This is a genomic window from Mycobacterium sp. 94-17, from assembly GCF_035617725.1.
Classification (GTDB): Bacteria; Actinomycetota; Actinomycetes; order Mycobacteriales; family Mycobacteriaceae; genus Mycobacterium.
Genome location: NZ_JAPIYN010000004.1, coordinates 135,981 through 184,330, shown reverse-complemented (window position 1 = coordinate 184,330; position 48,350 = coordinate 135,981). Strand labels below are relative to the sequence as shown.

The window sequence follows — 48,350 nt, the reverse complement described above, 5'->3', positions numbered from 1 at the left end:
GCCGCGCTCGCGATCACCACTGTGCGGGATGGTGCTGACCCGCTTCGCCCGGCTCCGCCGCGCTCGCGATCACCACTAGGATCGGGTCCATGAGTGTTGCCTCCAGCGCCGACCTGATGGACTACGACGACGTTGTCGCGCGTTTCGATCCGGTACTCGGCCTCGAGGTGCACGTGGAGCTGTCCACCGTCACCAAGATGTTCTGCGGCTGCGCCACAGCATTCGGCGCCGAGCCCAACACCCAGGTGTGCCCGGTGTGCCTGGGCCTGCCCGGCTCGTTGCCCGTGCTCAACCAGAGCGCGGTCGAGTCGGCCATCCGCATCGGCCTGGCACTGAACTGCGAGATCGCCTCCTGGTGCCGCTTCGCGCGGAAGAACTACTTTTACCCGGACCAGCCCAAGAACTACCAGATTTCGCAGTACGACGAGCCCATCGCCGTCAACGGCTACCTCGAGGCGCCGCTGGAGGACGGCACCACCTGGCGGGTCGAGATCGAGCGTGCGCACATGGAAGAAGACACCGGCAAGCTCACCCACATCGGCAGTGAGACCGGCCGCATCCACGGGGCGACCACGTCATTGATCGACTACAACCGCGCCGGCGTGCCGTTGATCGAAATCGTCACCAAGCCCATCGAGGGCGCCGGCGACCGCGCGCCGCAGATCGCCCGCGCCTACGTGACGGCCTTGCGAGATCTGTTGCGCGCCTTGGGTGTATCCGACGTCCGGATGGATCAGGGCTCCATGCGCTGCGACGCCAATGTGTCGTTGAAGCCGGCCGGAGCGACCGAGTTCGGGACCCGGACCGAAACCAAGAACGTCAACTCGCTGAAAAGCGTCGAGGTCGCGGTGCGATACGAAATGCAACGCCAGGCCGCCGTCTTGGAATCCGGCGGACGGATCGTCCAGGAAACCCGGCACTTTCACGAAGCCGGCGGCTATACGAGCCCGGGCCGCACCAAAGAAACCGCCGAGGACTACCGGTACTTCCCCGAGCCCGACCTGGAGCCCGTCGCGCCCAGCCGGGAGTTGGTCGAGGAATTGCGCAAGACCATCCCCGAGCTGCCGTGGTTGAGCCGCAAGCGCATTCAGGACGAATGGGGCATCTCCGACGAGGTGATGCGCGACCTCGTCAACGCAGGGGCGATCGAATTGGTCACCGCCACCATCGAACACGGCGCTTCGGCCGAGCAGGCCCGCGCCTGGTGGGGAAACTTCTTGATGCAGAAGGCCAACGAGGCCAACGTGGCGCTGGATGAGCTGGCCATCACGCCCGCCCAGGTCGCCGCGGTGGTGGCATTGGTCGACGACGGCAAGCTGTCCACCAAGCTGGCCCGCCAGGTGGTCGAGGGGGTGCTGGCCGGGGAGGGCGAGCCCGAAGCGGTGATGACGGCCCGCGGCCTGGCGCTGGTGCGTGACGACTCGGTGACACAGGCCGCCGTAGACGAGGCGCTGGCGGCCAATCCTGATGTGGCAGAGAAGATTCGCGGCGGCAAGGTGGCCGCAGCCGGCGCGATCGTCGGCGCGGTGATGAAGGCCACCCGCGGTCAGGCCGACGCGGCCCGGGTGCGCGAATTGGTGTTGACCGCCTGCGGCCAGGGCTAGCCAATTCAGCGTCGAGTGTGAAATTCGCGGTGCGACGCGCCGGGATAGCGCCGCGAGATCCACACCCGACGGACCCGACGGAAGCCGTCAGCTCTTATCGTCGCTGTTGCGCGGGAATCCGCCGCCCTGCGGGAACAGCGGGAACACCACGTCGTCCAGCTTCTCGGCATCCCCGGCCGTCTTGTTGACGGTTGCGCCCCAGACGTTTCCATCCGGCGACATGCGCAGCGCCCACGCGTGGGCGTGGGTGTCCTTGCGGACGACGTCGGGGTCGCCGGTGACCGCGCCGGTGGCCGGCGCCAGCCGGACCGCGACCGTCAGCTTGGTGTTGATCAGGTTGACCAGCACGGTCCCGTCCATCGCCGCACAGCCGGCCACGCCCGGCTTGTCCGGCCAGGTCCACACCGTGGACACGTCCGACGTTTTGGTGATGCGCTGCAATCGATCCGCGGTCGGAGTGCGGTCGGCGACATACAGCGAGCCGTCGACCGGGTCGGTGCACAGGCCGCCGCCGGAACCCACCCCGGACAGCGCCGTCGTCGGTGGCGCCTGGCCCACCGTGGTCGGCTGCTCGATCCGCAGCACCTTGCCGGCCAGCGATTTGGGGTCGGCGGCCAGCGCCGGATTGCCCGCGTCCCCGGTCATCACCACCAGCGTGGTGGGGCTGGTGAAGATCAGCGCTCCGGTGTTTCCGGTGGCACCCTTGGGGATTCCGGTCAGGATGTCTTTGGGGATGTCGCCGTCGGCCACGCGGATGACCCGGTTGTCGGTCGGCGTGCTGATGTAGGCGTACATCAGCCGGTCCTGCGTGTAGGTCGGCGACAGCACGATGTCCATCAAGCCGCCGTCCCCGGACGAGTCCACCGGGATCACCGTCTTCACCTTGGGCTCGGCGCTGACGGAGATCTCCTTGACCGCGCCGGTGGTGCGCTCGGCGACGAGTGCGGTTTTGCTGTCGGGGCCCATGATGAGGCCGCTGGTGCTCTCCAGGCAGCCCTGCATCACCCCGGGTGCGGGACAGGCCTTGGGAAACGGCGTGGGCGGCAGCGGCGGCGGCGGGGGAGGCGTCGAGCTGGGTTGCGGCTTCAGCTCGGGGGCGGTGGTGAACGGTTGCGACTGGGCGTCGTTGAAGCGCGCGCACCCGCTGGTCGCCAGCACGAGGGCGCACAGCGCGGCGAACCCGCGCCGAACCGACCGCCCCGATCGCCCGTGTCGCATGACCGTCAGGCTACGGACAGTGCCGCAGGCGCCGCCACACGCGTCCCCGCGGCGTGCCGCCCAGAACCCGATCCATACCCGCGCCCGGCGAACGGGCAACTTTCCGCGGAGGAGTCCCGCGAAGACAGGCTCGGGGGGCGATTTGGGCCCGATTCGGCACGGATTGGCGGGCAAACCGCCGATTGCCAGGCGAAAGCGCCGCTCAAATCCCCAATTCGGGACCGAATGCCCTTACCCTGACACCCGTGAGCAGTCAACCGAATGACGCACATTGGCAACGGCCCGGCGAATCCGCGGAGCCGACCCCGGGACCCCCCGCATCGGCGCGGCTGGTCGATCCCGAAGATGATCTGACGCCAATCGGGTACCCCGGCGACTTCAACCCGTCGACCGGGACCACCACCTTCATCCCCTACGGCGCCGCCGCGGGGTCCGGGGCCGGGGGCTACAGCCTGCTGGAACAGCAGGAGCCGCTGCCCTACGTCCAGCCGCAAACCGTGGGCCGGCACACGTCCACCGACGCCGCCGATGCCGACGTCGACGACGACGAACACCACGACCGGCTGCGCGACGTCGGCCGGCGCGGAACGCAGCATCTGGGTTTGCTGCTGCTGCGTGTGGGGCTGGGCGTGGTGCTCGGCGCCCACGGGCTGCAGAAGCTGTTCGGCTGGTGGGGCGGGTCGGGCGTGACTGGGTTCAGGAACTCACTTTCCGACGTCGGCTATCAGCACGCCGACATTCTCGCCTACGTGAGCGCCGGCGGGGAGGTCGTCGCCGGCGTGCTGCTGGTGCTCGGCCTGTTCACGCCGCTGGCCGCGGCCGGTGCGCTGGCGTTTTTGATTAACGGCCTGCTGGCCAGCGTCTCGGTGCGGCCGCACACCCGCAACTTCTCGTTCTTCCTGCCCGAGGGGCACGAATACCAGATCACGCTGATCGTCATGGCCGCCGCGGTGGTGCTGTGCGGACCCGGCCGCTACGGCCTGGACGCGCGCCGCGGTTGGGCGCATCGCCCCTTCATCGGGTCGTTCGTCGCCCTGCTGGCCGGCATTGGGGCAGGCGTCGGGGTCTGGGTTGCCCTCAACGGCGTGAATCCGATCGGCTGACCGGCCCAGTCACTGATAGGGGTTGGGCACCCGCCCCGCGCTGGCCTCGGTCAGTTCGGGCAGCGTGGAGAACGTGACCGCGGGCAGGCGCAGCTCGGAGCCGTCCTTGAGGTGTGCGCGTCCCCACGAGCCGCGGTGGAATCGCAACCCGTCGATGTCATCCCAGCGCACCTTGTGACTACCGAACAGCGTCCGGACGGTCACACCCCGGTCGTCGGCCACGGTGCGCAGCCGGATGATCAACGCCGACAGCAGCACCGGAAGGATGAGCAGCGGTAGCGACGGCGGCCACAGCAGCACCGGGACCAGCAACCCGAGGGTCAAGAACCCGACGGCCAGATGCGCTATCGGCGACACCTTGATCACGACGGGCGCGCCGGACGGGGTTTGGGGAGACGAACCGGTAGCCACCCCGCCATCCTGTCACCCGGCAACGCAGCTGGTGACCGAGGCGCCGTCGGTCACGGATTTGACGGCTGAGCTGTGCGAAGGCTACCGTCGGACGCTATGGATACCGCCGGAAAGCCCGGGATGCTCGTAGTAATCGGTCGGCGCGTTGGTGCCTGACTTGCCCTTCGGCATTTGAAGCAATCCAGAACCAACGCGCAACCCTCGTGCAGCAGATGAGCTGTCGGGGGTTTTTTGTTGCCCCAGCGAGACTCCCGGAATGAATTAAGGACTGACGACAGTGAGCGTTCCCATCAGGCAGCACGCCTCCGCGACCCCGGACGCTGCCGACATCGCCACGGATGCGGCCAAGCCCGTCGTGAAATCTGCGGCGAGCAAGCCGAAACGCATTGGGCCCGAGCAACTTACCGGCGCACAATCGGTGATTCGCTCGTTGGAGGAATTGGGCGTAGAGGTCATCTTCGGCATTCCCGGCGGCGCGGTGCTGCCGGTCTATGACCCGCTGTTCGACTCGAAGAAGCTGCGCCACGTGCTGGTCCGCCACGAGCAGGGTGCCGGCCACGCCGCCAGCGGTTACGCGCACGCCACCGGCAAGGTCGGCGTCTGCATGGCGACGTCGGGCCCCGGTGCCACCAACCTGGTGACCCCGCTGGCCGATGCCCAGATGGACTCGATACCCGTCGTCGCCGTCACCGGCCAGGTCGGACGCTCGCTCATCGGCACCGACGCCTTCCAGGAAGCCGACATCTCGGGCATCACGATGCCGATCACCAAGCACAACTTCCTGGTCCGCTCCGGCAACGACATCCCGCAGGTGCTCGCCGAGGCGTTCCACATCGCCTCCTCGGGCCGCCCGGGGGCGGTGCTCGTCGACATCCCCAAGGACGTGCTGCAGGCCCCGTGCACGTTCAGCTGGCCGCCGCGTATCAACTTGCCCGGATACAAGCCGAACACCAAACCGCACAGCCGGCAGATTCGTGAGGCCGCGAAGCTGATCGCGGCCGCCCACAAGCCGGTGCTCTACGTGGGCGGCGGTGTCATTCGCGGTGACGCGACCGAGCAGCTGTACGAGCTGGCCGAGCTGACCGGCATCCCCGTGGTGACCACGCTGATGGCGCGCGGGGCGTTCCCGGACAGCCATCCGCAGCACATGGGCATGCCCGGCATGCACGGCACGGTCGCCGCGGTGGGCGCCCTGCAGAAAAGCGACCTGCTGATCGCGCTGGGCACCCGCTTCGATGACCGGGTGACGGGCAAACTCGACACCTTCGCCCCCGAGGCGAAGGTCATCCACGCCGACATCGATCCGGCCGAGATCGGCAAGAACCGCCACGCCGACGTGCCGATCGTCGGCGACGTCAAGGCCGTCATCGTCGAGCTGATCGAAATGCTGCGCCACGACGAGGTTCCCGGCAAGATCGACATGACCCAGTGGTGGGCCTACCTGAACGAGATCCAGTCCACCTACCCGCTGAGCTACGGGCCGCAGAGCGACGGCAGCCTCGGCCCGGAGTACGTCATCGAGAAGCTCGGCCAGATCGCCGGACCCGACGCCCTGTACGTCGCCGGCGTCGGCCAGCACCAGATGTGGGCCGCCCAGTTCATTTCCTACGAAAAGCCGCGCACCTGGCTCAACTCCGGCGGGCTGGGCACCATGGGCTTCGCCATTCCGGCGGCCATGGGCGCCAAGATGGCCCGCCCGGACGCCGAGGTGTGGGCGATCGACGGCGATGGTTGCTTCCAGATGACCAACCAGGAGCTGGCCACCTGCGCGGTCGAGGGCATCCCGATCAAGGTGGCGCTGATCAACAACGGCAACTTGGGCATGGTCCGTCAGTGGCAGACGCTCTTCTACGAAGAGCGTTACTCGCAGACCGATCTGGCCACGCACTCGCATCGCATCCCGGACTTCGTGAAGCTCGCGGAGGCGTTGGGCTGCGTCGGATTACGTTGCGAGCGTGAAGAAGACGTCGAAGGCGTGATCAACCAAGCACGTGCGATCAACGACCGCCCGGTGGTGATCGACTTCATCGTCGGCGCCGACGCGCAGGTGTGGCCGATGGTGGCGGCCGGCACCAGCAACGACGAGATCCAGGCGGCCCGCGGGATCCGCCCGCTGTTCGACGACGAGAGCGAAGGGCACGCCTGATGCATACGCACACCCTGTCGGTGCTGGTCGAGGACAAGCCCGGCGTGCTCGCCCGGGTGGCGGCGCTGTTCTCGCGGCGCGGGTTCAACATCGAGTCGCTGGCCGTTGGCGCCACCGAGCAGAAGGACATGTCGCGGATGACCATCGTGGTCTCCGCCGAGGAGACCCCGCTCGAGCAGATCACCAAGCAGCTCAACAAGCTGATCAACGTCATCAAGATCGTCGAGCTCGACGACGACAGCTCGGTGTCGCGGGAGTTGGCGTTGATCAAGGTGCGCGCCGATGCCGGTATCCGCAGCCAGGTGATCGAGGCGGTGAACCTGTTCCGCGCCAAGGTGATCGACGTGTCGCCGGAGGCGCTGACGATCGAGGCGACGGGCGACCGCGGCAAGATCGAGGCGCTGCTGCGGGTGCTGGAACCGTTCGGGATCCGCGAAATCGTCCAATCCGGTGTGGTGTCGTTGGCCCGCGGTCCCCGCGGAATCGGCACGGCCAAATAAGTTTTCAGCTGAGACAAGAAGGAGATAGAGAAGTGGCTAACCCGTCTGGGGAGACATTGCCGATGTTCTACGACGACGACGCCGACCTGACGATCATCCAGGGTCGCAAGGTCGGTGTCATCGGATACGGCAGTCAGGGACACGCGCATTCGCTGAGCCTGCGCGACTCCGGTGTTCAGGTGAAGGTGGGCCTCAAGGAGGGCTCGAAGTCGCGTGCCAAGGTCGAGGAGCAGGGCTTGGACGTCGACACCCCGGCCGAGGTGGCCAAGTGGGCCGACGTCATCATGCTGCTGGCGCCGGACACGGCGCAGGCGGACATCTTCAAGAACGACATCGAACCCAACCTCCAGGATGGGGACGCGCTGTTCTTCGGGCACGGCCTCAACATTCACTTCGACCTGATCAAGCCGCCGGCCAACGTCACCATCGCGATGGTGGCGCCGAAGGGCCCGGGGCACCTGGTGCGTCGTCAGTTCGTCGACGGCAAGGGTGTGCCCTGCCTGATCGCGGTCGACCAAGACCCGACCGGCGAGGGTGAGGCGCTGGCGCTGTCCTACGCCAAGGCCATCGGCGGTACCCGCGCGGGTGTCATCAAGACCACCTTCAAGGATGAGACCGAGACCGACCTGTTCGGTGAGCAAGCCGTGTTATGCGGTGGCACAGAGGAATTGGTGAAGACCGGGTTCGACGTGATGGTCGAGGCGGGCTATCCGCCGGAGATGGCCTACTTCGAGGTGCTGCACGAGCTCAAGCTGATCGTCGACCTGATGTACGAGGGCGGCATCGCGCGGATGAACTACTCGGTCTCCGACACCGCGGAATTCGGCGGCTACCTGTCGGGTCCGCGTGTCATCGACGCCGGCACCAAGGAGCGGATGCGAGAGATCCTGCGCGACATTCAAAGCGGCGAGTTCACCAAGAAGCTGGTCGCCAACGTCGAGGGCGGCAACAAGCAACTCGAGCAGCTGCGCAAGGAGAACGCCGAGCACCCCATCGAGGTCACCGGCAAGAAGCTGCGCGACCTCATGAGCTGGGTCGACCGGCCGATCACCGAAACCGCCTGAGTTTCGTGCGCCGCGGCCGAGCGTCACGCCAGCGTGGCGCTCGGCCAGCGTCGTCACGCTGGCGTGACGTTCGGTGGCTTAGGGGGCTGCCAGCCGCCCGGCGACCGCCACCACCCGGCGGGCCAAATGGTCGAGCGCGTTGGCCGTCGCCTCGTCGAATTCGTTGATGTTGTCATGCGTGGTGACCAGGCTCGCCCCATAGGGATTGCCGTCGACGAACTTGCACGCCTCCGTGTATCCGGGCGGCACGATGATGCCGCCGAAATGCATCAGCGTGATGTACAGCGCGAGCAGGGTGGTTTCCTGGCCGCCGTGAACGGTGTTGGACGACGTGAAGCCCGCGTACACCTTGTCCGCGAGCTTGCCCTGCGCCCACAGCCCGCCCAGCGAGTCGAGAAACGCTCGCAATTGGGCTGCGGGAGAGCCGAATCGGGTCGGTGAACCGAAGATCACCGCATCGGCCCAGACGATGTCGTCGCCGGTGGCCGCCGGAAGGTCTTTGGTGGCCTCGTAGTTCGCCGTCCAGGCCGGGTTGTGCGCGAACGATTCGGGATCCTGTGTTTCGGCGACGTGCTTCAGGCGGACTTCGGCGCCCGCCGACTCGGCCGCGGCGGCAACGCGATGCGCCATCGTGGTGCCGTGGCCGGTGGCCGAGTAGTAGATGATCGCAAGTTTCGTCACGGCGCCATCGTAGGCAACGAAGTGCGTGCGGCGTCGCGACCGGCCATGCTGTGTACGCCTCCGCCGGCCGACGACCTGCACTTTCAGGTCGGCCCGGGCGCAGACCGCGGCGAGGGTCGGCCCGTCGGGCCCGCCGCCGACGATGGTGACGTCGAGGCGTCAATCACAGCCGATAGGCTGGCCGGGTGAATCTGCCTGTTGTACTCATCGCCGACAAGCTAGCCGAATCAACCGTCGCCGCCCTGGGTGACCAGGTGGAGGTGCGCTGGGTCGACGGTCCCGATCGCGAGAAGCTGCTGGCGGCCGTGCCGGAGGCCGATGCGCTGCTGGTGCGTTCGGCGACCACCGTCGACGCCGAGGTCCTGGCGGCGGCGCCCAAGCTCAAGATCGTCGCCCGCGCCGGGGTGGGCCTGGACAACGTCGACGTGCCCGCCGCCACCGAACGCGGTGTGCTGGTGGTCAACGCGCCGACGTCGAACATCCACAGCGCCGCCGAGCACGCGCTGGCGCTGCTGCTGTCCGCGGCCCGGCAGGTCCCGGCCGCCGACGCCTCGCTACGGGAGCACGCCTGGAAGCGGTCGTCCTTCTCGGGCACCGAGATCTTCGGCAAGACGGTCGGGGTGGTGGGCCTGGGCCGGATCGGCCAGTTGGTTGCCCAGCGGCTCAGCGCCTTCGGCACCCACCTGATCGCCTACGACCCCTACGTGTCGCCGGCCCGCGCCGCGCAGTTGGGCATCGAGCTGCTGACGCTGGACGAACTGCTGGCCCGCGCCGACTTCATCTCGGTGCACTTGCCGAAGACCCCCGAAACCGCGGGCCTGATCGACACGGACGCGCTGGCGAAGACCAAGCAGGGCGTCATTATCGTCAACGCCGCCCGCGGTGGTCTGGTGGACGAGGCCGCGCTGGCCGAGGCGGTGCGCAGCGGCCACGTGCGCGCGGCCGGTCTGGACGTCTTCTCCAAGGAGCCGTGCACCGACAGCCCGCTGTTCGAGCTGCCGCAGGTGGTGGTCACCCCACACCTGGGGGCATCGACCGAGGAGGCGCAGGACCGGGCCGGCACCGACGTGGCGGCAAGCGTGAAGCTCGCTCTGGCCGGGGAATTCGTTCCCGACGCGGTCAACGTCGGTGGCGGGGTGGTCAACGAGGAGGTTGCGCCCTGGCTGGACCTGGTGCGCAAGCTCGGGGTGCTGGCCGCCACGCTGTCTGACGGGCCGCCTGCGTCGGTGTCGGTGCAGGTGCGCGGTGAGCTGGCCTCCGAAGATGTTGAGGTGCTTAAGCTTTCGGTGCTGCGCGGGTTGTTCTCGGCCGTTGTCGAGGGGCCGGTGACGTTTGTCAACGCCCCGGCGCTGGCCGAAGAACGCGGCATCATCGCCGAAATCGGCACAGCGTCGGAAAGTCCGAACCACCGCAGCGTGGTCGACGTGCGTGCGGTTGCGCACGACGGCACCGCCGTCAACGTCGCCGGCACCCTGTCCGGACCACAGCTGGTGGAGAAGATCGTGCAGATCAACGGCCGCAACTTCGATCTGCGCGCCCGCGGCATCAACCTGGTGATCAACTACGTCGACCAACCCGGCGCGCTGGGCAAGATCGGCACCCTGCTGGGTTCGGCCGGGGTGAACATCGAGGCCGCGCAGCTCTCCGAGGACACCGAGGGTCCGAGTGCGACGATCCTGCTGCGGCTGGACCGAGACGTGCCCGCGGACCTGCGGGCGGAAATCGGCGCGGCCGTCGGCGCCAACAAGCTCGAGGTGGTTGATCTGTCGTGAGCGCGGCGACGATGAAGCTGGCGGTGATCGAGGGCGATGGTATCGGGCCCGAGGTTGTTTCCGAGGCCGTCAAAATCCTGGACGCGGTGCTGCCCGGGGTGGACAAGACCAGCTACGACCTGGGGGCGCGGCGATACCACGCCACCGGTGAGTTACTGCCGGACTCGGTCGTTGAGGAACTGCGTGCGCATGACGCCATCCTGCTCGGGGCCATCGGCGATCCATCGGTGCCGAGCGGCGTGCTGGAGCGAGGGCTATTGCTGCGCCTGCGTTTTGAGCTCGACCACCACATCAACTTGCGGCCCGGCCGGCTGTATCCGGGAGTGACCAGCCCGCTGTCGGGCAACCCCGAGATCGATTTCGTGGTGGTGCGCGAGGGAACCGAAGGCCCCTACACCGGCACCGGGGGCGCCATCCGCGTCGGGACGCCCAACGAGGTCGCGACCGAGGTGAGCCAGAACACGGCATTCGGCGTGCGCCGCGTGGTCGCCGACGCGTTCGAGCGGGCCCGACGACGCCGAAAGCACTTGACCCTGGTGCACAAGACCAACGTGCTGACCTTCGCCGGCAGGCTGTGGTCGCGCATCGTGGCCGAGGTCGGCCGCGACTTCCCCGACGTCGAGGTGGCGTATCAGCACATCGACGCCGCGACCATCTTCATGGTCACCGACCCCGGCCGCTTCGACGTGATCGTCACCGACAACCTGTTCGGCGACATCATCACCGACCTGTCGGCGGCGGTGTGCGGCGGAATTGGCTTGGCGGCCAGTGGAAATATCGACGGCAGCCGGACCAATCCCTCGATGTTCGAGCCCGTCCACGGCAGTGCCCCGGACATCGCCGGCCAGGGCATCGCCGATCCGACGGCCGCCATCATGTCGGTGGCACTGCTGCTCGCCCATGTCGGCGAGGACGCCGCCGCTTCGCGCGTGGACCGGGCCGTCGAGCAGTATCTGGCAACACGGCCGAACGGACCGCGCGCCACCACCGAAGTCGGCGAACGGATTGCCGCCGGGCTCTAGTCTCCAGGCCGGGCGGCAGCAACCGCGTCGGCACCAGCGGCACCGCCGCCAGGGGGAACAACGCGCACAACATCCATGCCGGTGGATATTTCGCCGCCGAGATCAACGCGCCGAACAGTGGGGGGCCAGCGGCCGCCATCATCCGCTGGGTGGTGTTCTGGATGCCCAGGGCACGCCCGCTCCAGAACGGGCCGGCGAATTCGGTGATGGCGGTGGCCTCCAACCCGTTGTCGAGAACCGCGACCACCGAGACGGCGACCATCAACGTCGACTGCCACCGGTTGTTCGTGTAGTCGGCCCACGCCAGCAAGAGCAGGGTCAGCACGGCGGCCGCCGCGATGTAGCGCACGGGTCGCATGCGCGAGCCCAGCCGATCCGACCAGCGGCCCACGGCCACGCGGCCGAGCGCGCCGAGCAGCTGCGAGAGAGTGACCAATCCGCCCGCCGCCGCGACCGACCAGTGCAGGTTCTTGATCAGCCACACCAGCATGAACGTCACGGTCACCGTCTGCGGCATCATCATCAGTCCCGCCACCGTGTGAATTCGCCAGAGCGTCAACGACCCTCGATACGGGTTGGCGAGTTCCTGATCGCTCGCGCTGGCGCGGGGTTTGCGTGGTGGGTCGACAATTCCCACGACGCTCAATACCGCTCCGACCGCGCATGCCAGCGCGGTGAACCGAAGGCCGGCCTGCGGCCCATGCTCGGCCAGTTCGGGAATTATGAGCGCGCCCAAGGCGATTCCCAGGGGTTGCGCGGTTTGCCGGATGCCCATGGCCAGCCCGCGCTGGTGCGGCGGGAACCAGGCGGACACCAGCCGCCCGCCGGCGGTATTGCAACTGGCGGCGGCCATACCGCCGAGAAACAGGTACACGGCGATCAGTGCCAGCGAATGCGCCGAGGCCGCGGCGTAGGCCGCTATCGCGGTGAGCGCCGAGCCCGCGCTCATCACCACCCGCTCGCCGACCCGGTCCAGGACGGCTCCCCAGAGCACCAGCGTGACCACCATGCCCCAGCTGGGCATCGAAGCCAGCAGACCGGCTTCGTCGAGGCGGATTCCCCGTGCGGACTGCAGCGACGGAATGAGGAACGCGACACCGTTGATGAACAGGAACGAACTCGCCGTTGCCAGCAGCGAAACGATCATGATCGCCCAGCGCGCGCCGGTGCCGATTTCCGGTGTCGCGGCCGGGTCGGTCTGCATTCCCCATGCTTGCATATCGGCGCGAAAATGACGGGCACTAGGCTCGACTGAATGCGCCTTGGTCGAATCGCCAGCCCGGACGGTGTCGCCTTCGTCAGTATCGAAGGTGAGCTCAACGATCCAGCCGACATGATCGTGCGCGAGATCGCCGAGCATCCATTCGGCGCGCCGAACTTCACCGGCCGATCATGGCCGCTGGCCGACGTCCGATTGCTCGCCCCGATACTGGCCAGCAAGGTGGTGTGTGTCGGGAAGAACTACGCCGACCACATCGCCGAGATGAAAGACACGACCGGCCCCGCCCCGGTCGATCCGGTGATCTTCCTCAAACCCAACACCGCGATCATCGGCCCGAACGTTCCTATTCGGTTGCCGGCCAACGCATCACCGGTGCACTTCGAAGGCGAACTGGGGGTGGTCATCGGCCGGCCCTGCAAGGACGTCTCGGCCGCCCAGGCGGCGCAGAACATCCTCGGCTACACGATCGGCAATGATGTGTCCGCTCGCGACCAACAAAGGGCTGACGGCCAATGGACCAGGGCCAAGGGGCATGACACTTTCTGTCCGGTGGGGCCGTGGATCGTCACCGACCTCAAACCGCTGGACCCGGGTGACCTGGAATTGCGCACCGAGGTCAACGGCGAGGTCAAGCAACACAGCCGTACCTCCTTGCTGATTCACGACATCGGGTCGATCGTCGAGTGGATTTCGGCCGTGATGACCTTGCTGCCGGGTGACATCATCCTCACCGGAACGCCGGCGGGCGTCGGCCCGATCGAGGACGGCGACACCGTATCCATCACCATCGAGGGCATCGGTACCCTGACCAATCCCGTGGTCCGCAAAGGAAAATCGTGACTGCACCAGCACACGCACACCTAGTCCGGGTCCGATTCTGTCCCTCGCCCACCGGCACCCCGCACGTCGGAATGGTGCGCACGGCGCTGTTCAATTGGGCCTACGCCCGACACACCGGGGGCACCTTCGTCTTTCGCATCGAGGACACCGATGCGCAGCGCGACAGCGAGGAAAGCTATCTGGCACTGCTGGACGCGTTGCGCTGGCTCGGTCTGGATTGGGACGAGGGGCCGGAGGTGGGCGGGCCCCATGGCCCGTACCGCCAGTCGCTTCGCAGTGAGATCTATCGCGACGTGGTGGCCAGGCTGCTCGAAGCGGGCGAGGCCTACTACGCCTTCTCGACGCCGGAGGAGGTCGAGGCGCGCCACGTCGCCGCGGGCCGCAATCCCAAGCTGGGCTACGACAATTTCGACCGGCAGCTCACCGATTCCCAACGCGCCGCGCTCCTCGCCGAGGGCCGTAAACCCGTGGTGCGGCTGCGGATGCCCGACGAAGACCTCGCATGGGACGACCTGGTTCGCGGCACTACCAGCTTCGCGGCCGGGTCCGTGCCCGACTTCGCGTTGACCCGCGCCAACGGAGATCCGTTGTACACCTTGGTCAACCCGTGCGATGACGCGCTGATGAAGATCACCCATGTGCTGCGCGGGGAGGACCTGCTGCCGTCGACGCCGCGCCAGCTCGCGCTGTATCAGGCGTTGATCCGGATCGGTGTGGCCGAGCGTACCCCGCAGTTCGCCCACCTCCCAACGGTATTGGGGGAGGGAACCAAAAAGCTGTCCAAGCGCGACCCGCAGTCGAACCTGTTCGCTCACCGCGACCGGGGTTTCATCCCCGAAGGACTGCTCAACTATCTCGCGCTACTCGGCTGGGCCATCGCCGACGACCGCGACGTGTTCAGCCTCGAGGAGATGGTGGCCGCGTTCGATGTGGCCGACGTCAACTCCAACCCCGCCCGCTTCGACCAGAAGAAGGCCGACGCGCTCAACGCCGAACACATCCGGATGCTGACGGTCGACGACTTCGCCGGCAGGCTGCGCGACTATTTCCAGGTGCACGGTCACCGCCTCGACCTGGACGACGCCGGCTTCGCCACCGCCGCCGACTTGGTGCAGACCCGCATCGTGGTACTCGGTGACGCGTGGGATCTGCTGAAGTTCCTCAACGACGACGAGTACGCGCTCGACCCGAAGGCCGTCGCCAAGGAGTTGGCCGCCGACGGTGCCGCGGTTCTGGACGCGGCGCTGCCCGCGCTGGACGGCGTGGTGGATTGGACGGCGCCGCAGATCGAGGCCGCGCTCAAGGCCGCGCTCATCGACGCTCTGGGCCTCAAGCCGCGCAAGGCGTTCGGCCCGGTCAGGGTGGGGGCCACCGGGACGACGATCAGCCCGCCGCTGTTCGAGTCGCTCGAGTTGCTGGGCCGCGAACGCAGCATGGTCCGACTGCGGGCGGCGCGGGAGACGGCCGGGAGCGACACCGCCTGAGCGGGCGGGACCGTGCGTGCGCAGCGCCCGCCGAGACTTTGGTAGTCTGCACTGCGGTTTGCACACCGGTTTGAAGAAGGCCGACAACGGCTGGCGGCGGTGGACTTCAAAGAGCTCCGAAGAGAGCATGGAAGCCCGTAACGACGCTGACCAGCGGTTTTAGGCAGCCAATGGGGTATGGTGTAATTGGCAACACAGCTGATTCTGGTTCAGCCATTCTAGGTTCGAGTCCTGGTACCCCAGCAAAGCTTCCCGGCCCCAAGCGATTAGGTGGGCTTAGCGGGGTGAGCTATGCTGACTGCTCGGATCGTTTCTGGCCCCGTCGTCTAGCGGCCTAGGACGCCGCCCTCTCACGGCGGTAGCGTGGGTTCGAATCCCATCGGGGCTACATAATTCGCAGTCACCCGTCGGTTCCCAGGACCGACGGTGCTGTCGACCCTCCCACCGGCATGGCCGGTAAGCCGAGCTTGCGGTGATCCCACGAACGTGCCCGGCGGGCCACGATGCGAACGCAGACGCGCTTGTTCATCATCTGCTCGACGAACGGCTTCATGTCGTCGCTGTAGGGACCGGTGTAGCGCTCCCACACGCTGACGCCCACCCGGTGTGCGACGTCGGGATCGTCGACGATCTCGGCGACGCCCTCGAACGACACCCCGCGCAGCGTGTCGTAGGTGTGGCCGTCCTCGATCAGGAAGCTCACCCGCGGATCGCGCTTGAGGTTGACGGCCTTCTGCGACTTCGCCTTGGTCTCCAGCCAGATCTCACCGTCGACGACGGCATACCACATGGCGGTCAAGTGCGGCTGGCCGTCGGCGCCGACGGTGGCCAGCGTGCCGGTGCGGCTTTTCACGACGAAGTCGGCGATCTCGTCTTCGGACATGACGATGCTCGCGCGCTGATTGGTTCCCATGCCGGTCAGTCTGTCAGGCGGGCCGCGATCCGGTGTGCGCCGGTGGGTTAGAGGCGGCGGGTGAGTGCCTCGGCGGCGGACAGCAGATCGGCGGCCCAGCGCGCGCCCGGGCGCCGGCCGATCCGATCGATCGGGCCGGAGACGGAGATGGCCGCGACGACGGCGCCGCGGCCATCGCGGACCGGCGCCGACACGCTCGCCACGCCAGGCTCGCGCTCGGCCACGCTTTGCGCCCATCCCCGCCGCCGCACTTCGGTCAGTGTTCGTTCGGTGAACTTCGCGTTGGCCAGCACCGCTTTCTGGGTGGCCGCGTCGCTATGGGCCAGTAGCACTTTCGCGCCGGACCCGGCCGTCATCGGCAGGCGCGCCCCGATCGGGACCGTATCGCGCAGGCCCGCAGCGGGTTCCAGCGCGGCCACGCAGACGCGGTCGGTGCCCTCGCGGCGGTACAGCTGCACACTCTCGCCGGTGGTTTCGCGCAGCAGCGGGAGCACCGCGCTGCTGGCGGCCAGCAGCGGATCGTTGACGTGGGCCGCGAGTTCGGTGACGGCCGGGCCGAGCAGCCAGCGTCCTTCGTCGTCGCGCGCAAGCAGGCGATGGACCTCGAGGGCGGCGGCCAGCCGGTACGCCGTGGCGCGGGGCAAGGCCGTCCGCTCACACAGTTCGGCTAATCCACAGGGTGATTGGGAGATGGTGTGGAGGATGACCACCGCTTTGTCCAGGACGCCGATACCGCTATGCTGTCTCACAAGAAGATATTAGCGTCTCGCATTCTGAGATCACAGCCCGAATGATCGGCGAGCCGCTGACGAGGCGAATTGAGGCGAGATTCGATATGGGAATCGACAACGGGGCGGCGGGGGTCGTCACCAGACCACGCACCCTGGCCGAAAAAGTCTGGGACGACCACGTTGTGGTGTCCGGTGGCGGCTCGGATCAAGGAGGGGCGCCCGATTTGATCTATATCGATCTGCACCTGGTGCACGAGGTCACCAGCCCGCAGGCCTTCGACGGCCTGCGCCTGGCCGGCCGGACGGTGCGCCGCCCCGATCTGACGCTGGCCACTGAGGATCACAACGTTCCGACCATCGACATCGACAAGCCGATCGCCGATCCGGTGTCACGGACCCAGGTCGAGACATTGCGGCGAAACTGCGCCGAATTCGGTGTGCGGCTATATCCCATGGGCGATGCCGAGCAGGGCATCGTGCATGTGGTCGGGCCGCAGCTGGGTCTCACCCAGCCCGGGATGACGGTCGTGTGTGGCGATAGCCACACCTCGACGCACGGCGCATTCGGCGCACTGGCCATGGGAATTGGCACCTCGGAGGTCGAGCACGTGCTGGCCACGCAGACGTTGCCGCTGCGCCCGTTCAAGACGATGGCGGTCAACGTCGATGGGCGGCTGCCCGACGGCGTGACGGCCAAGGACATCATTCTCGCGCTGATCGCCAAGATCGGTACCGGCGGCGGCCAGGGACATGTCATCGAATATCGGGGCAGCGCCATCGAATCGCTGTCGATGGAGGGCCGGATGACCGTCTGCAACATGAGCATCGAAGCCGGTGCCCGGGCGGGAATGGTGGCTCCGGACGAAACCACGTTCGAGTTCCTGCGCTCCCGCCCGCACGCCCCGCAGGGGGCGCAATGGGATGCGGCGATGAGTTATTGGAAGCAGCTGCACACCGACCCGGGTGCTGAATTCGACACCGAGGTCCACCTCGATGCCGCGTCGTTGAGCCCCTTTGTGACGTGGGGCACGAACCCCGGCCAGGGCGTGGCGCTGGCCGACACCGTGCCGGACCCGGAGCTGATGACCGACGACGCGCAGCGCCAGGCGGCCGAGAAAGCGTTGGCGTATATGGACCTTCGACCGGGCACGCCGATGCGTGACGTCACCGTTGACACGGTGTTCGTGGGCTCTTGTACCAACGGTCGTATCGAAGATCTGCGGGCCGTCGCCGACGTGCTGCGTGGTCGTAAGGTCGCGCCCGGGGTGCGGATGCTTGTCGTTCCGGGCTCGATGCGGGTGCGCGCACAGGCCGAAGCCGAAGGACTGGGTCAGGTTTTCACCGCCGCGGGCGCCGAATGGCGCCAAGCGGGCTGCTCAATGTGCCTGGGGATGAATCCCGATCAGCTGGCGCCGGGGGAGCGGTGCGCCGCGACGTCCAACCGCAACTTCGAAGGGCGCCAGGGTAAAGGCGGCCGGACGCATTTGGTGTCACCGGCCGTTGCCGCGGCGACAGCGGTTCGCGGCACATTGTCCGCTCCGGCCGATTTGAGCTGACGGATTCGATTGCGAAGGATGACCATGGAAGCATTTCACACCCACACCGGTATCGGTGTGCCGCTGCGGCGCTCCAATGTCGACACCGACCAGATCATTCCGGCGGTGTATTTGAAGCGTGTCACCCGAACCGGTTTCGAGGACGGCTTGTTCGCGAGTTGGCGGTCCGATCCGTCATTCATCCTCAATCTCAGCCCCTTTGACCGGGGATCGGTGCTCGTCGCGGGGCCCGATTTCGGCACGGGTTCCTCGCGTGAGCATGCGGTGTGGGCGCTGATGGACTACGGCTTCCGGGTGGTCATCTCGTCTCGATTCGGTGACATTTTCCGGGGCAACGCCGGCAAGGCGGGGCTGCTGGCGGCCGAGGTTTCTCAAGACGGTGTGGAACTGCTCTGGAAGCTCATCGAGGCGAGCCCGGGCTTGGAAATCACTGTCAATCTTCAAGATCGAAATATCACCGCGGGAACGACGGTGCTGCCGTTCAAGATTGACGACCACACCGCATGGCGTCTACTCGAAGGCCTTGACGATATCGGCCTTACGCTGCGGAAACTCGACGAGATCGAGCAATTCGAAGCGGTGTACCCGGACTGGAAACCGCGCACTCTACCCGCCTCGTGAAAGGTCGGACGACGCCGATTTACTGCTTGATCGGCTAACTAAACCGGGCCGATTTTCACGACTCCCACCGGTCAAGGGCGGCAACCGGATTGCGTAAACGAGGGCCGCTCGGCCGTGAAATTGCGCGTGGCTCTTGGAAATTTGCTGGGTGAGGGTTTACCGTGTCCACTAGTCGGTTCAAATCGAGGACCACTAGTGTCGGAGGGATTGATGAACAAGGCAGAGCTCATTGATGTGCTCACAACTAAATTGAACACGGACCGTCGGCAGGCGACCGCCGCGGTCGAGAACGTTGTCGACACCATTGTGCGTGCGGTACACAAGGGCGACAGCGTCACCATCACCGGGTTCGGCGTGTTCGAACAGCGGCGCCGCGCAGCGCGGGTTGCCCGCAACCCGCGGACCGGTGAGACGGTGAAGGTGAGGCCGACGTCCGTCCCGGCGTTCCGGCCCGGTGCACAGTTCAAAGCGGTTGTGTCTGGCGCACAGCGCCTCCCGTCGGAAGGCCCTGCGGTGAAGCGCGGTGTCGTGTCGGGTGGTGCGGCCAAGAAGACCGCCGCGAAGAAGGCTCCCGCCAAGAAGGCGGCGGCCAAGAAGGCTCCCGCCAAGAAGGCCGCGGCCAAGAAGGCTCCGGCCCGCAAGGCGGCGACCAAGGCTCCGGTCAAGAAGGCCGCGGCCAAGAAGGCGCCGGTTCGCAAGGCGGCGACCAAGGCTCCGGTCAAGAAGGCCGCGGCCAAGAAGGCGCCGGCCAAGAAGGCGGCGACCAAGGCTCCGGCCAAGAAGGCCGCGAGCAAGGCTCCGGCTCGCAAGGCGCCCGCAAAGAAGACGACCGCTCGTCGCGGTCGCAAGTAGGGCAGTCACGTCCTAGACACGAATACCCTTCGGGCGGCAGTGAAGCCCCCGAAGGGTATTCGTGTGCCAGCGGCGGTCGCAAGCGCGGCGCAGCCGGGCGCAGCGGGCCGGCGCCATTGTGCCAGCGGGTTGCGAGTACGGCCAGTGGCGCTACGCCCTCACGTTGGCGGCCAGCGCGCCGCCGATGTGGTCGGCAGCCACCAACCGGCCGTCTGACAAGGACAGCACCCACGCGCTGCCCTTGTGGTTGCGCGATTTGTCGGGCCGCACGCCGTCGCGCTCACACCACCATGCGATCAGGTCCGGAATCACCTTGCCCTGGGTGCAGACAACCGACGTGCGTTGCTGGTTGGCGATATCCAGCATTCGGTGGCGTCCGCGTTTCGCGTTCTTGGCATAGGCCTCTTCGGTGAGGGTGGGCTCGTTGAGCACGGGCACACCCAAGTCCTCGGCAAGCGGATCCACGGTCTGGTGGCAGCGGACGCGATCGGCCGCATGCACCTGTGCCGCACCGAATGCGAGTAGCTGCGGTACCAGCGCTTCGGCTTGTGCACGTCCGCGTTTGTCCAGCGGCCGCTTGGCGTCGTCGCCGGAGAAACGCGATTTGCGCCCGGCAGTGCCGTGTCGAACCACCAACAGGGTGTGGGTGTCGATGGGCTTTTTGATGAAGCGGCGCAACACTTTTCGATCTTGCCCGTAGTCAAGTTTGCGCATCGCCTCGGCAACCGGCAGCCAGACGAACTCGTCCACCTCGTTGCCCGGCACGAATTCGCCGCCGGTGGCGCGCGCCGCCCAGTAGAAGACTTTTTTGACGCCCTGGTCAATCGGATAGCTCACCAAGTCGAGCCGCCTGCCCAGGACGGCGCACTGACCCGTCTCCTCGTGCACCTCGCGCACGGCGGCCACCGGAGCCGTTTCGCCCGGATCCACCTTGCCCTTGGGCAGTGACCAGTCGTCGTACCGGGGACGGTGAATGACGGCGATCTCGATGTCCTGGCCGCCGTCGCGGTCGCCCGGGTCGCTGTCGCCCGGGTCGCTGTTGGCCGGTCGCCACAGCACCGCGCCGGCGGCGTAGACGACGCGGCTTCCGGAGCGCCGTGCGGCGGACGAATTCTGGGTCGGCACCTCAACTCCTGCAGATCAATTCAGCTCAGAGCCGCAAGCGTGATCGGGATGCGGCCGGAGAAACAACCGGAAATCACCGCACAGAGCTAGGGACTGCGATGGCGCTCCATCAACGATACTTGGTGGTCGCGCACAGTATGGCCCGCTTGCGGCGACGGCGTCCACTGCCCGTCGGGCCCCAATTCCCAGCAGCGGGTGGACGGATTTAGTGCAGATTCGAACAATTCGTCCAGCTGTGCGGTGAGTTTCGGGTCCTTGACCTGAGCCAGCACCTCCACACGCCGGTCGAGATTGCGGTGCATCATGTCGGCGCTGCCGATCCAGAACTCGTTGATGTTGCGGAAATGGATGATTCGCGAGTGCTCCAGGAAGCGGCCGAGAATCGAGCGTACGAAGATGTTTTCGGAAAACCCCTCGGCGCCCGGACGCAGCGCACAGATGCCACGCACCACGACCTCAACCCGCACGCCGGCCTGCGAGGCCCGGTAGAGGGCATCGATCACCTGCTCGTCGACTAACGCGTTCATCTTCAGGCGGATGCGCCCGTTGCCGCGTTCGCGGTGCGATTCGATCTCGCGCTCGACGCGTTCGATGATGCCGGAACGTATTCCGTGCGGCGCCACCAGCAGATTGCGATAGGAGACCTTGCGCGAATAGCCGGTAAGCGAATTGAACAAATCGGTGAGGTCCGCGCCGATATCGGGGTTCGCCGTCAGCAGGCCGACATCCTCATACAGGCGTGCGGTTTTGCTGTTGTAGTTGCCGGTTCCGATGTGGCAGTACCGCCGGATGGCCGAACCTTCGCGGCGCACCACCAAACAGGTCTTGCAGTGTGTCTTGAGGCCGACGAGCCCGTACACGACATGTACGCCCGCCTGCTCGAGTGCGCGCGCCCAACGGATGTTGGCCTGTTCGTCGAAGCGCGCCTTGATCTCGACGAGTGCCACGGCCTGCTTTCCGGCCTCGGCCGCTTCGATCAGCGCGCGCACGATCGGCGAATCGCCGGAGGTGCGGTACAGCGTCTGTTTGATCGCCAGCACGTTGGGGTCCGCGGCGGCCTGCTGGATGAACCGCTGCACGCTGGTGGAAAAGGAATCGTACGGGTGGTGCACCAGCACGTCGCCTTCGCGCAGCGTCGCGAAAATACTCTTGGGAGACTCGCGGTCGGCGAAGGCGGGGTGGGTGTCCGGGACGAATGCCGGGTCCTTGAGCGCAGGCCGGTCCAGGCCGTAGATCTGCCACAGCGACGAAAGGTCGAGCAGGCCGGGAACTTCGATGACGTCACCGGGATCCACATCGAGTTCGCGCAGCAGCAGTTCCAGCATTCCCTCGGTCATGTCGTCGGCGATCTCGAGTCGCACCGGCGGGCCGAACCGCCTGCGCGCCAATTCCCGTTCCAGCGCCTGCAGCAGATCCTCGTCGCGGTCTTCTTCGACTTCCATGTCGGCGTTGCGGGTGATGCGGAAAGCGTGATGCTCCACGATCTCCATGCCCGGGAACAGAAGAGGGAGGAATGCCGCGATCAGCTCTTCCATCGGAAGGTAGCGGACGATGGTTCGCCCGTCGTCCCCGCTGTTGATCGCAGGGAGCTCGACGAAGCGATCGACATTGTTGGGCACCTTGACTCGGGCGAAGTGCTGACCTCCGTCCTCGGGCTGACGCACCATGACCGCCAGGTTCAGGCTCAGCCCGCTGACGAACGGGAACGGGTGCGCGGGATCGACGGCCAGCGGCGTCAGGACGGGGAAGACCTGTTCGGTGAAATAGGCCGACAACTCGTCGCGCTCGCCCTGATCGAGGTCCGCCCACGTGACGATGTGAATGCCTTCCTCGGCGAGCGCCGGCCGCACCGAATCGAGGAACACCCGCGCGTGCCGGGTCGCGATCCGCTGAGTCTTTTCCCCGATGAGGGCGAGTTGCTTGCGCGGCGTCAGACCGTCGGCCGAGCGGACCGACAATCCCATCTCGTCGCGGCGCTTGAGGCCGGCGACGCGCACCATATAGAACTCGTCGAGGTTGGAGGCGAAGATCGCCAGGAATTTGGCGCGCTCCAGCAGGGGCAACGAGTTGTCGTCGGCCAGCGCCAGCACGCGGGCGTTGAAGTCGAGCCAGCTCAGTTCCCGGTTGAGGTAACGATCCTCCGGCAGATCGGTCAACGTGGCCTGGGTCGCAGCCGGTGGTGCGGCCACGTCCGAGTCGCCTGAATGCCACAAATTCTCGTCGGGTCGCGCCTCGGCTTCTATTTCAGTCACCCTGCGATCATTGCTCATCACGCGCGGGTGCTGCTAGCGCCCGGGCGACATCCATTCGCCGTTGGGGTGACGTTCACCCGGCGGACAGCTCTACCCGCGGTGATCGAGATCAGTGCGTCGCGATGGCCCGGGTGGTCGCGGGCCCCACCCCCAGGCGACGGGCGGCGGCGAGGTCGTTGGGAGTGTCGACATCGCATCGCAGGCCGGGCCATGCGCCGGTCAGCTCGATCGCGCCCGAACTGCGGTGCCGCGCCGAGGAATCGGGCCCGAATTGCGGGTCGAGTGCGCTGCCGAACGCAAACAGCGCAGCCGTGCCGGTCGCCAGCCGGTCGGCGACGAAGCTGCGCCGGTGCTGGCGTGCGGCGGCGATCGCCTCGTTCAGCTCCTGAGTCTGCAACGCTGGCAAATCCCCTTGCAGCGCAACAACATTGGTGAAGGAACCGCCCACCGCGCGTTCCGCGGTGGCGATGGCGGTGTTCAGCGGATCGGGGTGACCCTCGGGTGTCGGGTCGGCCACCACGTCGGCGCCCAGCTCGGTGGCCGCGGCGGCTGCGGCGTCGTCGGGCGTGATCACGGTGATCGAGCCCAGGGATCGGACACGTCCGGCGGCGGCCAGGGTGTCGAGCAGCATGGCGAGCACGACGCGCTCCCGGGTGGGCGCCGAAAAGACCGGCGCCAGCCTGGTCTTGGCCGCGGCCAACCTCTTGACGGCGATGATCAACGCCACATCGCCTGTGCCGTCGGCTCGTGTGTCGATCATGAGACCTCATCCTGCCAGCGACCCGCCCGCCCGCTCGCGTGACGCCCGGTCCATCGCTGATCTAGGGTGTAGCGGCTGCACGCGCCGCGTGAGCAACACAGACCACGACAGGGGGTGGCACATGACCGGCGCATCGTCGGGCACCGTCGCGGTCATGGGCGCCGGCGCCTGGGGCACGGCCCTGGCCAAGGTGCTGGTGGACGCCGGGGGACCGGAGGCGGGGGTCACGCTGTGGACGCGGCGCCCCGAGCTCGCCGAACAGATCAATTCCACCCGGTGCAACCCCGACTACCTGCCCGGCACGTTGCTGCCGGCGGGCATCCGGGCCACCTCCGACGCCGCCGAAGCCCTGCGCGACGCCTCAACGGTGCTGCTGGGCGTGCCGGCGCAGACGATGCGCGGCAACCTCGAGCGCTGGGTGGCGCTGATTCGCGAGGGCGCGACCCTGGCCAGCCTGGCCAAGGGCATCGAGCTGGGCACGCTGATGCGGATGAGTCAGGTCATCGTCTCGGTCACCGGCGTCGACCCGTCTCAGGTCGCGGTGATCTCGGGGCCGAATCTGGCCAGCGAAATCGCCGCATCCCAGCCCGCCGCCACCGTCGTCGCCTGCAGCGACTCGGGCCGGGCCGTCGCGCTGCAGCGCATGCTGAACAGCGGCTACTTCCGCCCGTACACCAATAGCGACGTGGTCGGCACCGAGATCGGCGGGGCGTGCAAGAACGTCATCGCTCTCGCGTGCGGGATGGCCGTCGGTGTCGGGCTCGGCGAGAACACTACGGCGGCGATCATCACGCGCGGACTGGCCGAGATCATGCGGCTGGGGATCGCGCTCGGCGCCAAGGGAGCGACGCTGGCCGGACTGGCCGGCGTGGGCGACCTGGTGGCCACCTGCAGCTCACCGCATTCGCGGAACCGTTCTCTGGGCGAACGGCTCGGCCGGGGAGCAACCATCCAGTCGCTGCTGGGCGGCACGCCCGACGGAGACGAAGGGCAGGTCGTCGAGGGTGTGACGTCCTGCGAGGCGGTGCTGGCACTGGCCGCCAGTTACGACGTGGAAATGCCGCTGACCGACGCCGTGCACCGGGTGTGTCACAAGGGGTTGTCGGTCGACGAGGCCATGGCCCTGCTCCTGGGCCGCAGCACCAAGCCCGAATAAAAGATTGATGCCCGAATAAAAGATGAAAGGCCAGGTCGCGGCCCGCCACCCGAGGGGACCACGGGCCACCCGGTAGCCTCTTGAGATTGTGAATGCCAGCCAGCGGGTGCGCGTCGCCGTCGTCTTCGGCGGGCGCAGCAACGAGCACGCCATCTCGTGCGTCTCGGCCGGCAGCATCATCCGCAACCTGGACCCGGAGCGGTTCGAGGTGGTCGCGGTCGGCATCACTCCGGAAGGTTTGTGGGTGCTCACCGACGGCGACCCCGCCGCGCTGGCGATCACCGACCGGCAACTGCCCGAGGTGACCGCCGCGGCCGGAACCGAACTGGCGCTGCCCGCCGATCCGCTGCGCAGCGGCCAACTGGTGTCACTGGCACCAGGGGCCAACGAGGTGTTGGCGTCGGTCGACGTGGTGTTCCCGGTGTTGCACGGCCCCTACGGCGAGGACGGCACCATCCAGGGTCTGCTCGAACTCGCCGAGGTGCCCTACGTGGGGGCGGGCGTGCTCGCCAGCGCGGCCGGAATGGACAAGGAGTTCACCAAAAAGCTGTTCGCCGCCGAAGGTTTGCCGATCGGCGACTTCGCGGTGCTGCGCCCGTCGCAGGCGGGGCTGGGCCCCGCGGAGTGCGCGCGGCTGGGGCTGCCGGTGTTCGTCAAACCCGCGCGGGGCGGCTCCTCGATCGGTGTGAGCCGGGTGACCAGCTGGGATCAGCTGGACGCAGCCATTGCGGCCGCGCGCCGGCACGACCCCAAAGTCATTGTCGAGGCCGCGATCGTCGGCCGTGAGCTGGAATGCGGCGTGCTCGAAATGCCGGACGGGACAGTAAAAGCCAGCACGCTGGGTGAAATCCGGGTGGCCGGGGTGCGCGGGCGCGAGGATTCCTTCTACGACTTCTCGACCAAATACCTCGACGACGCAGCCGAACTGGACGTGCCCGCCAAGGTGGACGACGAAATCGCCAACGCGGTGCGCCAATTGGCGGTCCGGGCGTTCAAGGCGATCGACTGTCAGGGTCTGGCCCGGGTCGACTTCTTCCTCACAGAAGACGGGCCGGTGCTCAACGAGATCAACACGATGCCGGGATTCACCACGATCTCGATGTTCCCGAGGATGTGGGCGGCCAGCGGCATGGATTACCGGGCCTTGCTGGCGACGATGGTGCAGACCGCGCTGGCCCGCGGGGTGGGGCTGCGCTAACCGGGCCGACGCGGCTGACCGGGGTCGATGGGCGCCGCCGGGATGCTGCGGTCTATCACCTCGGACAGCCGCTGAATCGGCGTCGGGCCCGACCCGGTCGGCAGCGTGAGCGCCACATAGACCCCGCGATCCACCGTGTACCAGGTGGATCTGCCCGCGTCGCCGGCGGATTGCTGGTCGGAACGCACCTGAAACCACTGCACCCGATCGACGGCCTGGATAGGGGATCCGAGGACGAATTCGGCTGGGCGGTCCAGCCCGCAACGCAGCACCACCGGGTCACCGTCCGGCCCGCTGCGCCACGCGGCGGCGCCGTGCGGGGCCGGCTGTTCGAGGGGCGCGCGCTGGTAATTGCCGAGCCGCTGCGGCAGCGCACCCATCAGGGCCCTGCACGCGGGGCCATCGGCCTGCGGCGCCGGGACGGCGGGAACGGCGACCGAACGCGGGGGCGTCTCACGACTGGCCGCGATGGCCAGGATCACGCCGATCGTTGCGACGGCCAGCGCGATCGCGACGACGATCAGCGCGCGCGACGGCCCGGCATCGGCATCCGATTCGGTTGCCACCGCAGCACACCTCCCGCCTCCGCTCACCACTATCGCCCGCAGTCGCCCGCGTGCCAATTTATTCTCGGGCCGAAACGCCGTCGCACGGGCACGGGGTTCTACACTGGCGCGGTCCGACGTGCGGGCGGAACCATCGCGGGCCCCGGCGCCGTGACGCGCCGAAGGAGGTGGCGTGCAAGACGAATCGGACGAGTCCCCGTCGTTGCGGCAACTCGGCGAGTTCGCCGTGATCGATCGCCTGGTGCGGGGCCGCGAGCAGCCGCCCGCGGTCGAGCTCGGGCCGGGCGACGACGCTGCGGTGGTGGCATCGCGGGACGGCCGCGCCCTGGTGTCGACCGACATGCTGGTGCAGGATCGGCACTTCCGGCTGGACTGGTCGACGCCGCACGACATCGGCCGCAAGGCGATTGCGCAGAATGCCGCGGACATCGAGGCGATGGGCGGGCGGCCGACGGCATTCGTGGTGGCCTTCGGCGCGCCCGCCGACACCCCCGCTGCGATGGTGGGCGCGCTGGTCGACGGGATGTGGGACGAGGCGCACCGGATCGGTGCGGGCATCGCCGGCGGTGACCTGGTCCAGTGTCGCCAGTGGGTCATCTCGGTGACGGTGCTGGGCGACCCGGACGGACGCGCACCGGTGCTGCGATCGGGCGCCAAGCCCGGCGCGCTGATCGCCGTCGCGGGTGAGCTGGGCCGATCTGCCGCAGGATTCGAGTTGTGGCGCAACGGTATTGACGACTTCGACGAGCTGCGCCGGCGGCATGTGGTGCCGCAGCCACCTTACGGTCAGGGAGCGGCGGCTGCGGCCGGGGGTGCGCAGGCGATGATCGACGTCTCCGACGGGCTCGTCGCCGACCTGCGTCACGTCGCCGAGGCGTCTCGGGTGGGCATGAACCTGTCGACGTCGGCGCTGGCCGCGGACCGCGATGCGGTTGCAGGCGCCGCGGCCGAGGTGGGCGCCGACCCCTGGGAGTGGGTGCTGGGCGGCGGCGAGGACCACGCCCTGGTGGCGTGCTTCGCCGGTTCCGTGCCCGGCGGATGGCGCATCGTCGGGCGGGTTCTCGACGGGCCGGCCCGGGTGCTCGTCGACGATCGGGAGTGGAGCGGCAACGCCGGCTGGCAGTCGTATTAGGGTGACGCGGTGACCGTTTACGCGATCGCGGGGAGCCGACGATGACCGCGCGTCCGTTGGGTGAATTGGTCGAGCCGGGCTGGGCCGGCGCACTGCAGCCGGTAGCCGATCAGGTGGCCGGGATGGGGCAGTTCCTGCGGGCCGAGATCGCGGCCGGGCGCCGGTATCTGCCTGCCGGGCAGAACGTTCTGCGCGCCTTCAGCTATCCCTTCGACGACGTCAGGGTGCTGATCGTCGGGCAAGACCCGTACCCCACACCGGGACATGCTGTGGGCCTGAGTTTTTCGGTGGCGCCCGAGGTGCGGCCGCTGCCGCGCAGCCTGGCCAACATCTTCCAGGAGTACACCGCGGACCTGGGGCATCCGGCGCCCTCGTGCGGTGACCTGGCCCCGTGGGCGCAACGCGGTGTGCTGTTGCTGAACAGGGTGCTCACCGTGCGCCCCGGTAATCCCGCCTCGCATCGCGGCAAGGGTTGGGAGGCGGTAACCGAATGCGCCATCCGGGCGCTGACGCAACGCTCGCGCCCCCTGGTGGCGATTCTGTGGGGCCGCGACGCATCGACGCTCAAACCGATTCTCGCCCAAGGGAACTGCGTCGCCATCGAGTCACCGCACCCGTCGCCGCTGTCGGCCTCGCGCGGGTTTTTCGGTTCGCGCCCGTTCAGTCGCGCCAACCAACTGCTGGCCGAGATGGGTGCCGACGCGATCGACTGGCGCCTGCCCTGACCCAAACTTGCGGCGCTCGGCGTCCGCCGAGCGCTTCTGTCGCCTGCTTGTCGCCGAGCGTCACGCCAGCGTGACGCTCGGGGTCCAATGCCACGCTGGCGTGACGCTCGCCGAGAGGAAGGGACGGCGTGAGGTTCGGCGCCCGCCGGCGGCGAACAGGCGGTACGTGATCAGTCCGCGAAGTTGACGTCCTTCGTGACGGCCTTCCACTGCTCGATCGACGCAGACATCGCAGTGATCTTGTCCCGCATGGCCTTCAGCACATCGCGACCCAGCAGCAGCCGCAGCGGCGGGTCATCGAGCGTGGTCACCATCAGCACCGCCACGGCGACCTTGCGCGGGTCGCCGGGCAGGTGATCGGCGAACTGCTTGATCAGGTCCTTGCGCGCCGCCACGTCGGCGTAGTCGGCGATCGGCCTGCCCGACTCCTTCATCGACCGCGTCGCCCAGTCGGTGCGGAACGCGCCCGGCTCGATGGCGGTGACCTTGATGCCCAGCGGCCCCACCTCCTGGGCCAGCGCTTCGGTGAGCGCCTCCAGCGCGAATTTGGTCGACGAATAGTAGGCGTTGGGTGGGTTGGCCACCAGGCCGGTCATCGAGGAAATGTTGATGATGTGCCCCGACCCGCGGGCGCGCATGGCCGGCAGCACCGCCTTGATCATGTCGACGGCGCCGAAGTAGTTGACGTCGAACAGCTTGCGCACCTCGGCGTCCTCTCCCTCTTCCACCGAGGACAGGTAGCCGTGTCCGGCGTTGTTGACCAGGACGTCGATGCCGCCGAACGCCGTGCCGGCCGCCGACACCGCCGCCGCGATCTGGGCGGCGTCGGTCACGTCGAGGGCGACGGGCAGGGCGCGTTCGCCGAATTCGCCGGCGATGTCGTCCACCGCCTCGGCCCGCCGCGCGGTCACCACCACGTTGTGCCCGGCTTGCAGTGCGGCGCGCGCGATTTCGCGACCGAAGCCGGTGGAGCATCCCGTGACCAGCCAGCGCGACATCGTCAGATCGTCCCTTCCGGCAGCCGGCGCAGATAGGCCGTGCGCCGCTCGGCCAGCTCGGTCTTGCGCTGCTGCTCGCTCACCCGCGGCAGGTGCGGCACCTCGGTGTCGAGCCGGTCCAGCTTGACCACCCGTCCGCGCGCCCCGAGGTTTTCGCGGGGACCGCTGGCGCCGAACTCGGCCATGCGCAGGGTCAAGATGGCCTCCCGCAGCCCGTCGGAGTCGATCCAGTTCGCCACGCCGGGATCGACGGGCGAGATCACGTAGGTGTACGAGCCGTCCTCGTTGGCGACCGACTGCGCCTTGTTCAGGCTGCCGGTGCGATCGACGAGATCGAGGGTGGTGCCCCAGATGTTGCTCAGCGGCACCGTGAAGTATTCGGCGCCACCGTCATTCAGGTCGACGACGAACGCCTCGTCGGGGGCGAGGTCGAACCGGCCCATCACGTAGACCTGATTGCGCATCGCGCCCACCTTGTCCGCCGACCAGGCCAGGTCGAAGTGGTTGGCCGGCATCTTGTAGACGCCGTGGCTGAGCTTGCCGGTGAAGTTGGCGAAGTAGTCCATCATGGCCGCGGTGGCCTCGGCCTGCTCGTCGAGCGTACGCGCCGCCGCCGCCGGTGGGCCGCCGAGTCGTTGCACCTCAATGTGATTGGCGTCGTCGCGGCCCCAGTCCAGCAGCACGTCGCGGATGTAGAACTCGTGAGCCTGCGCTGCGGTCTGCACGTGGTTCGGCCGGCCGTTGGCCGGGTCGGCGTCCACGGTGATGGTGTAGCTGCCGTCGGAGTCGACCGCCATGGTGCGGCCGTTGAGCACGGCGACGGTGCCCATGTGGGCGTCCCACAGCGTGAAGTAGTTCTCGGTCATCCGGTGCTCGCCGACCCGGCCGTGGATCTCGTAGCGCTCGTCGCCCGAGATCGGGATCACCCGGTACACGCTGTCGGGATTGTCGATGCCCCACCGTGATCCGGGGATGCGGCGGCCATTCACCGGGTGTGCGAGCCTGGTGATGCAGCTGACCTTGGGGCGCAGCTTGTCCTGGTTGGACGACCACATCGCCGCCGAGAACATCACCTCGGCGAACGCGTCGTCGAACCGTTCGCGCATCGCGTCGGACGCCTTGGCGCGACCGAGCCAGGTCTCGGCGACAGAGCGATAGGCGGCCTTGACTTCTGCGTGCTCGATCAGGTCCAGCGCCGCGAGCTCCTGTTCGTGCTGGGACGCCGTCGCGACCGGGTCATCAGGCATGTGCTGTTCCTCCGATGTGCTGTCCAAAACGCTTGTTGTACAGGGTGAATCGCTCGTCGATCTGCTCGGGACGCAGGCCGTGGTTCTCCAGGCCGTAGGGCGGCCGGGGCACTTCCCGGGGACGGTGCGCCAGCCAGCGCCGCATCGCATCCTCGGCGGCGGCGGTCAGCGGCACGCCGACGGCGTCGTACACGCGGGCCACCTGCCCGATCGGATCGGCCACCGCGTCGCCGAAACCGATGTCGGTGACCACGGCACCCCCATCGGACCACCCGTCGCGGATCGTCATCGCCCGATCGTTGGTCCAGCCCATCCGTTGCAGCCATTGCGCACCGACCCGGTGCGTGTCGACGGTGTCGGCATGCATCGCATGCAGGGTCGCGTTCAGGCTGGCCCCCGAGGCGATCGTGGTGCGCGGGTCGCGATGCATGTGCACGATGTGCAGATCGGGGAACTGCACACGCAGCAGATCCAAATACCCAAGGTGCGCAGGCGATTTCAGCACCCATCGGTGCGCGTGCCGACCCCGTTGCCGCTTCTGCCACTGCAGGAACTGCAGCATGCGGTGCAGGTAACCGTAGGCGGGGGAGAAGTTCTGCTCATCGAGCCAGGCCCGGTAGTGCGGCAGGTCCGCGCCCGACTCGGGGACGTGGGACAGGAACGCGTCGGCCAGAAACACGATCTCCTCCTCGGCCTCCCTGGCGTACATGGGGTGGATGGAGAACAATTCGGGCGCCAGTTCGCGGGACTTCGCTTCGCGCGCTTCGCTGATCGCGATGCGCGGATCGGGGGCCCCGCTGAATCGATGGTCGAGCCGCGGCGCGACCTCGACCACCTCCCACCCGTATGCGCAGACGAAGCGCCGGTCGGCGGCCAGCAGCCGCTGCAGCAGGGTGGTCCCGCTGCGCATCATCCCGACGACGACGATCGGCGCGGCCACCCGCTCGTCGAGGATCTCGGGGTGGCGGCGGATCCACTCCTGCGCGCGCAGCCGCATGCGCAGGCTGTGCACCAGGCCCGACCGCAGGACGTGCACGCCGATGGCGTTGAGGTCGGCGCGCGCATAGTCGGCCAGCAGCACCGCCAGCGGGCCCGCGAATTCGCCCGAGCCCCAGTCGGTGAGCCCTTCCTTGCGCTGGGCGTCGGCCAGCACGGTGGCCGGGCCGAACGGGCCGTCGAGCACGCCGGCGGATGGCACTGGTCAGAACTTCAGATGCCGGCTGACGTCGCCGACCTGGTCGACGAACATGGTGCGGCTGTCGAAGCACCAGGCGCCGTCGACCCGGTGGAAGGTGTCCTTGTAATGCCCGGTGATGATGACCTGCAGCGGCAGCTCGTCGGTGGCCTGCGTGACGCAGTAGTAGGACGTGCTCTTTGCGGTTCCGGCCGCATCGTCGATGTACAGCTGCACGTTGGTGGTGTTGTGTTTGGTCTTCGGGGTGCCGTCGTCATATATCCGCGTGGCCATGTCGTACATCTCCCGCACCCGGGCGGATCCGGCGAACACCGTCTCGGGCGGGCCGTCCTGGATCCCGCAGATGCGCCCGTGGCGGAAGAGCCGGGCCACCCCGTCCAGGTCGCCGCCGTCGAGGAGCTGCGCATAGGTGTAGATGAGGTTGGTGATCTCGGTGGCGCTGTCACTCATGCAAACCCGCCTCGGGAGTCTTCCGCTCTGGTCCGCGAACAATGTTCGCAGAACCGGTCCGACTTACATAGAACTGACCATTACTCTGGATCGCCGTGACCTTACCGTGGACGCCGAGCAGGCTCGGCAACCTCACCGGCAAACGCGTGATCGTGACCGGGGCGACCAACGGCGTCGGGCTCGGCACCGCGCGTGCACTCGCCAAAGCCGGTGCGCACGTGATTTTGGCGGTCCGCAACACCGAACTCGGCGAGCGACGGGCCGCGGAGATGTCCGCGCTGAGCGGCACGACCACTGTGGCCAAGCTCGATCTCGCCGACCTCTCGTCGGTGCGGGCCTTCGCGGGGCTGATCGACGAGCCGGTGGACATCCTGATCAACAACGCCGGTGCCCTGACGGACCGGCGCACCGAGACCGTCGACGGCTTCGAGATGACGCTGGGCACCAACCTGCTCGGACCGTTCGCCCTGACCAATCTGCTTCTGCCCCAAGTGCGTTCGCAGATCATCAATGTCGGCTCCGACGCGCACCGCTCGGCGACGCTGCAGCTCGACGATCCGCACCTGCGCCAGCACAAGTGGACCAGGCTGGGGGCGTACGCGCAGTCCAAGCTCGCCGTCATGCTGTGGGGGCTCGAGCTGGACCGCAGGCTGCGCGCAGCCGGGTCGCCGATCGTCAGCCAGCTCACCCACCCCGGCTGGGTGGCCTCGAACCTGTCCAACCTGGGCGAATCGGCGCTGATGTCGCTGGCGCACAAGGGCGTCAAGGCGGTGGCCGACCGGTTGGCCAACGACATCGACGAAGGCGCGGCGCCCACGCTCTACTGCATCAGCGAGCCGATTCCACCGGGCAGCTACGTCGGGGTCAGCGGTAGGTTCGGGCTGCGCGGCGGCCCGGTGCTGATCGGCCGCACCCAGCTGGCCTGCGATTACGACACGGCCGCGCAACTGGTGGCCTTCGCCGAGCACGAGACGGGCACAACGCTGGAGGTGCCGTGATGGGCGAATTCGACGGCACCGTTGCCGTGATCACCGGCGCCGCGCGCGGTCAGGGCCGCAGCCACGCCGTCGCGCTGGCCGAGCAGGGCGCCGACATCATCGCCGTCGACATCTGCGCCGACCTCGAGGCGATCCCGTATGCCCTGGCGACCGAATCCGACCTCGGCGAGACAGTCCGACTGGTCCGGGCGGCCGGGCGCACGGCGGTTCCGGTGATCGCCGACGTCCGCGACCTCAAGGGACTGCAGGCAGGGGTCCAGTCCGGCGTCGACGAACTCGGCGACGTCGACGTCCTCGTCGCCAACGCAGGAGTGGTGGCCATCGGGGTCGCCGACGCCGACTCCGAACCGGTATTCGACACGATCGTCGACACCAACCTCAAGGGGGTGTGGCACACGCTGCTGGCCGCCGTTCCCTCGATCGTGCGTAAGGGCCGCGGCGGCTCGGTGGTGCTGGTCAGTTCGTCGCAGGGGCTGACCGGGCGCGGCGGCGACGGCAGCGCCGCGATGTTCGCGTACGCCGCATCCAAACACGGGGTGGTGGGGCTGATGCGATCGGCGGCCAATGCCTATGCGCCACACAAGATCCGGGTCAACTCGGTGCACCCGAGCGGTGTCGCGACGCCGATGATCCTCAACGACTTCGTGGTGCACCGGATGCTGGAAAACCCCAACCCGCCGCTGACCCGGACGCTGCTACCCGACGTGGCGCTGCTCGAGGCGCAAGACGTCACCGAGGCGGTGCTGTGGCTCGCAGGCCCGCGCTCGCGCTACATCACCGGCGCGGCGATTCCGGTGGACGCCGGCCACGTCGTGATGTGACGACGGTTGTCGCTGCCCGATCGTGGCGACCCGCTGCGCCCGGCGATCGCCCCTAGCCGCGGACGACCTTGCCGGCCTTGATGCAGGACGTGCAGACGTTCAGCCGCTGCTTGTTGCCGCCCGGACGGGTGGCGGCGTGCACGGTCTGGACGTTGGGGTTCCACCGGCGGCTGGTGCGGCGGTGGGAGTGCGACACCGACTTACCGAAGCCGGGGCCTTTCCCGCAGATGTCGCACACAGCGGCCATGGTTCAGACTCCTCAAATCTCGGGGGCCCGGCACGGACGGAAATCGTGGAAACGAGCCGGGACGGCCCGGGTTCGCCCGGGCCTGACCAGAATACCGACTGTCGCGGCAAGCGCCAAAACGGTCACCACCGCTGTCGCCCCTTCTGGCTAGGCTCAATGGGCCGGATCCGCCCGCCGGTGGGCGGGTGTCGACCGGCAGCCGTCGTGCGTGTGGTCAGGCTACGCTGGCGCGCACCGCGGGACCGGCGCAAAGGAGGTGGTCACTCTGGGCACTGCTGGTTCGTCGCAGGATCGTCTCCTGGACGCGATCACCCTGCGCGACTGGGCGCACACCGCCGTCAGCGACCTGATCACGCACATCGACGAGATCAACCGCCTCAACGTCTTCCCCGTCGCCGACTCCGACACCGGCGCGAACATGCTGTTCACCATGCGCTCAGCCCTGGCCGAGGCCGACACGAGCGCCGGCGCCGAGGGTGCCTCGGCGTGTGTCGCGCGGGCCGCGGCGGCGCTGTCGGGCGGCGCGCTGAACGGCGCGCGCGGCAACTCCGGGGTGATCCTGTCGCAGATCCTGCGCGGGGTCGCCGACGCCACCGCGGCTGCCGCCGCCGACTCGGGCGGTGAGCTGCGCCACATCGACGCGGTGGTGCTGGCCGCCGCGCTGCGGCGCGGCGTGGAGCTGGTGATCAGTTCGATGGGCGGCGAGGAGATCCCCGGGACCATCGTCTCGGTGCTGCGGGCCGCCGCGAACGCCGTGGCGCAGTGCGCCGGAGCCGCGGACGGGCTGGGGACAGCCGTCATCGCCGCGGGCGACGCGGCGGTGGTCGCGCTGGAGAAAACCCCCGAACAGCTCGACGTGCTGGCCGACGCCGGCGCCGTGGATGCGGGCGGGCGTGGCTTGCTGGTGCTGCTGGACGCGTTGCGGTCCACGATCACCGGGCAAGCACCGGCCCGCACCGTGTACGAGCTGTCGCCGCGGGCGCAGCCGGAGGCGCCCACGCAGCGGCCGGCGCCCCAGTTCGAGGTCATGTACCGGCTGGACGACTGCGAACCCGCAGCGGCGGACGGGCTGCGCGACCGGCTGGGGGAGCTGGGCGACTCGGTGGGCATCGCGTCCGCGCCGTCGTCGGCGCAGCGCACCTACTCGGTCCACGTGCACACCGACGACGCCGGCGCCGCCGTGGAAGCCGGGCTGGCGGCCGGCCGGCTGAGCCGCATCGTCATCTCGGCGCTGAGCTCGGGCGCCGGCGGGCTGCCCGCCGGCGGCTGGACGCGGGAACGGGCGGTGCTGGCGGTGGTCGACGGCGACGGCGCCGACGAGCTGTTCGCCGGCGAGGGCGCCTGCGTGCTGCAGCGCGACCCGGCCGCGCACGATCCCGTCACCAACATCAGCGCGCACCAGCTGATGCGGGCCGTCATCGACACCGGCGCCGCCCAGGTCATGGTGTTGCCCAACGGCTATGTGGCCGCCGAGGAGCTGGTGGCCGGCTGCACCGCGGCCATCGGCTGGGGGATCGACGTGGTGCCGATCCCGACCGGGTCGATGGTGCAGGGCATGGCCGCGCTGGCCGTGCACGAACCCGGCCGGCAGGCCGTGGACGACGGCTACACCATGGCCCGCGCCGCCGCTGCGGCGCGGCACGGCTCGGTGCGCATCGCCACCGAGAGCGCATTGACGTGGGCGGGCCGCTGCCGCCCCGGCGACGGCCTGGGCATCGCCGGCGATGAGGTGCTGATCGTGGCCGCCGACGCGGTCGGGGCGGCGATCGGTCTGCTCGATCTCCTGCTGGCCTCCGGCGGCGACCTGGTGACCGTGCTGCTGGGCGCGGACATCGACACCGACGACCCGGACGCCGATGCCGGCGCCGTCGGCGACATCCTGGAAGAACACATGCACGACCACCACCCCGGGACCGAACTGGTGACCTACCGCACCGGCCACCGCGGGGACGTGCTGCTGATCGGGGTCGAGTAGCGATGGCGTCGCTGCGCGACCGGCTGGACTACGTTCTCGGCGGAAAGGCCCCGCAACTCTTCGACGAGGTGTTCGGCATCCGGACCGTCGACGATCTGTTGCGCCACTACCCACGCAGCTACACCGAGGGCGCCAGCCGTTGGGACGCGCACGACGAACGCCCGCCCGCCGGCGAGCACGTCACCATCGTCGACACGATCACCGAAACCGCGACGTTCCCGATGAAAAAGACACCGAAAAAGGTGTGCCACCGCATCACCCTCGGCTCCGGCCGCAACAAGGTGACCGCGACGTTCTTCAACGCGAATTTCCTGAAAAAGGATCTCACCGAGGGCACCAAGGTGATGCTGTCCGGCGAGGTCGGATACTTCAAAAACGTGATGCAGCTGACGCATCCGGCTTTTCTCCTGCTCGATCGGCAGGACGGCAGGAATCGGGGCACCCCATCGCTCAAGAGCATCGCCGACGCCTCGCACGCCACCAGCGGCGAAGCGATCGCGGACGCGTATCAGCGCCATTTCTTCCCGATCTATGCTGCCAGCGCCAAGTTGCAGAGCTGGAACATCTTCGGCTCCGTGCGCCAGGTGCTCGACGTGCTCGACCCGGTGCCCGATCCGCTGCCCGCGGACCTGCGCGCGAAACTCGGCCTGGTCGACGAGGACCGGGCGCTGCGCGACATCCATCTCGCCGAGAGCGAGGCGCGGCGGCAGCGCGCGCGGGAGCGCCTGACTTTCGACGAGGCCGTAGGCCTGCAGTGGGCGCTGGTGGCCCGTCGCCACGGCGAGCTGTCGGAGTCCGGGCCGCCCGCGCCGCCCCGGTCGGACGGCCTGGCCGTGGAACTGTTGGGGCGCTTACCCTTTGAGCTGACGGCGGGACAGCGTGAGGTGCTCGCCGTGCTGTCGGACGGGCTGGCGGCGACCCGCCCGCTGAATCGCCTGCTGCAGGGCGAAGTGGGCTCGGGTAAGACGATCGTCTCGGTGCTGGCCATGCTGCAGATGGTCGACGCAGGCTATCAGTGCGCGTTGCTGGCGCCGACGGAAGTACTTGCCGCGCAACATCTCCGGTCGATTCGCGACGTGCTCGGCCCGCTGGCGATGGCGGGGCAGCTGGGCGGCGCCGACAGTGACGGCGGCGCGGCCACCCGGCTGGCTCTGCTGACCGGGTCGATGACGGCCGCCCAGAAGAAACAGATCCGCGCCGAGATAGCCGGCGGCGAGGCTGGCATCGTCGTCGGCACCCACGCGCTGCTGCAGGACGCGGTGGAATTCGACAACCTGGGCATGGTGGTGGTCGACGAACAGCACCGCTTCGGTGTCGAGCAGCGAGATCAGTTGCGGGTCAAGGCCCGTCCCGGGGTGACGCCGCACCTGCTGGTGATGACGGCCACGCCGATACCGCGCACCGTCGCGCTCACCGTGTACGGGGATCTGGAGACCTCGACGCTGCGCGAACTTCCGCGCGGCCGCCGGCCGATCACCAGCAACGTCATCTTCGTCAAGGACAAGCCGGCGTGGCTGGACCGGGCGTGGCGGCGCATCACCGAGGAGGTCGCGGCCGGCCGCCAGGCCTACGTGGTGGCGCCGCGCATCGACGAGAGCGACGACCCGGGCGATCAGGAGCCCAACGCGAAGGCGCCGGAGACCGCCGAGGGCCTCTACGCGCGGCTGCGCTCGGGTGAGCTGGCGAGTGTGCGCCTGGGGCTGATGCACGGTCGGCTCCCGGCCGAGGAGAAGGACGCCGTGATGGAGGCGTTTCGGGCCGGCGAGGTCGATGTGCTGGTGTGCACCACCGTCATCGAGGTGGGGGTCGACGTGCCCAACGCGACCATCATGCTGGTGATGGACGCCGACCGGTTCGGGATCAGCCAGCTGCATCAGCTGCGTGGCCGGATCGGCCGCGGCCGCCATCCCAGCCTGTGTCTGTTCGCCACCTGGTCCGCGCCGCATTCGTCGGCCGGCAAGCGGCTGCGCGCGGTCGCCGAGACGCTGGACGGCTTCGTCCTGGCCGACCTCGACCTCAAGGAACGCCGCGAAGGAGATGTGTTGGGCCGCAACCAGTCCGGTAAATCGATCACGCTTCGGCTGCTGTCCCTGGCCGACCATCAGGAGTTCATCGAGGCCGCCCGGGACTTCTGCGTGACGACCTACGCCGACAACCCCTCGAACCCCGAATTGGGCGTGCTGGCCGCACGATTCACCGACACCGACCGCATCGAGTACCTGGACAAGTCATGAACGTCGGCGACGATGCAGAGTGCAGGGATGGACAGGGGTGGCGCAGGTGAACCGCAAGGTATTGCTGTGGCTGGCCGCGGTGGCGGCGCTGGCGCTGCTAGTGGCCTACCAGACGGTGGGGTCCTCGACCGCCAGACATGCCACCGAATACGCCGCGCGCGCCGACGTTCCGACGGTGCAGCCGGGCACCGACGTACTCGCGGGCGTCGGCGTCGTGCCCCTGCGCCTGCATCGGTACGACTACCTGCGCTCGGCGTTCGGCGACGCGTGGGACGACGACAACGATGCGCCGATGGGGCACAACGGATGTGACACCCGCGACGATATCCTCAATCGCGACCTCGTCGACAAGACCTACGTCTGGGTCAAGCGGTGCCCGGACGCCGTGGCCACCGGCACGCTGCATGATCCGTACACCAACAAGGCCATCGCGTTCCGGCGCGGTCCCAAGGTCGGCGAGGCGGTCCAGATCGACCACATCGTCCCGCTCGCCTACGCGTGGGACATGGGCGCCTCCGGCTGGCCCACCCCCGAGCGGCGGCGCTTCGCCAACGATCCGGCCAATCTGCTGGCGGTCGACGGGCAGGCCAATCAGGACAAGGGCGATTCGCCGCCGGGGCTGTGGATGCCGCCGAACGCGGCGTTCGCATGCCAGTACGCCATGCAGTTCATCGCGGTGCTACGCGGCTACGCGCTGCCGGTGGACGCGGCGTCGAGCGGCGTGCTGCGCCAGGCCGCGACGACCTGCCCGGCGGGGTAACGGGTTACGAGCCCTCGTAGGTCTCCGGGTCCGGGCGCAGCCGGGTGCCGTCGTTGAGCGCGTTGATCGCATCCATGTGCTCGTTGGCCAACTCGAAGTCGAACACGTCCAGGTTGGACGCGATGTGCTCGGCGTTGGCCGACCGGAAGACGACCGCGTTGCCCAGCTGCAGGTTCCACCGCAGCAACACCTGCGAGGCGGTCTTGCCGTATTCGCCGGCGACCGACTGCACCGTCTGGTCGTCGATCAGCTTGCCCAGCGCCAGCGGCGTGTAGGACTGGGTGACCACGTTGTGCTCGGCGTTGGCCGCGCGCAGCGCCTCCTGGTTGAGCAGCGGGTGCAACTCGATCTGGTTGACCGCCGGGGTGACGAAGGTCAGGTCGATGACCGTCGTCAGGAAGTCCTCGGTGAAGTTGGAGACACCGATCGAGCGGGCATGGCCGTTTCCGCGGGACTGGATCAGGCCGCCGAAGGAGTTCACGTAGCTGCCCAGCGATGGCGCCGGCCAGTGGATCAGGTAGAGGTCGACGTAGTCCAGGCCGAGGCGCTCCAGGCTGGCGCTGCAGGCGTCCATCGCCTTATTGAAACCCTGGTCGGGCGTGGCCAGCTTGGTGGTGATGAACAGCTCGGCGCGGGGAATCCCGGAGGCGGCGATGGCCCGCCCGACGGCGGCCTCATTCCCGTAGACCGCGGCGGTGTCGATGAGCCGGCAGCCGATTTCCAGTGCGGCCGACACCGCGCGTTCGGTTTCGTCATCCGACAAATCCGCGACGCCGAGCCCGAGAGCCGGCATCGTGTTTTCGTCGTTGAGAGCGATTGAGGGTAAGGCGGAGCCCGACTCGCCGGCCAATTCATTCACCTGCCTGTGAAATTGAAGGTTCGAGACTGTGTGCCGATCCGGGTCCCGTCATCAGGCGAGCGGTCAAGCGCCGTGTTCGAGACGCTCAGTTCGATATCGACGCACGTCGAAGTTGCTCGCAATCCGATGAAGGTTCACCGAGTCGGGGACCACGATATTACCGAGTCAGCAAATCGAACGTAATCAACACCTGGGCGGGTGTCTATGCGCGCTGTCGGCGCCGGGTGCGCCCCCCGTACAGTTTGTTGCGCGGCACACCGGTACGCCCTGGGTTTGGTTGCCGTCGGCGCCGGCAAAACTTTCGTCGTCGTGTTGTGAAGGGGGTTGAGCAATGACCAGGCCGCTGTCCGGCGCACCGGACCTCGAGCTGGGAGCCGACCGCGCCCCGGTGCCGCTGACCAGCCGCATCCAGGGCGCCGTCACCGGCGTCGGGGCCAAGGTCATTCCGTGGATCCCCACCGCCATCCGACGGGGACTGGTCCGCGGCCGCTCGGTCATCATCGACGGCAGCACGTTGGATCCGACCCTGCAGCTGATGCTCTCGGGCCTGCGCGCCGTCGGCATCGACGGGCTGGTCATCGACGACGACCCGCAGACATCGCGCGCCCATATGCGCGAGTCGATTGTCGGGCTGCCCGGTCCGCAGATTCACGTCGACGTCGACGAGCTGGCGCTGCCCGGCCCGGCCGGCGACATCCCGGCCCGGCACTACCGCCCGGCCTGCGGTGAGGCCGCGCCGCTGCTGGTCTACTACCACGGCGGCGGCTGGTCGATCGGCGACCTGGACACCTACGACGCCCTGTGCCGGCTGACCTGCCGTGACGCCGGCATCCACGTGCTGTCGATCGGCTACCGGCTGGCCCCCGAGCACCCGGCGCCGGCCGCCATCGAGGACGCCTACGCGGCCTTCACCTGGGCCTACGAACACGCCGGTGAGCTGGGCGCGGCGCCGGGGCGCGTCGCGGTCGGCGGCGATAGCGCCGGCGGCAATCTCGCCGCCGTGGTCAGCCAGATAGCGCGCGACGAGGGCGCCCCGGCGCCGGTGCTGCAATGGCTGCTCTACCCGCGGACCGACTTCACCGCGAAGAATCGGTCGCTGACCCTGTTCTCGCGGGGCTTCGTGCTGACCAAGCGGGACATGGACTGGTTCGAATCGCAGTACCTGCGGCGCTCGCAGCTCGACCGCACCGATCCACGGGTTTCGCCGGCGCTGGCCGAATCGCTGGCCGGGCTGGCTCCCGCGCTGATCGCGGTCGCCGGCTTCGACCCGCTGCGCGACGAGGGCGAGAGCTACGCCGAGGCGCTGCGGGCCGCGGGGGTCGCGGTGGACCTGCGGTACCTGGGTTCGCTGACCCACGGGTTCGCCAATCTGTTCCAGCTGGGCGGCGACAGCATGGTGGCGACCAGCGAGCTGATTTCGGCCCTGCGCGCACACCTGAGCCGGGTCTGATTCCCACGGCGCGCTGCGCCGGTAATCTAGAGGCCGCTCTGTCCGATCGCTTGCCCGCAACGGGCAAACCGACAACTCGTACGGAAAGATCAGGGAACCTGTGACCGACAAACCCAAACGTCCCCCGCAATTCGACATGAAGGCGGCCTCTGGCGGTAAGTCGGGCCGGCTCATCCAGATCGGCGGCACCGCATTCGTGGTGATCTTCGCGGTCGCCCTCGTCTTCTACATCGTGACCTCGCACCACAAGAAGACCGGTGCCACCGGCGCAGGCGATGCGGTGCGGGTGACGTCGAGCAAGCTGGTCACCCAGCCCGGCAGCAGCAACCCCAAGGCCGTTGTGACGTTCTACGAGGACTTCCTGTGCCCGGCCTGCGGCAACTTCGAGCGCACCTTCGGCCCGACGGTGTCGCGGCTCATCGACCTCGGCGCCATCGCGGCTGACTACTCCATGGTGTCGATCCTGGACAGCTCGCGGAACCAGAACTATTCGTCGCGGGCGGCCGCCGCCGCGCTGTGCGTCAACGACGAGTCCCCGGACGCGTTCCGGCGCTTCCACTCCGCGCTGTTCAGCACCGACATTCAGCCCAGCGAGACCGGCAAGTCCTTCCCGGACAACGCGCGGCTGATCGAGCTCGCCCGCGAGGCGGGCGCCGCGGGCAAGGTGCCGGACTGCATCAACAGCGGCAAGTACCTGTCCAAGGTCACCGGCGAGGCCGCGGCCGCGCACATCACCGCGACGCCGACCATCAAGATCAACGGCGACGACTACGACCCGTCGACGCCCGATGCGCTGGTCACCAAGATCAAAGAGATCGTGGGCAACATCCCCGGCATCGACGGCGCGGTGGCGCCCGCCTCCATGTGACCGGCGCGGTGTCGACGGCAGCCGCCGATCACGCCGGTGACCTGACGCCCGATCCGGCTCCGGCGCTCAGCGCCTGGTGGGTGCTGATCGCCGGCGTGGTCGGCCTGCTCGCGTCGATGACGCTGACGGTCGAAAAGATCGACATTTTGATCAACCCGTCGTACGTGCCGTCGTGCAACATCAACCCGATTCTGTCCTGCGGCTCGGTGATGGTCACGCCGCAGGCGTCGCTGCTGGGCTTCCCCAACCCGCTGCTGGGGCTGGTGGGCTTTACCGTCGTGGTCGTCAGCGGTCTGCTGGCGCTGGCGAAAGTGTTTCTGCCGCAATGGTATTGGGTGGGGTTGACGGCCGGTCTGGTGGTCGGCGCGGTGTTCGTGCACTGGCTGATCTTCCAGAGCCTGTACCGCATCGGGGCGTTGTGCCCGTACTGCATGGTGGTGTGGGTGGTCACCATGTCGCTGCTGGTGGTGGTCGCCTCGATCGCGGCCCGGCCGTCTCTGCAGCGCGGCGGGTCTGGCGTCGGGTTGATGCTGTACCACTGGCGTTGGTCGATCGCCGCGCTGTGGTTCACCGCGGTGTTCCTCCTGATCATGGTGCGGTTTTGGGACTACTGGTCCACGCTGCTGTAGGTGTGGGCGCGTGACCCGGATCATCGGCGGCGCCGCCGGGGGCCGCCGCATCTCCGTCCCGCCGCGCGGCACCAGACCCACCACCGACCGGGTGCGCGAGTCGCTGTTCAACATCCTGACCGCGCGGCGCGACCTGACCGGCCTTGCGGTGCTCGACCTCTATGCCGGTTCTGGCGCACTGGGATTGGAGGCGCTGTCGCGCGGGGCCGCCTCCGCACTGTTCGTCGAGTCGGACCAGCGCAGCGCGTCGGTCATCGCGCGCAACATCGCGGCCGTCGGACTGCCCGGCGCGACGGTGCGGCGCGGCCCGGTGGCGGCCGTGCTCGCGGCGGCGGGGGCGGCATCACCCGTCGACCTGGTGCTGGCCGACCCGCCCTACGAGGTCGAGGCCGACGAGGTGCACGCCGTGCTGACCGCGCTGCAGGCGCACGGCTGGGTACGCGAGGCAACGGTCGCGGTGGTCGAGCGCGCGGCCGGTAGCGCGCCGCTGATCTGGCCGGCCGGTTGGTCGGTGTGGCCGCATCGGGTGTACGGCGACACCCGTTTGGAGTTGGCGGAGTGGCTCTGAGCCACCGTGTACCGTCAGGGATGTGCGCGCCGCCCCTCCGCATCGCATCGCCCTGCGTCGTCGACGGCGCGGTCCGTGAGCGGCGCGGTATGCCCGGGGTCTTTCGATCCGGTGACGTTGGGCCACATCGACGTATTCGAGCGCGCCGCGGCCCAATTCGATGAGGTCGTCGTCGCGATCCTGACCAACCCCGCCAAGAAGGGCATGTTCGACCTCGACGAGCGGATCGCGATGATCAACGAGTCGACGACACATCTGCCGAACTTGCGGGTGGAGGCCGGAGAGGGCCTGGTGGTCGACTTCGTCAGGTCGCGCGGGATGACCGCGATAGTGAAGGGCCTGCGCACCGGCACCGACTTCGAATACGAGCTCCAGATGGCGCAGATGAACAAGCACGTCGCCGGCGTCGACACCTTTTTTGTGGCGACGACACCGCGGTATTCGTTCGTGTCGTCGTCACTGGCCAAGGAAGTCGCGATGCTCGGCGGTGACGTGTCAGAGCTGTTGCCAGAGCCGGTGAATCGCCGGATCCGACAGAAGCTTGCCGCACGGTCTTGAACCGCAACGGTTCTGGTGACTACTCGTCATCCACGCCGTCGTCTTCGTCGTCATCATCGCCGTCGTCGCGTAGCGGTCTCGCCTCGGCGATCGCGTGGGACAGCTTGCCGCCCAACTCCTCTGGGGTTGCCTGGCGGTCCACTTCGCCGGCCATGCCCCAGACTGGCCACGGCCAGTGGCGCAAGTCATTTGTCGGCGACAGAGCGCGCCGGGCGTCAGCTCCCGTGGTGCGGTGGCGCGTCGGGGGACCCGCCCATCATGCGCACCATCGGCATGCCGCCGGAGGTGACGAACCTCAAGACCAATGCCGCCGCGATGATCAGGAAGGCGATGTTGAGCCAGGTGGTGTAGTTCCACGAGATCGTCGCCGCCATCACCGCGGCGTTGCGCTGTTTCGGGATGAGATCGGCTGTGCCGAACAGAAATTCAATCACGTATCCGGCGGCGGCCATGGCGGCGTAGAACGTGCCGAGCAGCGTCAGCATCATCCTCGTGCCGTAGTACTTTCGGTAGATGTTGAGGATCGGGAGGATCAACAGGTCGGCGTAGATGAACGCGACGACGCCGCCGAAGCTGATGCCTCCGTTCCACAGCACCGCGGCCAGCGGGACATTGCCGATCGAGCAGACGAACGACACGATCGCCACGAGGGGACCCACGAGCGGTCCCCAGATCGCCGACAGGCCCGGGTGATCGCTCAAAAAGAATACCTGCCAGAACTTTTCGGGCACCCAGGCCGCGACGGCGCCCGCGATCAGCAGACCCAGGACGAGGTCGCGCAGGATCGCCAACCACTCCATCACGAACACGTGCGAGACGGAGGTGAGGCCCGCGGGGGAGAACAGCCGCCGCCAGAACGAGCCTTCGCCCTGGACCGACATGTCCATGGCGGCGTGGCCTTCCATCGAGCCGGCGACGCCGCGCTCGGCCTGCTCGCGGGCGGCGTCGACGAGTCGCGACCGCACGAACAGCCGGAACAGCACCGCCAGCGCCGCGATCATCACCGGACCGCCGACGAATTCGGCGGCGGTGAACTGCCAGCCCATCAATAGCGCCAGGATGATGCCCAGCTCTACCACCAGGTTGGTGGAGCCGATCTCGAATGCCATCGCGGCGGTGAAGTTCGCGCCTTTGCGGAACAGCGATCGCGCCAGCGCCACCGCGGCGTACGAGCACGACGACGACGCCGCTCCCAGCCCGGCCGCGACCGCCAGGGTCCGCGGCCGATCGTCACCCAGCAGGGCGACGATCGTCGAGCGTCGCACGACGGCCTGCACCACGGCCGACAGGGCGAAGCCCAGGATCAGCGCCCACAGAATTTCCCACGTCATCGACCCCGCGACCGTTGCGGCGTGCCCGAGCGCCGATAACACCCTCATCCAGAACCTCCCGGCAAACCACTCGCGTAGCCGTTGCAAACCCACCGCGGACTATACCCCTTGGGGGTATAAGCGCGAGGGGCGCAGGGCGTGGGATCCGAGGCCGTGCGGCGTCGTGGCGGCCGCGTCGGCCAATGCGGTTCTGCATCGCGGCAGTCAGCAACCTAGAATCGCTGGCACATAGCCGGGCGGTTCCGGGCGCCGCGCCGGGGGCTTCGAGGTGATCCGGACGGGCAAAAACCCGACACACCGGCGTCGCCACCGCTGTCACAGGGGTATCACCAGGCACACTGGTAACAACATTGCAGACGCCAGGAGGGTATGGCCGTGTATCGAGTCTTTGAGGCGCTGGACGAACTCAGCGCCATCGTGGAGGAAGCCCGTGGCGTCCCGATGACGGCCGGCTGCGTGGTGCCCCGTGGCGACGTGCTGGAGCTCATCGACGACATCAAGGACGCGATCCCGGGCGAACTGGACGACGCCCAGGACGTCCTGGACGCGCGCGACTCCATGTTGCAGGACGCCAAGACGCACTCCGAGTCCATGGTGTCCTCGGCGACCACCGAGTCGGAGTCGATGCTCAACCACTCGCGCGCGGAGGCCGATCGGCTGCTGTCCGACGCCAAGGCGCAGGCCGACCGGATGGTGAGCGAAGCCCGCCAGCACAGCGAGCGGATGGTCGGCGAGGCCCGCGAAGAGTCGGTGCGCATCGCCACCGCGGCCAAGCGCGAGTACGAGGCCAGCGTCGGGCGCGCCCAGGCCGAAGCCGACCGGCTGCTGGAAAACGGCAACATCTCCTACGAGAAGGCCGTGCAAGAGGGCATCAAGGAGCAGCAGCGCCTCGTCTCGCAGAACAGCGTGGTGGAGGCGGCCAAGGCCGAGGCCACCCGGCTCATCGACTCCGCGCACGCCGAGGCCGACCGGCTGCGCGGCGAGTGCGACATCTACGTCGACACCAAGCTCGCCGAGTTCGAGGAATTCCTCAACAACACGCTGCGGTCGGTGGGCCGCGGCCGTCACCAATTGCGGACGGCCGCCGGAACCCACGACTACGCGGTGCGCTAGGCGCTCGCGGCCAGGCGCCGGGCGGGCGCGGCCTGGAATTATCCGGTCCGCGCCGTAGGATTTCCCGTATGACGCGCCGGCACAGCACACCATCGGCCCGTGGCGCGGCGTCACGTTCGGCCTCCCCGATGGCGTTCGACATCACCCGGCTGGGGCGCCGCCCCGGGGCGATGGTGACGTGGCAGAAAACCGTGCCCAGCCCGTTGCGCATCGGGCTGGACATGATCGCGATCGAGGCGGGCACCCCACTCGAGCTGGACTTACAGATTCAGTCGGTGTCCGAGGGCGTACTGGTCACCGGGACGGTCAGCGCGCCCACCGCAGGCGAGTGTTCCCGTTGCCTGACCAGGCTGGGCGGACAGGTCGACGTGCGGCTCACCGAGCTCTTCGCCTACCCGAACAGCGCCACGGAGGCGACCACCGAGGAAGACGAGGTGGGCCACATCGTCGACGACATCATCGACCTCGAACAGTCCATCGTCGACGCCGTGGGGCTCGAGCTGCCGTTCTCGCCCGTGTGCACGCCGGACTGCCCGGGGCTGTGCCCCGAATGCGGTGTTGCGCTGGCCGCCGAGCCGGGCCATCAGCACGATCGCGTCGATCCGCGGTGGGCCAAGCTGGCGGGCATGTTCGACGAGTCGCGGGGCGAGCGGTGACTCCGCGCCAAGAGCTGCTGGACGCCCTCGGGGTTGAGCTGTCGGCGGACCTTTTGTGCCTCGCGCTGACGCATCGCAGCTACGCCTACGAAAACGGCGGGCTGCCGACCAACGAACGCCTGGAATTCCTCGGCGACGCGGTGCTGGGCCTGACCATCACCGACGAGCTGTATCACCGCCATCCCGATCGCACCGAGGGCGACCTGGCCAAACTGCGGGCCAGCGTGGTCAACACGCAGGCGCTGGCCGACGTCGCGCGCAAGCTGTGCGACGGGGGCCTGGGCGTGCATCTGCTGCTGGGGCGCGGGGAGGCCAACACCGGCGGCGCCGACAAGTCGAGCATCCTGGCCGACGGCATGGAGTCGCTGCTGGGCGCGATCTACCTCGAGCACGGCATCGACACCGCGCGCGAGGTGATTCTGCGGTTGTTCGGCCCGCTGCTGGATGCCGCGCCCACGCTGGGGGCCGGGCTGGACTGGAAGACCAGCCTGCAGGAACTCACCGCGGCCCGCGGCATGGGCGCGCCGTCCTACCTCGTCACGTCCACCGGGCCCGACCACGACAAGGAATTCACCGCGGTGGTCGTGGTCGCGGAGACCGAGTACGGCACCGGTGTCGGCCGCTCCAAGAAGGAGGCCGAGCAGAAGGCCGCGGCGGCGACCTGGAAAACGCTGGAAGCGCTGGACACCGCCGTCCCCGGTACCGGCTGAGCGTGAAACGGTGATGACCCGCTGCGCCC

Annotated in this window: 46 protein-coding genes, 2 tRNA genes and 1 pseudogene; 31 read left to right on the top strand and 18 right to left on the bottom strand. The window is 68.1% G+C overall.

Annotation, left to right across the window (positions count from 1 at the left end):
- Positions 1-89 precede the first annotated feature (89 nt).
- Entirely contained in the window at positions 90-1,604 is a 1,515-nt protein-coding gene (gatB, locus tag OQ789_RS07160) for an Asp-tRNA(Asn)/Glu-tRNA(Gln) amidotransferase subunit GatB (protein WP_420716060.1), read from the top strand.
- Positions 1,605-1,691: 87 nt separating this feature from the next.
- On the opposite strand, the gene OQ789_RS07155 is transcribed toward gatB, so the two are convergent.
- Positions 1,692-2,822, bottom strand: a complete 1,131-nt coding sequence (locus OQ789_RS07155) for a sorbosone dehydrogenase family protein (RefSeq protein WP_324684511.1) — start codon at positions 2,820-2,822, stop codon at positions 1,692-1,694.
- Positions 2,823-3,067: 245 nt separating this feature from the next.
- Between OQ789_RS07155 and OQ789_RS07150 the strand changes: the two genes are divergently transcribed.
- Entirely contained in the window at positions 3,068-3,925 is an 858-nt protein-coding gene (locus OQ789_RS07150) for a DoxX family protein (protein WP_324684510.1), read from the top strand.
- 9 nt (positions 3,926-3,934) lie between these two features.
- Here OQ789_RS07150 and OQ789_RS07145 read toward each other — a convergent pair whose 3' ends face one another.
- A complete protein-coding gene (locus OQ789_RS07145; RefSeq protein ID WP_324684686.1) occupies positions 3,935-4,291 on the bottom strand; it encodes a PH domain-containing protein in 357 nt (118 codons plus the stop codon).
- 373 nt (positions 4,292-4,664) lie between these two features.
- Here OQ789_RS07145 and OQ789_RS07140 point away from each other — a divergent pair, with 373 nt between their 5' ends.
- From OQ789_RS07140 to ilvC, 3 genes are all read left to right on the top strand, one after another.
- Complete coding sequence (locus OQ789_RS07140) at positions 4,665-6,482, top strand: acetolactate synthase large subunit (protein ID WP_324684684.1); 1,818 nt, start codon at positions 4,665-4,667, stop codon at positions 6,480-6,482.
- Complete coding sequence (gene ilvN, locus OQ789_RS07135) at positions 6,482-6,982, top strand: acetolactate synthase small subunit (RefSeq protein ID WP_324684508.1); 501 nt, start codon at positions 6,482-6,484, stop codon at positions 6,980-6,982. The genes OQ789_RS07140 and ilvN overlap by 1 nt, the downstream gene beginning before the upstream one ends.
- Before the next feature lie 62 nt (positions 6,983-7,044).
- Positions 7,045-8,046 carry a ketol-acid reductoisomerase gene (gene ilvC, locus OQ789_RS07130; protein WP_324684682.1) on the top strand — a complete coding sequence of 334 codons (1,002 nt, stop codon included), beginning with the start codon at positions 7,045-7,047 and terminating at the stop codon, positions 8,044-8,046.
- 78 nt (positions 8,047-8,124) lie between these two features.
- Here the strand turns inward: ilvC and wrbA are convergent, their stop codons facing one another.
- Positions 8,125-8,727, bottom strand: a complete 603-nt coding sequence (wrbA, locus tag OQ789_RS07125; RefSeq protein ID WP_324684507.1) for an NAD(P)H:quinone oxidoreductase — start codon at positions 8,725-8,727, stop codon at positions 8,125-8,127.
- A 185-nt stretch (positions 8,728-8,912) separates the two neighbouring features.
- Here wrbA and serA point away from each other — a divergent pair, with 185 nt between their 5' ends.
- Together serA and OQ789_RS07115 are read left to right on the top strand one after the other, a co-directional pair.
- Positions 8,913-10,499: a phosphoglycerate dehydrogenase gene (serA, locus tag OQ789_RS07120; RefSeq protein WP_324684506.1), complete on the top strand. Its 1,587-nt coding sequence runs from the start codon at positions 8,913-8,915 to the stop codon at positions 10,497-10,499.
- A gap of 11 nt (positions 10,500-10,510) precedes the next feature.
- Positions 10,511-11,521, top strand: a complete 1,011-nt coding sequence (locus OQ789_RS07115; protein WP_324684681.1) for a 3-isopropylmalate dehydrogenase — start codon at positions 10,511-10,513, stop codon at positions 11,519-11,521.
- A 133-nt stretch (positions 11,522-11,654) separates the two neighbouring features.
- Here OQ789_RS07115 and OQ789_RS07110 read toward each other — a convergent pair.
- A pseudogene (locus OQ789_RS07110) lies at positions 11,655-12,668 on the bottom strand (MFS transporter); the annotation flags it as partial.
- A gap of 108 nt (positions 12,669-12,776) precedes the next feature.
- Here OQ789_RS07110 and OQ789_RS07105 point away from each other — a divergent pair.
- From OQ789_RS07105 to OQ789_RS07090, 4 genes are all read left to right on the top strand, one after another.
- The gene (locus OQ789_RS07105; RefSeq protein WP_324684505.1) at positions 12,777-13,583 is read left to right on the top strand and encodes a fumarylacetoacetate hydrolase family protein; all 807 of its coding nucleotides are present in this window, start codon (positions 12,777-12,779) and stop codon (positions 13,581-13,583) included.
- A complete protein-coding gene (gene gltX / locus OQ789_RS07100; protein WP_324684504.1) occupies positions 13,580-15,067 on the top strand; it encodes a glutamate--tRNA ligase in 1,488 nt (495 codons plus the stop codon). The genes OQ789_RS07105 and gltX overlap by 4 nt, the downstream gene beginning before the upstream one ends.
- A 171-nt stretch (positions 15,068-15,238) precedes the next feature.
- Positions 15,239-15,310: transfer RNA gene (locus OQ789_RS07095), tRNA-Gln, on the top strand.
- 72 nt (positions 15,311-15,382) lie between these two features.
- Positions 15,383-15,455, top strand: a tRNA-Glu gene (locus OQ789_RS07090).
- Positions 15,456-15,467: 12 nt separating this feature from the next.
- Here the strand turns inward: OQ789_RS07090 and OQ789_RS07085 are convergent.
- Positions 15,468-15,980, bottom strand: a complete 513-nt coding sequence (locus tag OQ789_RS07085; RefSeq protein WP_324684502.1) for a PPOX class F420-dependent oxidoreductase — start codon at positions 15,978-15,980, stop codon at positions 15,468-15,470.
- A 47-nt stretch (positions 15,981-16,027) separates the two neighbouring features.
- Complete coding sequence (locus OQ789_RS07080; protein ID WP_324684501.1) at positions 16,028-16,729, bottom strand: IclR family transcriptional regulator; 702 nt, start codon at positions 16,727-16,729, stop codon at positions 16,028-16,030.
- An 86-nt stretch (positions 16,730-16,815) separates the two neighbouring features.
- Between OQ789_RS07080 and leuC the strand changes: the two genes are divergently transcribed.
- From leuC to OQ789_RS07065, 3 genes are all read left to right on the top strand, one after another.
- The gene (gene leuC, locus OQ789_RS07075) at positions 16,816-18,267 is read left to right on the top strand and encodes a 3-isopropylmalate dehydratase large subunit (protein WP_324684499.1); all 1,452 of its coding nucleotides are present in this window, start codon (positions 16,816-16,818) and stop codon (positions 18,265-18,267) included.
- A 24-nt stretch (positions 18,268-18,291) separates the two neighbouring features.
- Complete coding sequence (gene leuD / locus OQ789_RS07070) at positions 18,292-18,888, top strand: 3-isopropylmalate dehydratase small subunit (RefSeq protein ID WP_324684497.1); 597 nt, start codon at positions 18,292-18,294, stop codon at positions 18,886-18,888.
- A 210-nt stretch (positions 18,889-19,098) separates the two neighbouring features.
- A complete protein-coding gene (locus OQ789_RS07065) occupies positions 19,099-19,740 on the top strand; it encodes an HU family DNA-binding protein (protein ID WP_324684495.1) in 642 nt (213 codons plus the stop codon).
- Between the two features lie 150 nt (positions 19,741-19,890).
- Here OQ789_RS07065 and OQ789_RS07060 read toward each other — a convergent pair whose 3' ends face one another.
- From OQ789_RS07060 to cofC, 3 genes are all read right to left on the bottom strand, one after another.
- Positions 19,891-20,865: an NUDIX hydrolase gene (locus tag OQ789_RS07060; protein WP_324684493.1), complete on the bottom strand. Its 975-nt coding sequence runs from the start codon at positions 20,863-20,865 to the stop codon at positions 19,891-19,893.
- Between the two features lie 86 nt (positions 20,866-20,951).
- Entirely contained in the window at positions 20,952-23,138 is a 2,187-nt protein-coding gene (locus OQ789_RS07055) for an RNA degradosome polyphosphate kinase (protein WP_324684491.1), read from the bottom strand.
- A gap of 88 nt (positions 23,139-23,226) precedes the next feature.
- Positions 23,227-23,877 carry a 2-phospho-L-lactate guanylyltransferase gene (cofC, locus tag OQ789_RS07050; protein ID WP_324684489.1) on the bottom strand — a complete coding sequence of 217 codons (651 nt, stop codon included), beginning with the start codon at positions 23,875-23,877 and terminating at the stop codon, positions 23,227-23,229.
- Positions 23,878-23,998: 121 nt separating this feature from the next.
- Between cofC and OQ789_RS07045 the strand changes: the two genes are divergently transcribed.
- Complete coding sequence (locus OQ789_RS07045) at positions 23,999-25,033, top strand: NAD(P)H-dependent glycerol-3-phosphate dehydrogenase (protein ID WP_324684487.1); 1,035 nt, start codon at positions 23,999-24,001, stop codon at positions 25,031-25,033.
- Between the two features lie 88 nt (positions 25,034-25,121).
- Positions 25,122-26,231 (top strand): D-alanine--D-alanine ligase family protein, encoded by a 1,110-nt coding sequence (locus OQ789_RS07040; RefSeq protein ID WP_324684486.1) that lies wholly within the window; start codon positions 25,122-25,124, stop codon positions 26,229-26,231.
- Here OQ789_RS07040 and OQ789_RS07035 read toward each other — a convergent pair.
- Entirely contained in the window at positions 26,228-26,797 is a 570-nt protein-coding gene (locus OQ789_RS07035) for a DUF3515 domain-containing protein (protein WP_324684484.1), read from the bottom strand. The two genes, OQ789_RS07040 and OQ789_RS07035, sit on opposite strands and share 4 nt — an antisense overlap.
- A gap of 172 nt (positions 26,798-26,969) precedes the next feature.
- Here OQ789_RS07035 and OQ789_RS07030 point away from each other — a divergent pair, with 172 nt between their 5' ends.
- Both OQ789_RS07030 and OQ789_RS07025 read left to right on the top strand, forming a co-directional pair.
- Entirely contained in the window at positions 26,970-27,929 is a 960-nt protein-coding gene (locus tag OQ789_RS07030) for a thiamine-phosphate kinase (protein ID WP_324684482.1), read from the top strand.
- A 41-nt stretch (positions 27,930-27,970) separates the two neighbouring features.
- Positions 27,971-28,654, top strand: a complete 684-nt coding sequence (locus tag OQ789_RS07025; RefSeq protein ID WP_324684481.1) for a uracil-DNA glycosylase — start codon at positions 27,971-27,973, stop codon at positions 28,652-28,654.
- A gap of 170 nt (positions 28,655-28,824) precedes the next feature.
- Here OQ789_RS07025 and OQ789_RS07020 read toward each other — a convergent pair whose 3' ends face one another.
- From OQ789_RS07020 to OQ789_RS07005, 4 genes are read right to left on the bottom strand one after another with little or no spacing between them, the layout of a single operon-like run.
- A complete protein-coding gene (locus OQ789_RS07020; RefSeq protein WP_324684480.1) occupies positions 28,825-29,652 on the bottom strand; it encodes an oxidoreductase in 828 nt (275 codons plus the stop codon).
- Between the two features lie 2 nt (positions 29,653-29,654).
- Positions 29,655-30,899 carry a hypothetical protein gene (locus tag OQ789_RS07015; protein ID WP_324684479.1) on the bottom strand — a complete coding sequence of 415 codons (1,245 nt, stop codon included), beginning with the start codon at positions 30,897-30,899 and terminating at the stop codon, positions 29,655-29,657.
- A complete protein-coding gene (locus OQ789_RS07010; protein WP_324684478.1) occupies positions 30,892-32,097 on the bottom strand; it encodes a sulfotransferase in 1,206 nt (401 codons plus the stop codon). The genes OQ789_RS07015 and OQ789_RS07010 overlap by 8 nt, the downstream gene beginning before the upstream one ends.
- A 3-nt stretch (positions 32,098-32,100) precedes the next feature.
- Complete coding sequence (locus OQ789_RS07005) at positions 32,101-32,544, bottom strand: nuclear transport factor 2 family protein (RefSeq protein WP_324684476.1); 444 nt, start codon at positions 32,542-32,544, stop codon at positions 32,101-32,103.
- A gap of 95 nt (positions 32,545-32,639) precedes the next feature.
- Between OQ789_RS07005 and OQ789_RS07000 the strand changes: the two genes are divergently transcribed.
- Together OQ789_RS07000 and OQ789_RS06995 are read left to right on the top strand one after the other, a co-directional pair.
- Complete coding sequence (locus OQ789_RS07000) at positions 32,640-33,542, top strand: SDR family NAD(P)-dependent oxidoreductase (protein ID WP_324684475.1); 903 nt, start codon at positions 32,640-32,642, stop codon at positions 33,540-33,542.
- Positions 33,542-34,363 carry a mycofactocin-coupled SDR family oxidoreductase gene (locus tag OQ789_RS06995; RefSeq protein ID WP_324684473.1) on the top strand — a complete coding sequence of 274 codons (822 nt, stop codon included), beginning with the start codon at positions 33,542-33,544 and terminating at the stop codon, positions 34,361-34,363. Before OQ789_RS07000 ends, OQ789_RS06995 begins: the two co-directional genes overlap by 1 nt.
- A gap of 52 nt (positions 34,364-34,415) precedes the next feature.
- On the opposite strand, the gene rpmB is transcribed toward OQ789_RS06995, so the two are convergent.
- The gene (gene rpmB, locus OQ789_RS06990; protein ID WP_324684471.1) at positions 34,416-34,610 is read right to left on the bottom strand and encodes a 50S ribosomal protein L28; all 195 of its coding nucleotides are present in this window, start codon (positions 34,608-34,610) and stop codon (positions 34,416-34,418) included.
- 265 nt (positions 34,611-34,875) lie between these two features.
- On the opposite strand from rpmB, the gene OQ789_RS06985 reads away from it, so the two are divergent.
- The 3 genes from OQ789_RS06985 to OQ789_RS06975 are packed head-to-tail and all read left to right on the top strand — an operon-like array spanning position 34,876 to position 39,579.
- Positions 34,876-36,585 (top strand): DAK2 domain-containing protein, encoded by a 1,710-nt coding sequence (locus tag OQ789_RS06985; protein ID WP_324684679.1) that lies wholly within the window; start codon positions 34,876-34,878, stop codon positions 36,583-36,585.
- Between the two features lie 2 nt (positions 36,586-36,587).
- Entirely contained in the window at positions 36,588-38,819 is a 2,232-nt protein-coding gene (gene recG / locus OQ789_RS06980) for an ATP-dependent DNA helicase RecG (RefSeq protein ID WP_324684469.1), read from the top strand.
- Between the two features lie 46 nt (positions 38,820-38,865).
- Entirely contained in the window at positions 38,866-39,579 is a 714-nt protein-coding gene (locus tag OQ789_RS06975) for an HNH endonuclease family protein (protein ID WP_324684677.1), read from the top strand.
- Positions 39,580-39,583: 4 nt separating this feature from the next.
- Here OQ789_RS06975 and OQ789_RS06970 read toward each other — a convergent pair whose 3' ends face one another.
- Positions 39,584-40,429, bottom strand: a complete 846-nt coding sequence (locus tag OQ789_RS06970) for an aldo/keto reductase (protein WP_324684675.1) — start codon at positions 40,427-40,429, stop codon at positions 39,584-39,586.
- A gap of 340 nt (positions 40,430-40,769) precedes the next feature.
- Here OQ789_RS06970 and OQ789_RS06965 point away from each other — a divergent pair, with 340 nt between their 5' ends.
- The 5 genes from OQ789_RS06965 to coaD all read left to right on the top strand — a co-directional run bounded on the left by OQ789_RS06965 (position 40,770) and on the right by coaD (position 44,511).
- Positions 40,770-41,888, top strand: a complete 1,119-nt coding sequence (locus OQ789_RS06965; RefSeq protein WP_324684467.1) for an alpha/beta hydrolase — start codon at positions 40,770-40,772, stop codon at positions 41,886-41,888.
- 100 nt (positions 41,889-41,988) lie between these two features.
- A complete protein-coding gene (locus tag OQ789_RS06960) occupies positions 41,989-42,756 on the top strand; it encodes a DsbA family protein (protein WP_324684466.1) in 768 nt (255 codons plus the stop codon).
- A complete protein-coding gene (locus OQ789_RS06955; protein WP_420716059.1) occupies positions 42,753-43,385 on the top strand; it encodes a vitamin K epoxide reductase family protein in 633 nt (210 codons plus the stop codon). The genes OQ789_RS06960 and OQ789_RS06955 overlap by 4 nt, the downstream gene beginning before the upstream one ends.
- 10 nt (positions 43,386-43,395) lie before the next feature.
- A complete protein-coding gene (gene rsmD, locus OQ789_RS06950) occupies positions 43,396-43,953 on the top strand; it encodes a 16S rRNA (guanine(966)-N(2))-methyltransferase RsmD (protein ID WP_324684464.1) in 558 nt (185 codons plus the stop codon).
- A gap of 75 nt (positions 43,954-44,028) precedes the next feature.
- Complete coding sequence (gene coaD / locus OQ789_RS06945) at positions 44,029-44,511, top strand: pantetheine-phosphate adenylyltransferase (protein WP_324684462.1); 483 nt, start codon at positions 44,029-44,031, stop codon at positions 44,509-44,511.
- Between the two features lie 19 nt (positions 44,512-44,530).
- On the opposite strand, the gene OQ789_RS06940 is transcribed toward coaD, so the two are convergent.
- Positions 44,531-44,665: a hypothetical protein gene (locus OQ789_RS06940; RefSeq protein WP_324684461.1), complete on the bottom strand. Its 135-nt coding sequence runs from the start codon at positions 44,663-44,665 to the stop codon at positions 44,531-44,533.
- 61 nt (positions 44,666-44,726) lie between these two features.
- On the bottom strand, positions 44,727-45,890 hold the full coding sequence (locus OQ789_RS06935; protein WP_324684460.1) for a permease: 1,164 nt from the start codon (positions 45,888-45,890) through the stop codon (positions 44,727-44,729).
- A gap of 327 nt (positions 45,891-46,217) precedes the next feature.
- Here OQ789_RS06935 and sepIVA point away from each other — a divergent pair, with 327 nt between their 5' ends.
- The 3 genes from sepIVA to rnc all read left to right on the top strand — a co-directional run bounded on the left by sepIVA (position 46,218) and on the right by rnc (position 48,321).
- The gene (gene sepIVA, locus OQ789_RS06930; RefSeq protein ID WP_324684459.1) at positions 46,218-46,955 is read left to right on the top strand and encodes a cell division protein SepIVA; all 738 of its coding nucleotides are present in this window, start codon (positions 46,218-46,220) and stop codon (positions 46,953-46,955) included.
- Positions 46,956-47,023: 68 nt separating this feature from the next.
- Positions 47,024-47,611, top strand: coding sequence for a DUF177 domain-containing protein (locus OQ789_RS06925; protein WP_324684457.1), 588 nt, complete (start codon positions 47,024-47,026; stop codon positions 47,609-47,611).
- Positions 47,608-48,321 (top strand): ribonuclease III, encoded by a 714-nt coding sequence (gene rnc, locus OQ789_RS06920; RefSeq protein ID WP_324684456.1) that lies wholly within the window; start codon positions 47,608-47,610, stop codon positions 48,319-48,321. The genes OQ789_RS06925 and rnc overlap by 4 nt, the downstream gene beginning before the upstream one ends.
- The last annotated feature ends 29 nt before the right edge of the window (positions 48,322-48,350 follow it).

Excerpts from the sequence above, each read along its gene's own strand:
- gatB (WP_420716060.1), top strand. The coding sequence starts at position 90 with ATGAGTGTTGCCTCCAGCGCCGACCTGATGGACTACGACGACGTTGTC.
- OQ789_RS07155 (WP_324684511.1), bottom strand. The coding sequence starts at position 2,822 with ATGCGACACGGGCGATCGGGGCGGTCGGTTCGGCGCGGGTTCGCCGCG.
- ilvN (WP_324684508.1), top strand. The coding sequence starts at position 6,482 with ATGCATACGCACACCCTGTCGGTGCTGGTCGAGGACAAGCCCGGCGTG.
- ilvC (WP_324684682.1), top strand. The coding sequence starts at position 7,045 with ATGTTCTACGACGACGACGCCGACCTGACGATCATCCAGGGTCGCAAG.
- OQ789_RS07115 (WP_324684681.1), top strand. The coding sequence starts at position 10,511 with ATGAAGCTGGCGGTGATCGAGGGCGATGGTATCGGGCCCGAGGTTGTT.
- OQ789_RS07105 (WP_324684505.1), top strand. The coding sequence starts at position 12,777 with ATGCGCCTTGGTCGAATCGCCAGCCCGGACGGTGTCGCCTTCGTCAGT.
- OQ789_RS07085 (WP_324684502.1), bottom strand. The coding sequence starts at position 15,980 with ATGGGAACCAATCAGCGCGCGAGCATCGTCATGTCCGAAGACGAGATC.
- leuC (WP_324684499.1), top strand. The coding sequence starts at position 16,816 with ATGGGAATCGACAACGGGGCGGCGGGGGTCGTCACCAGACCACGCACC.
- leuD (WP_324684497.1), top strand. The coding sequence starts at position 18,292 with ATGGAAGCATTTCACACCCACACCGGTATCGGTGTGCCGCTGCGGCGC.
- OQ789_RS07065 (WP_324684495.1), top strand. The coding sequence starts at position 19,099 with ATGAACAAGGCAGAGCTCATTGATGTGCTCACAACTAAATTGAACACG.
- cofC (WP_324684489.1), bottom strand. The coding sequence starts at position 23,877 with ATGATCGACACACGAGCCGACGGCACAGGCGATGTGGCGTTGATCATC.
- OQ789_RS07045 (WP_324684487.1), top strand. The coding sequence starts at position 23,999 with ATGACCGGCGCATCGTCGGGCACCGTCGCGGTCATGGGCGCCGGCGCC.
- OQ789_RS07025 (WP_324684481.1), top strand. The coding sequence starts at position 27,971 with ATGACCGCGCGTCCGTTGGGTGAATTGGTCGAGCCGGGCTGGGCCGGC.
- OQ789_RS07020 (WP_324684480.1), bottom strand. The coding sequence starts at position 29,652 with ATGTCGCGCTGGCTGGTCACGGGATGCTCCACCGGCTTCGGTCGCGAA.
- OQ789_RS07015 (WP_324684479.1), bottom strand. The coding sequence starts at position 30,899 with ATGCCTGATGACCCGGTCGCGACGGCGTCCCAGCACGAACAGGAGCTC.
- OQ789_RS07005 (WP_324684476.1), bottom strand. The coding sequence starts at position 32,544 with ATGAGTGACAGCGCCACCGAGATCACCAACCTCATCTACACCTATGCG.
- OQ789_RS06995 (WP_324684473.1), top strand. The coding sequence starts at position 33,542 with ATGGGCGAATTCGACGGCACCGTTGCCGTGATCACCGGCGCCGCGCGC.
- rpmB (WP_324684471.1), bottom strand. The coding sequence starts at position 34,610 with ATGGCCGCTGTGTGCGACATCTGCGGGAAAGGCCCCGGCTTCGGTAAG.
- recG (WP_324684469.1), top strand. The coding sequence starts at position 36,588 with ATGGCGTCGCTGCGCGACCGGCTGGACTACGTTCTCGGCGGAAAGGCC.
- OQ789_RS06965 (WP_324684467.1), top strand. The coding sequence starts at position 40,770 with ATGACCAGGCCGCTGTCCGGCGCACCGGACCTCGAGCTGGGAGCCGAC.
- OQ789_RS06940 (WP_324684461.1), bottom strand. The coding sequence starts at position 44,665 with ATGGCCGGCGAAGTGGACCGCCAGGCAACCCCAGAGGAGTTGGGCGGC.
- OQ789_RS06935 (WP_324684460.1), bottom strand. The coding sequence starts at position 45,890 with ATGAGGGTGTTATCGGCGCTCGGGCACGCCGCAACGGTCGCGGGGTCG.
- OQ789_RS06925 (WP_324684457.1), top strand. The coding sequence starts at position 47,024 with ATGACGCGCCGGCACAGCACACCATCGGCCCGTGGCGCGGCGTCACGT.